The following is a 57,092-nucleotide window of genomic DNA, read 5'->3' as shown; positions in this document are numbered from 1 at the left end:
GGGCGAGGAATTCAAGCGCGATACCAACTACATCCCGACGCGCATCACCGCCGACGGCCGGGACGGGTATCCGGTGGAGCCCGGGCGTTACCGGTTGATCGCGGCGCGGGCCTGCCCGTGGGCCCATCGATCCATCATCGTGCGTCGACTCCTCGGGCTCGAAGATGTTCTGTCCCTTGGCATTCCGGGTCCGACCCACGACCCGCGCAGCTGGAACTTCCAGGAGGAGCCGGGCGGCGTCGACTCGGTTCTACAGATCCCTCAGCTGCAGGACGCCTACTTCGCACGGTTCCCGGACTACGAACGAGGCATCACCGTGCCGGCGATCGTCGACGTTCCCACCGGCCAGGTCGTCACCAACGACTACCCACAGATCACCCTCGACCTCAGCACCGAGTGGACGCAGTACCACCGCGAGGGCGCGCCCGATCTGTACCCGGAGGCGCTCCGCGGCGAGATCGACGAGGTGGCCGATCTGGTGTTCAAGGATGTGAACAACGGCGTCTACCGCTGCGGATTCGCCGGCTCGCAGGAGGCATACGAGAGGGCGTACGACCGCCTGTTCGCTCGCCTCGACTGGCTCGTCGAACGGCTGTCCACCCGGCGGTATCTCGTCGGCGAGCACATCACCGAGGCCGACGTGCGACTGTTCACCACCCTCGTTCGTTTCGATCCCGTCTATCACGGCCACTTCAAGTGCAACCGCAGCAAGCTCACCGAGATGCCGGTGCTGTGGAACTACGCACGCGACCTGTTCCAGACTCCCGGATTCGGTGACACCGTCGACTTCGATCACATCAAGCGGCACTACTACGAGGTGCACACCGACATCAATCCGTCGGGCATCGTGCCGAAGGGGCCCGATCTGGCCGGCTGGCTAGAACCGCACGGACGTGAATCACTCGGCGGATCGCCCTTCGGCGACGGCACCGCGCCGCAGCCGCCGAAGCCGGACGAACTGGTCCCGCCCGAGCACTGGGTGTAACAGTGACGGCTATGCCCCGGCGTAGGTACCGAAGCTCCAGTAGACCCCCTCGGCGTCGCGGCAGGTGAAGCCGCGGCTGCCGTAGTCCTCCTCGCGCAGGCCCTGCGTGACGGTGCCGCCCGCCGCGACGACGCGATCGTGGATGCCGTCGGGGTCGTCGGTGACGATGTAGATCGACCCGACACCCGGCGGCAGTTCGCCGATGGCACTCCCGTCGCGAACACTGCCCAGCATCACCCCGCCGCCGTCGGGCCAGCGCAGTTCCGCATGATCGATGCGGTCGCCTTCGCCGTGAACCGCGCACTCCTCGAATCCCAACACGTCGACGATGAATCGAATTGCGTCGCGTGCGTTGTCGTACTTCAGAGTGGGCCAAATGTGTGTGGTCATGACGCCATACCTTCCTCGTCGGCCGCGCGGATCGTCACCGGCTGCGATGCCGCTCGCCAGGGTCTCGAACACGCCCGCACCCCGACGCGGCGCGCGCCACCGGATACCACCTCGCTCGGAGGAATCTGCACGCCACCAGTCTAAATTGCCCCGAACGTGTGCAACGAGGAATTCGCGGGTAACTCCCCCGACCAGCGTCACCGACGCTCGCAACCGAAAGAGGTATCGATGGCAGGCAAGAAGGACGACGCTCAGGTCGAGATCTCGAGCGGAGGCAAGCTCGAACGGGCCCTGGTCAACATCCTGGACAACGCCAGTCGCCTACAGGGACCCGCCGTCGACAAATACGTCGCGCACGTGCGTCGAGCACACCCGTACGACACCCCGGCCCAGATCATCGAACGGCTCGAGAAGCGATTCCTGCTGGCTGTCACCGGAAGCGGATCGGCAGTGGGAGGCGCAGCGGCGGTCCCCGGAATCGGTACGGTCGCATCGCTCGCCGCCGTCGGTGCCGAGACCGCGTTCTTCATCGAGTCGTCCGCTCTGCTGACGCTGTCGGTCGCGTCCGTGCACGGCATTCCCGTCGAGAATCACCAGCAGCGACGCGCGCTGGTGCTCTCGGTGGCACTGGGCGAATCGGGCATGCAGATCGTTCAACGAACAGTGGGCAAGACAGCCAAGAGCTGGGGCCCACTCGTCACCTCGCGCATCCCGGGCGGCTCGATGGCCAGCATGAACAAATCGCTGGTGAAGAAGTTCGTCACCAAATACCTGGCCAAGCGCAGTGCACTGCTGGTCGGCAAGATGCTTCCCGCCGGAATCGGCGCGGCGATCGGCGGCGCGGGCAACCGAGTGGTCGGCAAAGGCGTCGTCAAGAACGCCCGTGACGCCTTCGGCCCGCCGCCCGCACGGTTCCCGGAAAATCGCATCATCGAACCGGACGAATGAGAATGCCCGGAATCTTCGAGAGGCTGCTGCGTTGACTTCGAACATGACTTCCACACCTGAACTCGGCAAGTACGGCGTCTGGCGACTGCACTCGGCGTTCACGCCGGAGTTGTCCCGCGCCATCGAGTCCTTCGGCTACGGGACCATCTGGCTCGGCGGATCCCCGCCCGCGGACCTGACGACCACCGAGGAGATCCTCGACGCCACGGACACCATCGTCGTCGCCACCGGCATCGTCAACATCTGGTCCGATGCAGCCGCCGACGTCGCCGCGTCGTATCACCGCATCGAGAGCAAGCACCCCGGACGGTTCGTCCTGGGCATCGGTGCCGGTCACCCCGAGGCCACCCAGGAGTATCAGAAGCCGTACGACGCATTGGTGAGCTACCTCGACGACCTCGACGAGGCCGGAGTCCCGATGGAGCGTCGGGTCCTCGCCGCGCTCGGCCCCAAGGTGCTCGCGCTGGCCGCGAGCCGTACCGCAGGCGCGCACCCCTATCTGACCACTCCCGAACACACCCGTGAAGCCCGAGAAGCAGTGGGGCCGAACAAGATTCTCGCTCCCGAGCACAAGGTGGTGCTCGAGACCGATCCGGAGAAGGCACGCGCGATCGGTCGGCCACCGGTGAACAACCCCTACCTGCATCTGCGCAACTACACCAACAATCTGAACCGGCTCGGCTACTCGGACGAGGAAATCGGCGACGGCGGCAGTGACCGACTGATCGATGCCCTCGTCGCACACGGCGATGCCGACGCCATCGCTGCTCGACTCGACGAACACCTCACCGTCGGCGCGTCGCACGTGACGCTGCACGCGCTGCCCGACGACGCCGACCCGCTCGAGACGTACCGGGAGATCGCTGCGGCGTTGCATCGCTGAAACCGGGGTCATCCCGCCCGTCGGTCCCACCCCGTAACCTCGTGTACCGGTTGCCGCCAAGCAACCGGCACACGAGGTGCACCGACGGCCAGGGGGACACCGCACAGATGACCAGCTACTCGGCTCCGGCGCTGGAAGCGCAGGCTCTGACGAAACAATTCGGTACCGTTCGCGCGGTCTCGGACCTGAGCTTCGTCGTTCCACGCGGAACCGTCACCGGCTTTCTCGGGCCGAACGGCTCCGGCAAGTCCACGACACTGCGGATGCTGCTCGGCCTCGTCGCCCCGACTTCGGGCGTCGGCCTCGTCAACGGCGTTCCGTTTCGTACGGCGACCCACCCGGCCCGTACCGTCGGGGCCGTTCTCGACTCGCTGAGTTTGCACCCCAAACGCAGCGCCGAGCACCACCTGAAGATCTACACCGCGGCGATCGGGGTACCCGACAGCCGCGCCCTCGACGTCCTGAACCTCGTAGGTCTGGGCGACGCCGCGCACCGCGCAGCAGGCGGGTTCTCTCTCGGCATGCGTCAGCGACTGACGTTGGCAACAGCTCTACTCGGCGATCCCGAGATCCTCGTACTCGACGAACCCGCGAACGGCCTCGATCCCGAGGGGATCGCCTGGCTTCGAGACTTCCTCAAAGCGTTCGCGGCATCGGGGAGAACCGTCCTGGTATCGAGCCACATCCTGCGCGAGATCGAGCAGACCGTCGACACTCTCGTCATCGTCAGCGCCGGCACCCTGATGTACCAGGGATCCATCGCTCAGCTGCGATCCACCCGCCCGAGCCGCGTGCTCGTCGCCGCGTCCGACCCGGCGAAACTGGCTCTGGCATTGGCGTCCACCGGACTCACCGACACCCAACTGCTGCCCGACGGCCGCATCGGCGTCGCGGGTGCCGACGCTGCCACCGTCACGCGCATCGCGACCGACGCTGGGGTCACGGTCTTCGGCACCACCAGCGAACACGTCGACCTCGAGCAGGTGTTTCTCTCCATGACCACCGGTCAGTACACCGCAGCACCCGTCCAACCCACTGCGTACGGACCGCCGCCGGGATACGGACCGCCGCCGGGATACGGGCCGCCGCCTGGTTACAACCAGGGGTACTCACCGCCGCCACAGAACTACGGACCACCGCAGAACTGGACCGGGGGTTCGCGATGAACGCGCTGTTGACATCAGAGATCCGCAAGGTCACCACACTGAAGTTCTGGTGGGCGCTGGCGATCGCACCGATCGTTGTCGGCGTGTTCGCGTCCGTCATCACCTCGGTGATCGCGAACCAGCTGGGCGAGTTCGAGGAAGATCTTCAGATCGCCGGCGGTGTCGCCTCCATCGGCCTGTACGTCGCCGCGGGTGCCGCCATCCTGTTCGCCGGCATCTTCGGCGCGGTCAACGCCGGTACCGAGTTTCGACACAAGACCATCACCACCAGCTTCCTGACGGCCCGCGGCAGGGACGGCGTCATTGCCGCCAAACTCATCGTCACCGCCCTGTTCGGCCTGGGGTACGGCCTCGTCGTGCTCCTGGCGAGCCTGGTGTGTCTGCTGATCTTCAGCCAACGAACAATCGTCCTCGACGGCGCTTTCATCGGCGTCGTCGCGTCGTGCTTGCTCGCCGTGGTGCTGTGGTCGCTCATCGGAGCCGGGCTGGGGTTGCTGCTCAAATCCCCGACCTGGGCCGCCATCGTGCTCGTCGCCTGGCTGCCGTTCGGTGAAGGACTGCTGTCCCTGATTCTGTTCGGAGTAGGTTTCGGACCGGTGGCAACCGCGCTGCCGTCGAACCTGACATTGCCGACGATGGCCGCGACACAATTGGACGATGCGGGCGACCTCGCGTCGTGGCCGTGGGCTCCGCTCGGACTTGCCCTGTGGGCCGTGATCCTCACCGGTGGCGGGTGGTTCCTGGCCCGTACCCGGGACATCGACTGACCACCGCATCGGCGGGGATGTTCGCCCGATCCTGCTGTCGGTAGCCGGGTCTACCGTGTGAATCGATGGCACACAGCGAATACGTGAAGGATCGGGCAGGGTCGGGCAGCAATACGGGCAGTACCCGTCTGCTGGAAACCGACCCCGGCTCGTCCGGCGTACCCACCGACTCCCGGCCGACCACGGCTTCGTCGATCACACGGCATGGCTGGATCAGACGTCTGCTCGCGCAGTGCATGTTGCACCGGCGGACGGCACTCGGCGCACTGGGCGTGACGATGATCGCCGCGCTCATCGACATCTCGTTCCCGCTGCTGACGCGCCTCGCGATCGACGACGCCAGCGCAGGCAAGAACGACGTGATCGCCGGAGTCGCGATAGCCATCGCACTGCTGGGTGCTCTCCGGTTCGCCTGCCAGTTCGGTCGGCGCATGCTCGCCGGGCGCCTGTCGATCGATGTCCAACACGATCTGCGGATGGACCTGCTGGCGTCGCTGCAGCGACTCGACGGTCGCAAGCAGGACGAAATCCGAACCGGCCAGGTCGTGTCGAGATCGATCACCGACCTGCAATTGGTGCAGGGTCTGCTCGCCATGGTGCCGCTGTCGGCCGGGGCAATTCTGCAGTTCGTCCTGGCCCTGGTCGTGATGGCCTACCTCTCACCGCTGCTCACCCTTGTCGCGGTCGTCATCGTTCCCGCGGTCAGCGTCGTCGTCTACCGGATGCGACCCACCCTCTTCGCTGCCACCTGGTCGGCACAACAGCGCGCCGCCGATCTGGCCCAGCACGTGGAGGAGACCGTCACCGGAGTCCGGGTGGTCAAGGGCTTCGGGCAGGAAGCGCGTGCGGTGGATCGCATCGAAGCTCTCGGGCGCAGGCTGTTCGCCGAACGCATGCGCTCGGCCCGCATCAATTCACGGTTCGCACCGACCATGGCAACCATTCCTCAGCTCGGACTGGTCGGCGTCATCGCTCTCGGCGGCTGGTTGGCACTGCACGGCCACATCACCATCGGCACCTTTCTCGCCTTCGCCACCTACGTGGCCACGCTGTCCGCCGTCACCCGAACCGTGTCGTCGGTGGTGATCATGGCGCAGCTCTCCCGCGCGGCCGTCGAGCGCGTCTACGAAGTGGTCGACACCGAGCCGACCGCACCGGAACCGGCGCACCCCATCGCACTGCCCGACGGCCCCCTCGGCGTCCACCTCACCGGCGTCACGTTCGGATTCGAGGCAGAGCGCACCGTCCTCGACGGCCTCGACCTGAGCATCGCCCCCGGCGAGACGGTGGCCGTCGTGGGACACGCGGGCTCGGGAAAGACCGCGCTCTCCCTGCTGCTCCCCCGCTTCTATCGCCCTGCTCGCGGCCGGATCGCGGTGACCTCCGGCGACACGTCCATCGACATCGACGACCTGGATTCCGCGTCACTGCGCGAAGTGGTGTCGTTGGTCTTCGACGAGCCGTTTCTGTTCTCCGACACCATCGCCGCCAACATCGCGCTCGGCAGGCCCGAGGCAAGCGCGGAGGAGATCGAACACGCGGCTCGGCTGGCTCAGGCCTCGACCTTCATCGACGCTCTGCCCGAGGGTTACGACAGTCTCGTCGGCGAACGCGGCCTCACCCTCTCGGGCGGGCAACGCCAACGCATCGCCCTGGCTCGCGCCCTGTTGGTCGAGCCGCGGATTCTCGTCCTCGACGACGCCACCTCCGCCGTCGACGCCGAGACCGAGGCCGCCATCTTCGACGCACTGCGCGGCGTGCGTACCCGGGCGACCCTCGTCCTCGCACACCGCCGATCGACACTGACGTTGGCCGACCGAGTAGCCGTCCTCGACGGTGGACGCATCATCGACACCGGCACAGTCGACGAACTCGACGAGCGCTGCCCACTGTTCCGCGCTCTCCTCGCCGGCGGAGACGAGAACGAACACAGCGACGCCGCACCAGAAGCGCGCACGGAACCGTCGGCGGCGATGCTCTGGCCGGACGATGCTCTGGAAGCCGCATCGAACCCCGGTGCCGCGATGCCGCCCGCAGGTGCCGGAGGCGGAGGCACACACGGCGCAGCGATGGCCGGCGCATTCGGCTCGTTGGCACCGACGCAGGCCATCTCCGACGCGGTGGCAGCCCTACCGCCGGCAACGGAGGAACCAGGCGGATCGGGACAACAGTTGCGTCGACCCGACCCGGAATTCCGGCTCTCACGACTGCTGAGTCCTGTCCGGCTGCTGCTGGCAGGTGTCGTGGTGCTGCTGGCGCTGGACTCGATCGCCTCGATCGCCTTTCCCTCACTCGTCCGGTACGCGGTGGACAGCGGCGTGGCCCGCGGGGACTCCGACACCCTGTGGATCGCAACGTCGATAGGCGTCGCCCTGGCTGCTGCCAGCTGGTTCGTGGTCTGCGCGACGACCGTGCTCACCGCACGAGCCGGCGAGCGGGTGCTGTTCGGATTGCGAGTACGCAGCTACGCGCACATTCAGAGACTCGGGCTGGACTACTACGAGCGCGAGCTGTCCGGGCGCATCATGACGCGAATGACCACCGACGTCGATGCGCTGTCGTCGTTCATCCAGACCGGCGCGTCCACGGCCGTGGTCAGCGTGCTGACCGTCGTCGGCATCGCGATCGCACTGCTCGTCACGGATACGACGCTCGGGCTGGTCGCCCTGGCTGTCGTGCCGCCGCTCGCCGTCGCAACCGTCGTCTTCAGACGCATCTCCTCGGCTGCGTACTCGACCTCGCGCGAACGCATCTCCATCGTCAACGCCGATTTCCAGGAGAACGTCACCGGACTGCGCGCAGCGCAGGCATACCGACGTGAGGAGTACGCAGCCTCTCGCTTCGCCGAACGCAGCAACCGCTACCGAGCGAGCCGGATGCGATCGCAGACCGCGATCTCGGTGTTCTTCCCGTTCATCACGCTGCTCTCGGATGTCGCGCTGGCCGTCGTCGTCTTCGTCGGTGCGCATCAGATCGCCACGGGCACCGCCACCGCGGGCACCCTGGTGGCGTTCGTGTTGTACCTCGGACTCCTCTTCGGCCCGATCCAGCAACTCTCGCAAGTATTCGACGGCTACCAGCAGGCCCGCGTCGGCGTCGGGCGAATCGGAGACCTCCTACGCACGACGAGTTCGATCGAAACAGCGACAGCGACCGGGTCCGGTGCAGTCGTCGGCGATCGCCTGAACGCCGACATCGACCTCGTCGACGTGAGCTTTCGGTATGCCGGAGCTCACTCCGACGCACTCAGTGAGGTATCTCTCAGCATCCCGGCAGGCACCACCGTCGCATTGGTCGGTCGCACCGGAGCAGGCAAATCCACCGTCGTGAAGCTGCTCGCTCGGTTCTACGACCCGACCTCGGGATCGGTACGCGTGGGTGGCCACGACCTCCGCGACTACCGGTTGTCCGACTACCGCCACCGGCTGGGCGTCGTACCGCAGGAAGCCCACCTGTTCACCGGAACCATCGCGTCGAACATCGCGTACGGCAGGCCCGACGCCAGCAGGGCCGACATCGAGAACGCGGCACGCTCGGTCGGGGCCCTCGACACCATCGCTGCACTTCGCGGCGGTATGCAGCAACCTGTCGGCGAACGCGGCCAAGGGTTGTCGGCCGGCCAACGACAGCTCATTGCGCTGGCCCGCGCCGAACTGGTGGATCCCGATCTACTCCTGCTCGACGAAGCGACCGCGACCCTCGATCCGGCCACCGAACGCAAGGTCCTCGAAGCCAGCAACGCCGTTGCGCGGACCCGCACCGCTGTGGTCGTCGCGCACCGATTGGCCACCGCCGCACGAGCGGATTTGATCGTGGTCGTCGACGGTGGTCGTATCGTGGAAGTCGGACGACATTCCGAACTTCGCAAACGGGACGGCTTCTACGCCACATTGTGGGCTGCAGCCGAAACGAACCGGGGGAATAATTCGATAGTCAACGGGGTCATCGACAACGAGGCCGATGGTTACCGGTGAGTACATATCACAGCTACGTCCCGGACGCACGCGATCTCGACCGGAGGTCTAGCCTGGAGTCGTACGCGCGCTGATCGGGAACGAAGACAGAAACGAGGCGAACTACTGCCGTGAGCAGCAGCTCTACTACCCAATTCGGACAAAATCAATGGCTGGTCGACGAGATGTACCAGCGGTTCAAGCAGGACCCGTCCTCCGTCGACGCGAGCTGGCACGAGTTCCTCACCGATTACGACCCCGAAGCCGTGATCGACGAGAACCCCATCTCCAACGGTAAGTCCGGTTCCAACGGCTCGGCCTCGAACGGCAGCTCGGCCAAGTCCGCTCCTCCCGCAGCACCCGCGCCTCCTGCGAAGCCCGCCGCCTCGGCCGCGAAGACCGAAGCCCCGAAGACCGAAGCTCCCAAGAAGACCGAAGCCCCCGCGAAGGCCGCAGCTCCCAAGGCTGCTGAATCCAAGCCTGCTCCGGCGAAGTCGGCCCCGGCCAAGCCGGCCGAGAAGAAGGCAGCCCCGGCCAAGCCCGCCGCTGCCGAATTCGGTGAAGAGTCGAGCAAGATTCTGCGCGGCGCAGCTGCAGCGGTTGCCAAGAACATGTCCGCTTCGCTGCAGATTCCGACAGCTACCAGCGTGCGAGCCATCCCGGCCAAGCTCATGGTCGACAATCGCCTCGTCATCAACAACCACCTCGCGCGTACCCGCGGCGGCAAGATCTCGTTCACGCACCTGCTCGGCTACGCCATCGTGCAGGCCGTCAAGGCGTTCCCGAACATGAACCGCCACTTCGCCGAGGTCGACGGCAAGCCCAATGCCGTCACTCCGGCGTCGATCAACCTCGGTCTGGCGATCGACCTTCCCGGCAAGGACGGCAACCGTTCCCTCGTCGTCGCGGCCATCAAGAACACGCAGGACTTCACGTTCACGCAGTTCTACAACGCGTACGAGGACATCGTCCGGCGTGCCCGCGACGGCAAGCTCACCGGCGAGGACTTCCAGGGCGTCACGATCTCGCTGACCAACCCCGGCGGAATCGGCACCGTCCACTCCGTCCCGCGCCTGATGAACGGCCAGGGTGCCATCATCGGTGCCGGTGCCATGGAGTACCCGGCGGAATTCCAGGGTGCCAGCGACGAGCGTCTCGCCGAGTTCGGCGTCGGCAAGCTCATGACGCTGACCTCGACGTACGACCACCGCATCATTCAGGGTGCGGAGTCGGGCGACTTCCTCAAGACGATCCACAATCTGCTGATCAGCGACGAGTTCTACGACGAGCTGTTCCATTCGCTCAAGATCCCGTACGAGCCGATCCGCTGGCGCAAGGATCTGCCCGAGGGCACCGTCGACAAGAACACCCGCGTGCTCGAGCTCATCGCGGCGTACCGCAACCGCGGTCACCTGATGGCCGACACCGACCCGTTGCAGTTCACCAAGGACAAGTTCCGGATGCATCCGGACCTCGACGTGATCAGCCACGACCTGACGCTGTGGGACCTCGACCGCGAGTTCAAGGTCGGCGGATTCCACGGCAAGGACAAGATGAAGCTGCGCGACGTGCTCAGCGTCCTGCGCGACTCGTACTGCCGCCACGTCGGCGTCGAGTACACCCACATCCTCGAGACCGAGCAGGTCTCGTGGCTGCAGGAACGCGTCGAAGCCAAGCACGTCAAACCGACTGTGGCGCAACAGAAGTACATCCTCAGCAAGCTCAACGCAGCCGAGGCCTTCGAGACGTTCCTGCAGACCAAGTACGTCGGACAGAAGCGCTTCTCGCTCGAAGGTGCCGAGTCGGTCATCCCGATGATGGACTCCGTCATCGACCAGAGCGCCGAGTACGCCCTCGACGAGGTCGTCATCGGCATGCCGCACCGCGGCCGCCTGAACGTGCTGGCCAACATCGTCGGCAAGCCGTACTCGAAGATCTTCACCGAGTTCGAGGGCAACATGAACCCGGCTGCCGCACACGGCTCCGGTGACGTGAAGTACCACCTCGGTGCCGAGGGCACGTACATCCAGATGTTTGGCGACAACGACATCAAGGTCTCGCTCACGGCGAACCCGTCGCACCTCGAAGCCGTCGACCCCGTTCTCGAAGGCCTCGTCCGGGCCAAGCAGGACCTCCTGGACAAGGGCACCGGCCAGGGCGGTTACTCCGTGCTGCCGCTGATGCTGCACGGCGACGCGGCCTTCGCAGGCCAGGGCGTCGTCGCGGAAACGCTGAACCTGTCCGATCTGCGTGGCTACCGCACCGGCGGAACCGTGCACATCGTCGTCAACAACCAGGTCGGCTTCACCACCTCGCCGGAGTTCTCGCGCTCGTCCGAGTACTGCACCGACGTGGCCAAGATGATCGCCGCGCCGATCTTCCACGTCAACGGCGACGACCCCGAGGCATGTGCCTGGGTGGCTCAGCTGGCAGTGGACTTCCGTCAGAAGTTCCACAAGGACGTCGTCATCGACATGATCTGCTACCGCCGTCGCGGACACAACGAGGGCGACGACCCCTCGATGACCCAGCCGGCGATGTACGACGTGATCGACACCAAGCGCAGCGTCCGCAAGAGCTACACCGAATCACTCATCGGCCGTGGCGACATCTCGCTCAAGGAAGCCGAGGACGCGCTCCGCGACTACCAGGGTCAGCTCGAACGCGTCTTCAACGAGGTACGCGAACTCGAGAAGTACACCCCGGAGCCCAGCGAATCGGTCGAACTCGACCAGCAGTTGCCGACCAAGCTCACCACCGCCGTCGACAAGGCCGTCCTGCACCGCATCGGTGATGCGCACCTCGACATTCCCGAGGGATTCAACGTGCACCCCCGCGTCAAGCCGGTGCTCGAGAAGCGTCGGGAAATGGCGTACGAGGGCAAGGTCGACTGGGCCTTCGGCGAACTGCTCGCACTCGGCTCGCTCGTGGACGAGGGACGCAACATTCGTTTCTCGGGCCAGGACACCCGCCGCGGCACGTTCACGCAGCGGCACTCGGTGATCATCGACCGCAAGACCGGTTCCGAGTACACGCCGCTGCAGAACATCGGCAGCGACAATCCCGGCAAGTTCATGGTCTACGACTCCGCACTGAGCGAGTTCGCGGCCGTCGGCTTCGAGTACGGCTACTCCGTGGGCAACCCGGACGCACTGGTGATGTGGGAAGCGCAGTTCGGTGACTTCGTCAACGGTGCCCAGTCCATCATCGACGAGTTCATCTCGTCCGGTGAAGCCAAGTGGGGACAGCTCTCCGACGTCGTGCTGCTGCTCCCGCACGGCCACGAGGGTCAGGGTCCGGACCACACGTCCGGACGCATCGAACGCTTCCTGACGCTGTGCGCCGAAGGATCGATGACCGTCGCACTCCCCTCGACCCCCGCGAACTACTTCCACCTGCTGCGCAGGCACGCGCGTGACGGAATCCGTCGCCCGCTGATCGTCTTCACCCCGAAGTCGATGCTGCGCAACAAGGCAGCAGTGAGCAACATCGAGGACTTCACCGACGGCAAGTTCCACTCGGTGTTCGACGAGCCCACCTACGACACCGGCACCGGCGACCGCAGCAAGGTCAAGCGGGTGCTGATGGTCAGCGGCAAGCTCTACTACGAACTGCTCGCTCGCAAGCAGAAGGACAACCGCGACGACGTCGCCATCGTCCGCATCGAGCAGCTCTACCCCGTGCCGACGCGTCGGATCCGGGAAGCACTCGAGAGCTACCCGAACGCAACGGAATTCCGCTGGGTTCAGGAAGAGCCTGCGAACCAGGGTGCCTGGCCGTTCTTCGGTCTCGCACTGCCCGAACTCATGCCCGAAAAGCTGGTCGGCATCAAGCGCATCTCCCGTCGCGCCATGTCCGCACCGTCCTCGGGATCGAGCAAGGTGCACGCCGTCGAGCAACTCGAAATCATCGACGAGGCCTTCAACAAGGTCGGCGAAGACTAGATCTCCGACAGCGACAAGCGGCCCACTCCTTCGGGGGTGGGCCGCTTTCGTCGTTTCTGTGCGCACCCGGGTTGGGATCAATGTGGGATTCAGTCGGTCAGACTGCAACAGAGCCGCATTCATTCGGCTGTGGCCTCGGCCGCACTTCGGATGAATGCGGGATTCAGTCGGTCAGACTGCAACAAAGGGACATTGATCCCAACCGGGGAGGACCTGCAACCGGGGAGGACCTGCAACCGGGGAGGACCTGCAACCGGGGAGGACCTGCAACCGGGGAGGACGTCGAACCGGGGGGACGCACACTGGGGCGGGGCTCAGGCGTCGGCGTCGGCTCCCAGCAGTGCGGAGATCATGCCAGGAGCCAGGGCGACAGCAGGCAGGGCGTTGACGTTCAGGTCGATCAACTCGTCGCGGGTGATCTGTGGATTTCTGAGCCAGGTGATGGTGGCTTCTTCGACGAAGGCGATCCACCCGCGGACGGCGAGGTCGATGGTGGGGGTGACATCGACGTCGAGTTGAGCGAGTTGGACGAGAGTGCGATCGGCCATGGTGGTGCGGGTCTGCTCGAACACCTCGCGCATCTGGGGGTCTCCGCTTGCCGTGCCGCGGAGCAGGGAGATGAAGGTGTCGCGTTTCTCGCTGACGTAGTCGACGTAGTTGGCGATGGAGTCGCGCAGAATCTCGAAGGGTTCGAGGTCGGGGTCGGGTGCGGTCCGTTCGATCATCGACCGCGACGCCTCGCGGACTATTTCGAGGTGAAAGTCCTGCTTGGACGCGAAGTAGTGGAACAGTAGACCTCGGGAGACTCCGGCCTGATCGGCGATGTCCTCGACGGAGATCTGTTCGAGTGGCCGATCGGCGAGCATCTCGGTGCCGAGCTCGATCAGCTGCGCTCGTCGTTGCTGCGGACTGAGTCTGGTCCTTTTCGTCGTCGATACTCCAGCGCGGTTCACATCCGCCATGCAATCATCCTATTGAATAGTAGTCAATAACTATTGACTCACACTCAGTAAGCTTCTAGTCTGCTCTACATGAGTCTTCCCGTAACAGATACTTCGGACCGCGCAACGTCGCCGCGTCACGTCGATACGCTGATCATCGGCAGTGGTTTCGCCGGGCTCGGAGCAGCGATCAAGCTGACCAAGGCAGGCAAGAAGAATTTCGTCGTCGTCGAACGCGGCCACGATGTGGGCGGTACCTGGCGCGACAACACCTACCCCGGTGCAGCCTGCGACGTGCCCTCGCATCTGTACTCGTACTCGTTCGCGCTGAACCCGGAGTGGACTCGTTCGTTCTCCACCCAGCCCGAGATCCAGAAGTACATCGCCGGAGTTGCGCGCAAGTACGGCGTCATGGACAAGCACGTCTTCGGCACGGACGTGACGTCGGCGCGATGGAACGCCTCCACCAGCCGCTGGGACGTCGAGACGACCACCGACAACTACACCGCCAAGATCGTCGTCTCGGCCGTCGGCGCACTGTGTGAGCCGAACCTGCCCGATATCAAGGGAATTCACGATTTCGAGGGCGACGTCTTCCACTCCGCTCAGTGGAACCACGACGTCTCGCTCGCCGGTAAGCGCGTCGCCGTCATCGGGACCGGCGCGTCGGCGATCCAGATCGTTCCCGCCATTGCAGGCCAGGTCGAGCACCTCGACGTCTACCAGCGCACCGCGCCGTGGATCCTCCCTCGCGCCGATCGCCCGTACACCAAGCTCGAGCGCTTCGCCTTCAAGCATGTGCCCGGCTTCCAGCGCCTCGCCCGCGCCGGCATCTACGCGATGCGTGAGACCCAGGTCGTCGGGCTGGCGAAGAACCCCGCGTTCATGAAGCCGCTGCAGTGGGCGTCGGAGAATCATCTGCGCACGCAGATCAAGGACAAGGCGCTGCGCGCGAAGGTGACTCCGAACTTCCGCATCGGCTGCAAGCGCATGTTGATCTCCAACGCGTACTACCCCGCTCTCGCGCAGAGCAACGTCGACCTCGTGACCGACGGCATCGCCGAGATCCGGAAGGGATCGATCGTCACCAAGGACGGCACCGAGCGCCCGATCGACGCACTCGTCGTCGCCACCGGCTTCCACGTCACCGATTCGCCTGCATACCAAGCCATCGTCGGCAAGGACGGCCGGACGCTGGCGCAGACGTTCGACGACGGCGGACAGCAGGGCTACAAGGGCGCCGCGGTGGCGAACTTCCCGAACATGTTCTTCCTCGTCGGCCCCAACACAGGCCTCGGGCACACCTCGATGGTCTTCATGATCGAGTCGCAGATCAACTACCTGGTCGACGCCTTGAACACCATCGACAAGCACGACATCGGGACCATCGAAGTGCGCAAGGACGTGCAGGACGAGTACAACGTGACTCTGCAGGACCAGCTCGCCAAGAGCGTCTGGATGAACGGTGGCTGCGCCAGCTGGTATCTGGACAAGCACGGAAACAACACCACCCTGTGGCCCGGGTTCACGTTCGAGTTCCGTCGTCAGACCAAGCATTTCGATCTCGATGCGTACCGTAGCGTCGCAACCGCAGATCTGACCTCCGCGTCGGCGAGCACGGCCGCCGGCAACAACACAGACAAGGTGTCCGCACGATGAGCACATTCACAGGCAAGGTGGCCGTCGTCACCGGCGCGGGTTCGGGAATCGGCCGGGCCCTGGCCCTCGAGCTGGCCGGACGCGGAGCCAAGCTCGCACTGTCCGACGTCGACACCGCCGGACTCGACGAGACGGTGCGCCGCGTCGAGGCACTCGGAGCCGAGGTGAAGTCCGATTTCCTCGACGTCTCGCAGCGCGAGACCGTGCTGGACTACGCCGAGGCCGTCGTCGCGCATTTCGGCAAGGTCAACCAGATCTACAACAACGCGGGCATCGCATACCACGGTGACGTGGAGAAGTCCTCGTTCAAGGACATCGAGCGCATCGTCGACGTCGATTTCTGGGGCGTCGTCAACGGCACCAAGGCATTTCTGCCGCACATCAAGGCCTCCGGCGACGGCCACATCGTCAACATCTCCAGCCTGTTCGGCCTGTTGGCGATGCCGTCCCAGTCCGCGTACAACGCTGCGAAGTTCGCCGTCCGCGGATTCAGCGAGTCGCTGCGCATGGAGATGTTGATCGCGAAGGCTCCGGTGAAGGTGACCGTGGTGCACCCCGGCGGCATCAAGACTGCCATCGCCCGCAACGCCACCGTCGCCGAGAATTTCGACCAGGCCGACGTGGCGAAGTTCTTCGACAGCAAGTTGGCGAAGACCACCCCGATCGACGCGGCCAAGACCATTCTCAAGGGCGTCGAGAAGGGCCGGGGTCGCGTGCTCATCGGTTCCGACGCCATCGCGCTCGATCTGCTGCAACGCATCACCGGCTCGCGGTACCAGGGCCTGATCGCTGCGGTGTCCAATCGGGCCATGCCACGGTCGAAGAAGTAGGCGGGCCGCGTCGTGAAAGCCTTCTACGTTCCACTGCCGATCGTTGCGGCGGCGCTCAAGCCCTTCTATCGCCTCGCGCTGAATCCGCGTCTGTCCTTCCGGGCGCAGCGGGCGGTCCTCGAGGCCGCGGCTCCCGTGCAGACGCTCCCGCACGGGACCGTCGCGCAGAAGCTGACGCTCGCGGGCAGGCGAGCCGAGCGCATCACCGTCGGAGCCACCGAACGCGACACCGCCATCCTGTACCTCCACGGGGGCGCGTTCACGATCGGTTCGATCAACACCCACCGATCGCTCGCCGCCCATCTGGCCCGAGAGTCGGCCAGCGCCGTGTACGTACTCGACTACCGACTGGCCCCGGAGAACCCGTACCCGGCCGCGCTCGACGACGCCGTGGCGGCGTTCCGAGAACTGGTGCGTTCGCACGGCTTCACCCCGGATCGCATCGCCATCGCCGGTGATTCGGCAGGCGGCGGGTTGACCGTCGCGACGGCGAGGCGGCTGGTGGACGACGGCGCGAGGCCGGCAGCACTCGGATTGATCTCACCGTGGGTCGATCCGGGCGCACGCGACGCGGTCAAGCCGCGCGACCTGGTGGTCAACACCGGGTGGTCGAACTCCTCGGCCGACGCATATCTCGGGGCGGGCGACCCGCTGGATCAGGGCTTCGCGCCGCTCCAGGGCAACCTCGACGAGCTGCCTCCGGTCGTCATGCACGTCGGGACGGACGAGGTGCTCTATCCGCAGATCACCGCGTTCGCGGACAAGCTGCGCCTGTCCGGCGTCGAACTCGAGTACATCGAGTACAAGAAGCTCTGGCACGTGGCGCATCTGCAGGCGTCGATCCTGCGTGAGGCGGCCGAGGCCGTCCAGCATATGGGTGCGTACCTGGGCCGCAAGCTCAGAGCAGAGCAGAAGTCCGACGTGTCAGAGGCTGTGCTCGCCGAGCCAGCGGCCGGCGACATCGCCTGACGCAGCACCGCCGCGGACCTCGCCGATCATGTCGGCGAGGTCCGCTGTCGTCAGCTCCCCCGCCACCACCGAGAACGACTTCACCGCACTCTCGTCCAGCACACCGGTGCGGTACAGCGGAACGACGTTCTGCGCTGGATACACATGATCGTCGTCGGGCAGAGTCGTCAAATCCTTGGCCAGCGGACCGAACGACGCCGTCCGAATCGCGAGAGCATCCACCACACCGGAATTCAGGTCGTCGACGGCGAACTGCGCATCCGGGTAGACCATGAACTCGGAGAAACGGGCCCCGGTGAAGCTGGGACTGCCCACACCCTCCATCCTCACGTCCATCGGATCGACCTCCCCCTCGACCGTCCCGACGGTTACGTCGTCCCGACGAAGAAATTCGGCGACGTTCGGCTCCTCGTCCGAGATCGCGTCTGGAGCGACCGCAAGGGCCAATCGATCCTCGGCGGTTGCGTAGTCTCCCACCGACAGTCCGGCGGGCAGCGATCGGTTCAGTTCGGTGTACACGTCCTCTGCTTCGGTTGCCCCGGCCAGGGTGTCGAAGGTGCGCAACAGGTCCCCGGTCAGGTCGGGGATCATCGATACCTCGCCGCGGTCCAGCGCCGCGAGGTACGCCGTCCGATCCCCCAGGTTCTCGGCGACGGAGACCTCGGCTCCCGTCGACCGGAGTCCTCCTGCGTAGATCTGTGCGAGCAACCGGGAGAGGTCGGAATTCCCGGCTCCGACGACGACGGGCACGTGCCCGGGTTCGGCCCGGTCGGCCGCACTGCACCCACCGACGGAACCTGCAATAGTGACCGCGAGGGCCGCTGCCAGAATCGACGAACGCACTCTCATTTTCTCCTGTTCACTGCCCGTGGGGTTTACCGATCCCGACCGCGGGGCACAGATGCGAACGAGAGGGTAGTCGAACCAACCTTATGGGCACGGCGACGTCGACTACCATCCCGAGCAGCCCGAGTCCTGGTTCGGCGGTGTCCCCGGTGATCGGGCGGCACCCGTCGGAGTTGGGGCTTCGTCTGTGCCCGAACCGATGGAAGGACACCATGACCACCTCCCGAATCACGCGCGCGTTCTCCGCCCCGAAGGCAGTGGCGGCCGTTGCCGCGCTCGCCCTGTCGGTCACCGCACTGACCGCCTGCGGCGGAAATTCGGATCCGCTCTTGAGCGGAGGCGGCGAGAGCAACGACGACACGAACTCGATCATCGTCGGCTCGGCCAACTTCCCGGAGTCCGAGACCGTCGCGAACATCTACGCAGAAGCATTGCGCGCCAACGGTTTCGAGGTGAGCACCAAGCTCAACATCGGTAGCCGCGAGGCGTACATTCCCGCCGTCCGCGACGGCTCGATCGACCTGATTCCCGACTACACGGGCAACCTGCTCCAGTACTTGGACGAATCTGCCACGGCCACCTCGTCCGAGGACGTGCTGGCGGCACTGCCCGGCGCACTCGGCGACGACCTCTCGGTGACGGCCCAGGCACCCGGCGAGGACAAGGATGCCGTCGTCGTCACCCGCGCGACCGCAACCGAGCGCAATCTCAAGACCGTCGGCGATCTCGCACCGTTCTCTTCGGAGGTGACGTTCGCGGGCACGCCGGAATTCCAGGAGCGCGTCGGCGGACTGCCGGGCCTGAAAGCGAAGTACGGCCTGGACATCTCCCCCGGTAACTACGTGCCCATCTCCGACGGCGGCGGACCGGCCACGGTCGAGGCACTCGTGTCGGGCCAGGTCGTCGCGGCGGACATCTTCACCACCTCGCCTGCCATCGCGCAGAACGATCTCGTGGTTCTCGAAGACCCGGAGAACAATTTCGCCGCTCAGAACGTCATCCCGGTGCTGCGGACGTCCAAGCAGTCCGACAAGCTCACTCAGGTTCTCGACGCCGTCTCGGCGCAGATCACCACCGAAGAGCTCATCGCACTGAACACGTCGGTGTCCGGCGACCAGAAGGTCGAACCGGCTGCGGCGGCAACGGCGTGGGTCAAGGACAAGGGTCTGGACCAGCCGGTCAGCTGATGATCACCTTCGAGAACATCACCAAGACGTACCCGGACGGCACCACGGCAGTCGACTCGTTGGACCTGGTGATCCAGCCACACTCGTTCACCGTGTTCGTGGGGCCGTCCGGCTGCGGCAAGACGACGTCGATGCGGATGATCAACCGGATGATCGCGCCCACCTCGGGTGTCATCACGGTCGACGGCCGCAACATCGCCGACACCGACGCGGTGAAGCTGCGCCGGGGAATCGGTTACGTCATCCAGAGTGCCGGGCTGCTGCCCCACCGTTCCGTCGTCGACAATGTCGCGACGGTTCCGGTGTTGAGCGGTCAGTCCCGGCGCGCGGCCCGCAAGGCGGCGCTCGAGGTACTGGAACGAGTGGGCCTGGATCCCGCTCTCGCGTCCCGCTACCCGGCGCAACTGTCCGGCGGTCAGCAACAGCGCGTCGGTGTGGCCCGCGCGCTCGCCGCGGACCCACCGATTCTGTTGATGGACGAGCCCTTCAGTGCTGTCGACCCAGTGGTGCGTGAGGATCTGCAGACCGAGATGCTCAGGCTGCAGGCCGATCTGAAGAAGACGATCGTGTTCGTCACGCACGACATCGACGAGGCCGTGCGGCTGGGCGACCACATCGCAGTCTTCGGACCGCAGGGTCGTCTGCAGCAATACGACAAGCCCGAGACCGTGCTCGCGGCACCGGCGACGTCGTTCGTGGCGTCGTTCGTCGGCCGCGACCGCGGCTACCGAGGCCTGTCTTTCCGCTCCGCGCAGTCGGTGACGATGCATCCGATCCATACCGCGACCGAGGACGAGATGAGCACCCTGCGACTCGACCAAGGGCAGTGGGTTCTGGTCGTGGACTCCCAGCGTCGTCCGCTCGGCTGGATCGACGCCACCGGCGTCGAGAAGGTACGCGGCGGCGGCAGCCTGGACGAGAGCACCGCGGCCGGTGGGTCGCTGTTCCTCGAGGGCGGCGATCTACGGCAGGCGCTCGACTCGGCGATCTCGTCTCCGTCGGGAATCGGCGTCGCCGTCGATTCGACCGGTGCCGCCGTGGGCAGCGTCGACGGTGCGGAGATTCTCGAAAACCTGGCCGTACAGCGCAAGTCGGAGGACGAGGAGCGCAATCGCCACCACTTCGGCGCGGCCGGGAACGACGCACAGTGACCTGGCTGTTCGACAACTTCGGCGTCGTACTGGGGTACACGAAGACACATCTGTATCTTTCGCTCGTGCCTCTACTCATCGGCCTGCTCATCGCCGTTCCGGTCGGCACTCTGATTCGCAACACGCGGTGGGTCCGCCGAATCACGTTGACGGTGGCCAGCATTGCGTTCACGTTGCCGTCCCTGGCACTGTTCGTCACCATTCCTGCGGTCGTGGGACTGCCTGTGCTCGATCCGCTGAACGTGGTGATCGCACTGACGGTGTACTCCACGGCCCTGCTCGTTCGCGCGGTTCCGGAGGCACTCGATTCGGTTCCGTTCGCCGTCGTCGATTCGGCTCAGGCCATGGGCTTTTCGTCGTTACGCCGGGCGGTGACCGTCGAGCTACCCCTGTCCTTGCCGGTGCTCATCGCCAATATTCGAGTTGTCACGGTCACCAACATCTCGTTGGTCTCGGTGGGTTCGGTGATCGGTATCGGTGGTCTCGGCCAGCTGTTCACCCAGGGCTACCAACGTGACTATCCCGATCAGATCTTCGCCGGCATCATCTCGATCGTGTTCTTGGCGTTGATCTTCGACGCCGCCCTGTACCTGGTGGGCCGTCGACTCACGCCCTGGACCCGGCAGGGCAGCTCGTCGACGAGGAAGGCGCGCGCATGAATCTGTTCTCCGAAGCGTTCTCGTACATCCTCGACGGTGCCAACTGGGCCGGGCCGACGGGAATCGGTGCTCGACTGCTCGAGCACATGTGGTATTCGCTGTTGGCCGTTGTGCTTTCGGCCGCTGTCGCGATTCCCATCGGACTGATCATCGGTCACCTGCGCCGCGGCGAAGCGGTGGTCGTCGGACTGGTCAACGCTCTGCGCTCACTGCCGACTCTGGGTGTGTTGGTGTTCCTGGTCCTGGTGATCGGGTTGGGTCTGATCCCGCCGATCATCGCGCTGGTCCTGCTCGGGATACCACCGCTGCTGGCGGGCACCTACTCGGGAATAGCCAACGTCGATGCTCACGTGGTCGACGCCGCCCGGGCAATGGGAATGACCGAATCACAGGTGCTGCTGCGGGTAGAGATCCCCAATGCACTGCCACTGATCCTCGGCGGACTACGGAACACCACCCTGCAGATCATCGCGACCGCGACCGTTGCGGCGTACGTCAACCTGGGCGGGCTGGGTCGCTACATCTTCGACGGTCTCGCGCTCTACGACTACGGCCGGGTTCTGGTCGGGGCGATCCTCGTCGCGCTGCTCACACTCGTCGTCGACGGCCTTCTCGCCCTAGCGGTGTGGACGTCGGTGCCGGGAACCGGTCGCCTCCGGCGCATGCCGACCGGACTGGCAAAAATCTGACGACGACTCACGCAAACTAAAAGCACCCCGAACCACCGGCCCGGATAGGGCGGGGTTCGGGGTGCTTTTTCTGTTTTCCTACGCGACGCCCTCGGCTCGCGCTGCTGCCGCAACTGCGTCCGCAACGGCCGGGGCGACGCGAGGATCGAGCGGGCTCGGGACGATTCTGTCCGCGGCCAACTCGTCGCCGAGAACCGAGAGGATTGCCTCGGCAGCGGCGAGCTTCATGCCTTCGGTGATGCGGCGTGCGCCGGCGTCGAGCGCGCCCTTGAACACACCGGGGAAGGCCAGAACGTTGTTGATCTGATTGGGGAAATCGCTGCGTCCGGTCGCGACGATGGCCGCGTATTTCCTGGCCACCTCGGGGTGGATCTCCGGATCCGGGTTCGAGAGCGCGAACACGATGGACTCGGGGGCCATCGAGGCGATGACGCTCTCGTCCACCTTGCCTGCGGACAGTCCGAGGAACACGTCGGCTCCGGCCAGCGCATCGCCCGGTCCCCCGCTCAGTCCACGAGGGTTGGTCCGTGCGGCGAGGTCGGCCTTGACGCCGGCGAGGTCACCGCGGTCGGCCGAGACGACGCCTTTGGAGTCGAGGACCACGACGTCGGAGATGCCGGCGGCGAGCAACATATTCGCGCACGCAACGCCTGCAGCGCCTGCACCCGAGACGACCACTCGAAGCCCGGCCAGTTCCCGGCCCTGTACCCGTGCAGCACCCGTCAGCGCCGCGAGGACGACGATGGCCGTGCCGTGTTGGTCGTCGTGCATCACGGGGCAGTCCAGTGCCTCGACGACGCGTCGTTCCACCTCGAAACACCGCGGGGCGGAAATGTCTTCGAGGTTGACGGCTCCGAAACTGTGCCGCATCCGCACGATCGTCTCGACGATCTCGTCGACATCGTGGGTATCGAGCACGATCGGGATGGAATCGAGGCCGGCGAACTTCTTGAACAGCGCCGCCTTGCCCTCCATCACCGGCAACGACGCGCGCGGACCGATGTCGCCCAGGCCGAGCACCGCGGAACCGTCGGAGATGACGGCGACCAGCCGGTCGGTCCAGGTGTAACGCTTGGCCAGTGCCGGGTCGGCGGCGATGGCACGGCTGACCTGGGCCACTCCCGGGGTGTACGCGATCGAGAGATCGCGCTGGGTCTCGAGCGGCGCGGCCAACTGGACCGAAAGCTTGCCGCCGAGATGCCCGGCGAAGATCTCGTCGTCGGTGATCGCGGCCGCAACTGCCGATGGTGTTCCTGTGGTGTCTTCGACTGCCGTCACGGTGAAAGCTCCTCGCACTGTCGGCCTCGACGAGGCAACACGTGTCTACGAAGTGATTGATGCTCGAAAGGGTCGCGGACTACCGGAGGGCGCCAGTACTGGCTGCCGACTGCCGAAAGAGTGTCTCGCACGTGCGGCGGGTGTGCCTGCACAGTCAACGATGGGCTGTAGCCGCATCGATGCAACGGCCCAAGTGTGCCATACCGCCCACCGAACTGACCACAGAGTCAGAAACCAGCGTGAACCGCTGCCACCACTGCGCTACCGCCCTACTGCCACCATTGGGTCCACAGGACGAGACCGGTGACCACGAAGACCACGATCGCTCCGAGGAAGGCGGTGAATCCGCGTCGATGATCGGCGATGCGCTGAGCTGCGATGGCGACGACAGCGGCAACGATGTGCACGGTGACCGACAGCGCGCCCGGTCCCGGGTAGCCGCGGGACTGACCGAGATATTGGGTGACGCCGACGCCGATCGCCAGCACCAGCAGTCCGGCGGTGACGATGCCGCTGAGCCCGCGCAGGAAGCGCAGTCCGGCACCCGCTCCGGCCCCGCTCATGCTCCGGCCACGAATCCGCGGACGGAGTCCGCGATCAACTGCACCGCGATGGCGGCGAGCAACAGGCCTGCGATGCGTGCCAGCAGCGAGATGCCGCCCTCGCCGAGCAGCCGGATGAGGACGGTGGAGAATCGCAGAATCACGAAGAACAGGACGTGAATCGTGATGATGCCCAGGGCAATTGCGAGCAACGAGCTCGCGTTGCCGTCGGCCTGACTGACGTAGACGATCACCGCGGCGATGGCTCCGGGGCCCGCCATCAACGGCGTTCCCAGCGGCACGAGTGCGACGTTGACGTCCTCGGCCGCCGCGTCGCCGCCCGCGCCCTTTCCGGTGAGCAACGACAGTGCGATGAGCAGGAGCAGGAGTCCACCCGCGCCCTGCAGTGCCGGAATGCCGATGTGCAGGTAGCTCAGAATGGCCTGGCCGCCGATCGCGAACACCGAGATGACGGTGAGCGAGACCGCGGGTGCCTGCCATGCGGCCTTGTTGCGCACTTCCTTGCTCTTGCGTCCCACCAGGGACAGGAACACCGGAATCGCGCCCGGTGGATCCATGATCACGAACAGCGTGATCAGAACCGTCAGGTACAGCGTCACGTCGAAGTTCATGACCGGGCCGCCGCGATCAGTCGGTCGTACTGCTCCGGGTCGGTGGTGTACTCGCCCAGCTTCACGGTCTTGTTGGTGCCGTGATAATCCGAGGACCCGGTGACGATGAGGTCCAACTCCGCGGCCAACTCGGCCATCACCACGGTGTCCTCCGGCGAGTGGTCCATGTGGTGGACTTCCACACCGCCGAGCCCGAGCGGGGTGAGTTCTCGGATGTGGTCCAGATCCAGGATGCGTCCGCGCTTGCGGGCCCGGGCATGCGCGAGCACGCTGACGCCGCCTGCGGCGGCAATCATCTCGACGGCGACGTCGAGTGGAGTGTCGACCTTGCCCACGTAGTACTTGCCACCCGTTGCCAGCGGACCGGCGAACGCCGCGTCCATGTCCGAGACGTAGCCGGCCTCGATCAGAGCCTGGCCCAGATGGGGACGACCGGCGGCTTCCCCGGCCGAGGCGAGAACCGCGTCGGGATCGATGGGTAGGCCGTCCGCGGCCATGTTCTCGGCAATGGCCCGCAGCCGGGTCACCCGCTCACCGCGCAGTCGTGCACGCTCGGCCGCGAATGCCTCGTTCTCGGGGTCGAACAGGTACGCCAGCAGGTGCACCGGGACGGGCGTGCCGTCCTCCCCACGACCGGTGCACGACAGTTCCATGCCGCGCACGAGCGTCAGGCCGGCAGGCGATGCGGCAGCGGCCTCGTCCCATCCGGCCGTGGTGTCGTGATCGGTGAGCGCCACCACCGACAGGCCCGCTGCCGACGCAGCGCGAACCAGCTCGGCCGGGCTGTCGGTACCGTCGGACGCTGTCGAGTGGGTGTGGAGATCGATGAGCACCAGAACAGTGTCCCAGGCGTACCGCCGTGATGTTCCGGGCCCACTGTTCTGTCGTTTTCCTGGCGTACGATTGCCCGCCATGCCGTCCCTTCCACCGCGTCCCTCACTGCCCTCGCTACACCGACGAGGAAACAAGGCCGTTCCCGATTCGAGTCCACGAATACCGGTGCCGACGGCGCGCGCCATCGTCGACTGCGCTGTCTACGTCGACGGCTCACGGCTACCCGGCCGGTTCACTCACACTTCCGCGATCGCCGAAGTACGAGCCCGCGGCGAGGGGTTCGTCTGGGTGGGCCTGCATGCGCCGGACGACCGTCAGATGAACGCGATCGCTCAGTGTTACGACCTGCACGAGTTGATGGTCGAGGACACCGTGCACGCGCATCAGCGGCCCAAGCTCGAGCGATACGACGACGTCGCATTCCTCGTCCTGCGCACGGTCAAGTACGTCGAACACGAGTCGGTGACGACGGCGAACGAGATCGTCGAGAGCGGCGAGATCATGGTGATGGTCGGTCGAGATTTCGTTATCACCGTCCGACACGGTGAACACTCCGGATTGGCCGGCGTGCGCCAGCGACTCGAGGACAATCCGGAGCAGCTCGCGCTCGGCCCGTCGGCGGTGCTGCACGCGGTGGCCGACCACGTCGTCGACGAGTACCTGGCCGTCACCGACTCGATCGAGAGGGACGTCGACGGCATGGAGGAGGAGGTGTTCTCCCCGCATCATCACGTGCCGATCGAGAACATCTATCTGCTCAAGCGAGAGGTCGTGGAACTACGCCGGTCGGTGACCCCACTGTCGACGCCTCTCGCACGGCTGGTCCAGGAGCCCAGTGTTCCGAAGTCCGTCCGGCGGTACCTGCGTGACGTGCAGGACCATCACACCACCGTCGCCGAACGTATCTCCGAATACGACGAGGTACTCAGCTCGCTCGTCGACGCCGCCCTCGCTCGGGTGACGATGCAGCAGAACCTCGACATGCGCAAGATCTCGTCCTGGGTGGCGATCGCGGCGGTGCCGACCATGGTGGCCGGCATCTACGGCATGAACTTCGACAACATGCCCGAGCTGCACTGGACCTACGGGTACCACACGATCGTCGCGATCGTCGCCTGCGTGTGCGTCGGTCTGTGGCGAACGTTCCACAAGAACAACTGGCTGTAGATTCCCGCGCCAGGGACGAACTCCGACAGAAGCGGGTAGCAACCGGAAGTTGACACCCTGTGCGCAGGAGCCCTATCAGAGGCTGGCTGCGGACCGGTTGGGGTCTCGGACGTCGATCCCCGCTTCCTTCCAGGCCTCGCGCAACGCGTCCGCCCCGCGTAACCGCACCCAGGCGGCCTCGGTTCCGGTCAACGGCACCGCGGCGAAGAAATGAACCGGATCGAAAGGCTCCGGCAGCGGCAGGTCCGCGATGTCGCTCGGCCCGAGCAGCACGGCCGTGAACGGCGCGTTGGTCCACAGCGGCTCACCGAGATCGAGCAGGGCGTCCTCCACCAGCACGACGCCCTCCACCGCAGGCGAGGCCGCGAGCACGGCCAAGCTCTTGTGGACGCCCGACGCCACGCCTGCGCCACCGCGAAGGGTCAGTACCAGTTCGGCGCGAGGGCCACGGGACGGATCGGCGACCATGTCGTTCGGGTCTGCCATGGGGTGACGCGAGCAGCCGAGGCTGACGTACCGCACCACCTCGGAGTCCGCTCCGAATCGCAGCACGTCCAGTGACTCCAGGCCGAGGAACGTCACGGACGCGGACGACGGGTTGTCGTCGCCGATCTCGGTCACCAGATGTGCGCGTACCGCGGTAATGACACTCTCGCTCACGAGACCCATCCAACACCACCGGTGCCCGAGAAGTCCGTTCGGAGGTGCCACCGCGGACGAGGTGGGTACCGTCGTACCCGTGGTATCCGTTCTCGCTGTGTCCGACGAAACGATCGAATCTCTGTGGAGTCCGCAGGTGAAGTCGCTCGGCGTCGATCTGATTCTCGGCGCGGGTGACCTTCCGTTCGATTACCTCGAGTACCTGACCGATGCGTTGAACGCTCCGTGCGTGTTCGTGCCCGGCAATCACGACGCGGACCTGACGGGTTATTCGGCCGGGAAGGCCGGCTGGATGCGCGCCGGGCTGCCTGCCACCTGGCCGGGGCCGGTGGGTGCGATCAACGTCGACCGGCGGATCGTGTCCGCTGCCGGTCTGCGTATCGCCGGTCTCGGCGGGTCGATCCGCTACAACGGCGGCCCCAATCAATGGACGCAACGTCAGCAGCGCAGACGCTCACGCACCCTCACTCGAACATTCGCGTGGAATCGCAACGTCCGCAAGGACGTACGGCCGGTGGACATTCTGCTCACTCACAGCCCACCCCTCGGAGTCGGCGACGACACCGACCCGGCACACGTCGGCTTCGACTGCCTGGACGAGGTGACGCGTCGACTCTCCCCACAGTTGTTGTTGCACGGCCACATTCATCCACACGGCCACACCCCGGACGATCTGGCCCTGCACGGGGCGGCGGTGATCAACACCGTCGGATACACCCTGCTCGACGTCGAACCGGGTGGGCAGCGACAGCACGTCGAAGCACCGAGGATCGTGAGGCGCAGACATGGCACGTGACACCGGATTCCCGGCCGCCGACGCGGAGAACGACTTCACCCGCCAGCGTCGACGCGCCGACGTGGCGAGACTCGTCGGGTGGCTGCGGCGTCAACCCGACGACGTCAACACCATCCTGCCGTTCGACGAGGTGGTTGCTGCCCTCGGCAAGGTCGGTGAACGGCACCTGGGTCTGCAGGTCATTCGCGTCGAGACCATCGTCGGAAGTGTCGACCGCACCCGCGACTTCGACAGGTTCTTCAGGCCGACCTCGGCGCGGATCAGGGAACGCTGGCAGCGGTTGGCGGCGGCGCAGCGCCGCGGTGAAGCGATGCCGCCGATCCAGGTGTATCGCATCGGCGGCATGCACTTCGTCGTCGACGGGCATCACCGGGTGTCGATCGCGTTCGCGATGCATCGCACGACGATCGACGCCGTCGTCACCGAGATCATCACGCGTATCTCCCCCGAGGGCATCACCCGGCGCGGCGATCTGTTGATCAAGGATCATCGCCGCATCTTCCTGAGTCGGGTACCCCTGGTGGGACGCGCACGCGAGGCGGTACAGGTCACCGACCCGTTCGATTACGCGCAACTGAGCGAGTCGGTGGAGGCCTGGGGATTTCGGCTGATGCAGGAACTCGGGGAGTTCGTCGACCGCGGAACGGTCGCACGACGCTGGTTCGGTGAGGAGTACCTGCCGGTGGTCCGCATGGTGCGGGCGGCCGAGATTCTCGAGGACCGCACCGATGCCGAGGCCTATCTGTGGATGAGCCGTGAGCGCTATCGGCTGGTGCGCGAGCACGTCTGGAACGACGAGATCGTCAGTGAACTCCGGCAGAAGGCCCTGGGGAAGCCCAACCGGGCGCAATAGCTCGTCTGAGGCACCTCGGCTCACACCGGGGAAACCGGTACCCGATAATTAATTAGATGCGTTCAACATTTTAGTTCGATCGGTTCGTATTTTCGGTTGTCATAGGTAACGAGGTAGCTCTTCCATGTCCACCCGCCGCACGCTGCTGCCAGGACTCTGTTTCATCGTCATGACCCTCGCCGTCCTGCAGACGATGGTCGTTCCCATCGTGGGCACCATCGGCACCCAACTGGGCGTCAGCACCACCGCTGCCGGGTGGGTGCTGACGGCGAACTTGTTGGCCGCGGTCATCGCCACCCCCGTCATCGGCCGACTCGCCGACCTGCACGGCAAACGCCCCGTGCTCATCGGCGTCCTGACCGTCGTGCTGGCCGGGTCGATGCTGGCAGCGTTGACCGATTCACTGACCTGGCTGCTGGTCGGCCGCATTCTGCAGGGCGTCTCGTACGCCCTCTTCCCCATCGCCCTGGCGGTGTTGCGCGACGAGATGCCACCGCGCGCACTCGTCGGCTCGATGTCGATCCTGTCTGGCACTCTCGGCGTGGGCGGCGGATTCGGATTGGTGCTGACGGGGCTGCTCACGGCCAACGGTGCCGACTACCACCGCGTCTTCTGGCTCACCGTCGCCATCGTCGTGGTTGCACTCGGCATCGCGTGGTTCGGTGTCCCGGCCCGACCGCGTAGCGGCAGCGGGTCGGTCGACTGGTGGGGTGCCGTACTTCTGGCGGGCACACTCCTGCTGCTGTTCCTGGCCCTCACCCAGGGCCGCACGTGGGGCTGGGGTTCGGTGGCCACCATCGGATGCGCTGTCGCGGGCGTGCTGCTGGGAACCGTCTGGTGGATCTTCGAGAAGCGCATCGATGCCCCGCTCGTCGCACCCCGCATGCTCACTCACGGGCCCCTGCTGGCCACCAACGTCGCCACCCTGTTCGTCGGCGTCGGAATGTTCGCCAACTTTCTGGCCTGCTCCTACTTCGTGCAGACCCCACGTGCCGTCGCCGGCTACGGATTCACCGCCAACGTTCTCGAAGCGAGTGTCGTGTACCTGCTACCCGGTGCAGCGGTAGGAGTGGTGGCCGCGGTGATCAGCGGTCGCCTCATCGGATCGTTCGGGCCGCGCCGAGTTCTCGTCGGCGGCGCGGTGATCGGCGTTCTCGGATTTGCGTTCGTCGCGGTGGCCCACGATCACACCTGGCAGCTGATCACCGCAGGCATCGTCATCAACACGTTCGTCAGCCTCGCGTTCGCGGCCCTGCCCAACCTGCTCATGGCCGAGGTCAGCGCAGCGGACACCGGCGTGGCCAACAGCGTCAACTCGATCGTGCGCACCGTCGGCACGTCGATCGCGAGTGCGTCATTGTCCACCGTGCTGGCGATGTTCACCATCGACGGCACAAACGTGGCCCGCGAGAGCGCGTACACCGCAGCCTTCGTCGCCGGTGCCGTGGCCTGCACCGTCGTCGCCGCGGCAGCCCTGGCCATCAGAAGCACCCCGGCAGCGCGGCAATCGGTGCGGGTTGCCGAGTCCGAACCGAACACCACGTCGAACGTGCCACTGTAGAGCCTGCGGCATGTGAGTGGAACTTCGTAGTGGGCTACGAAGTTCCGCTCACATGCGGCGCAGCCGCTCAGATTGTCAGGTTCGCACCCGACGCCTGGTCGAACACCGAGATCTTGCCCGGGTCGAACCACAGTTCCACCTGACCACCCTCGGCGGCCTTGGATTCGGCTGCCAGACGCGCAACCACCTGTGCGCCACCGAGATCGGCGATACCGGCATCGGCGGCCAGCTCCTGGAGTTCGCTGGACTCGACCTTGGCACCCTTCAGCGTGAAGTAGACGTACTTGTCGCTGCCCATGGACTCGAGCACGTCGACGGTTGCGGTGAAGGTGGCACCGCTCATCTTCTGGTAGCCGTCGATCAGTGCCGCGTCCTCGAAGTGCTCGGGACGGATACCGACGACCACCTCGCGGCCCGGGTTCTTGGCCTTGATCGCGTCCATTCGCTCGAGCGGGATCTCGATGTCGCCGAGGGCCGTGGACACTCCGTTCGAGGTGAGCTGTCCCGGAACGAAATTCATCGAGGGCGATCCTATGAAGCCGCCCACGAACAGGTTTCGCGGCTTGTCGTAGAGCTCCTGCGGAGAACCGATCTGCTGCACCAGCCCGCCGCGCAACACCACGACGCGGTCGCCGAGGGTCATGGCCTCGGTCTGATCGTGCGTGACGTAGACGGTGGTGGTGCCCAGACGCTTCTGCAGCCGCGAGATCTCGGCGCGCGTCTGGACTCGCAGCTTGGCGTCGAGGTTGGACAGCGGCTCGTCCATCAGGAAGGCCTTGGGGGTGCGAACGATGGCGCGTCCCATCGCAACTCGCTGTCGCTGACCACCGGAGAGGTTGGCGGGCTTCCGGTCGAGGTGCTGACTGAGATCTAGGATCTTGGCAGCCTCTTCGACCTTGTCGTTGATCTCGGTCTTGGAGAGCTTGGCGAGCGTCAGCGGGAAGGCGATGTTCTGCCGGACCGTCATGTGCGGGTACAGCGCGTAGGACTGGAACACCATCGCGATGTCGCGATCCTTCGGCGCCTTCTCGTTGACGCGCTCCCCCGCGATCCGCAGCTCACCGGACGAGATGTCCTCCAGCCCGGCGATCATGTTGAGCGTGGTGGACTTTCCGCAGCCGGACGGTCCGACGAGGATGATGAATTCGCCGTCGGCGATGGTGATGTCGACGTCGCTGACGGCAGCGGCGCCGTCCGGGTAGAGCTTGGTGACTTTGTCGAGAACGATTTCGGCCATGACGGTTATCCCTTCACTGCGCCGGACGTCAAGCCCGCCACGATACGTCGTTGGAAGAAGAGCACAAAAATGATGATCGGGATCGTGATGACGACGGCGGCTGCCGCGATCGATCCCGTGGGCTCCTCGAACTGAGAGCTACCGGTGAACTGCGAGATGGCCGCCGGGACGGTGACCGAACGTTCCGTCGCCGTCAGCGAGATGGCGAGCAGGAGGTCGTTCCAGGCGAAGATGAACACCAGGATCGATGCGGTGACGATGCCCGGTGCCGCCAGCGGGGCGATGACCTTGCGGAAAGCCTGTGCAGGCGTTGCTCCGTCCATCTTCGCCGCCTTCTCCAGCTCCCACGGGATCTCGCGGAAGAACGCGGAGAGGGTGTAGATCGCCAACGGCAACGCGAAGGTGATGTACGGGATGATCAGACCCGGCCAGGTGTCGAACAGACCGAGCGAGCGCGAGATGTCGAACAACGGTGTCACCAGCGAGATCTGGGGGAACATCGCGATCAGCAGAGCCGCACCGACCAGGAGCTTCTTGCCCGGAAAGTCCAGCCGGGCAACGGCATACGCGGCCATGGTGCCGATCACGACGGCGATCACCGTGGTGATCAACCCGATTCCGATGGAGTTCACCAGCGCCGAGGTGAACTGGTTGGTGGAGAAGATGCCCTTGTAGTTCTCCAGAGTGAACGACTGCGGGATGAACTTTCCGTCGGCGATCGTGGCCGTCGATTTGAACGACAGGCTGATGATCCACGCCAACGGAACGAGCGCGTAGAGGAGGACGAGGACGTTGACGACCGTCCAACCGACCTTCTTGCGAGGCGTAACAGTGGTCATTACTTGCGGCCTCCGTCGTCGGATCCCGGTGCCGAGGCACCGAACAACTTGATGAACACGAACGCGATGATCGCGACGCAGAAGAAGATCAGAATGCTGATCGCCGACCCGAGTCCGAGGTTGAACGCGCCGAACAGGTTGTTGTAACCGAGAATCGACACCGATCCTGTCTCGTTGCTCCCTCGGGTGAGGACGTAGATGTTGTCGAAGATGCGGAACGCGTCGAGCGTGCGGAAGAGGACCGCGACGAGAATTGCCGGCTTCATCAACGGAATGGTGATCCGCATCAGCCGCGTCCAGCCACCCGCTCCGTCCACCTCGGCGGCCTTGAGCAGATCGTCGGGCACCAGAGCCAGGCCTGCCAGCAGCAGCAGGGCCATGAACGGGGTCGTCTTCCACACCTCGGCCAGAACCACGATCGCGAGCGACGGGAACTGCTCGGTGAGCGGCGCGCTGCCGTCGGGCAACAGGTTGGCGAGATAACCGGTGCCCGGGGTCCAGGCGTAGTACCAGCTGTACGCGGCGGCGACGGTCACGATGCCGTACGGAATGAGCACCACGGTGCGGACGAGTCCGCGGCCGAAGATGGTGCGGTGCATGACCAGAGCCACTGCCAGACCGAGGATGAACTCGATGATCACCGAGATGATCGTGATGCCGGCGGTGACGCCGAATGCCGTCCACCAGTAGCCGTCGGACAGCACGGTCACGTAGTTGGAGATGCCGACGAATTGGCGATCCTCGGGGAACGCGAGGTTGTACTTCTGCAGACTGAGCCAGAAGGCGTACACGATCGGGTAGCCGGTGACCGCGAGCATCAGGATCGCCGCGGGTGCGACGAGGAGCAATCCCAGGCGTCGTTCGGCTTTCTTACCGTCGGAGATGTTCTTCAGAGCCGCCTGCCGATCGGCGGGCTGCGGCTGCGATTCGGTGGGATCGCTCATGGAATCAACCCTTCGGAATTGACGGCCTTGCTGACCAGTTCTGCGAGCTTGTCCACGTCGGCAACCGGATCGATGTTCTGCGGCGGGTTGAGGGCATCGGTCAACAGAATCGAAATGCTCTGGTAGGCAGGCGAAACGGGCCGCACTGCCGCGGACTCGATGGAACCGAGCACCCCTTCCCATGCGGGATAGACGGCCTGGAACTCCGGATCGGAGTACAGCGACTTCAGCACCGGGGGCACGCCGCCGTTGACGGCGTTGTTGCGCTGATTCTCCTGGTTGGTGAGGCACTCGACGGCTTCCCAGGCGAGGTCCTCGTGCTGAGTGGTCTTCGCGACGCCGATGTTGAAGCCGCCGATGGTGACCTTGGCGGGCTCCCCCGCGTTCACCTCGGGATACGGAGCACTGCGGAAGACCTCGGCGATGCGTGCATCCTGCTGATCGGCAGGCACATTCGCCAGATCGAGGAACGACACTGCCCCGGCGACGGCGTTCTCCTTCAGGCCGGGAAGCACGAACGGGTAGTTGACCTGGAAGGCCATCCGCCCCGACTCCATCCCGAGTCGAGCTGTCGCCTCGTCGCTCTGCGAGACCGATGGATCGCGGCCGTCGGCCGTGGCCACCCGCTTGATGATCTCGAGGGCCTTCTCGGTGGCGGCGCGGTGCTCGGGAGTGTCGTTGAGGGTCACCGTCGTTCCGTCTTCGGCGACCACCGACCCACCCGCGCTCTCGAGCAGCGAGTTGAACCAGACCATGAAGCCCTCGTACTGCTTGGCCTGCACACCGATCTGAGCGGGCTTACCGGCGGCCGCGTTGGCCTCGGCCACGTCGATCAGCTGATCCCACGTCTGCGGCGGGGTACCGCCCGGCACCTCGTCGGGCCGGTACCAGAGCAACTGGGTGTTGGAGTTGAGCGGAACGGCGTAGAGCTGGTCCTGCCATTCCGCGGTGGCGAGCGGGCCTTCCAGGGTGGACCCGTCGCGCAGCTTCGCCGAGAGGTCGTCCGGGACGGGCAATGCCCATCCGGCCTCGGCGAATTCGGCGGTCCAGACGACGTCGAGCGTCATCAGATCCAACGTCTTGTCGTTTCCGGCGAGACGCCTCGCGAGCTGCAGGCGCTGATCGTTGGCACTCTTGGGCAGTGTTCGCTGCTCCACCCGATACCGGCCGTTGGAGGCGTCCGAACACACCTGTGCCGCAGCGGCGTACTGCTCTGCGCCGTCTGCGGCAGTGTAGAAACTCAGAACCGGAACCGAACTGTCCGACGAACCACACGCTGCGAGCAACGGACTCGTCACCAGAGCCGCTGCCGCCAACACCCCTATCCTCGTTGCTTTTCCACGCCTACGACCACGATGTCTCGGCACTGTCCCGCCTCCGTACGTTCGGTTACTCGCGCAGCCCTTGTGTCGGCACTGCCGTGCACGAGAGAAACGTAACCGAACTCACTGGCCTCGAGGGCGATTTGGGGCTATTCCGTTACCTGTCGGTTGCCTGGTCGTCCAACCGTTGTGATCAAATCGACAGTTTGGCGAGCAGGTCGCGTGCTTTCTCTGCCGTCCGGGGCTCGCAGATGACGTCGTAGCGTCCGGCGACCAACTGCATGCTCGACGCGAAATCACGCTGTCCCTTGGTCGCGGCATACGGAATGGACGCCGAGATCAGGCCGAAGATGATGCCGCCGCCGACGCCGATGAGCAACGCGCCGAAGATGTTCTCGCTGAAGATACCGAGGACGAGACCGAGGAACACGCCCAACCATGCACCCGAAACGATGCCTCCGCCAATGACTTTGGGCCAGGTGAGCCGGCCGAGAACGCGTTCGACCTGCATCAGATCGACGCCGACGATGGTGACGTCCTGTACCGAGAATTCCTCGTCGGAGAGGAAATCGACGGCGCGCTGCGCCTCGGCATAGGTGGGGTAGGAACCGATGGGCCAACCGGACGGCGGCGTCGGCAGTCCTTGCCCTGGGCGGCCCGGCTGTGAGAGGGGATTGGTCATGACTCCATTGTGCCCCGAAACGGACTTTTCTGGTCGCTTCTGCAGGCTCCGCTCCGGCACCGTCACACCCATTGTTCGGCCCTCGGACAACCGCCTCGATCAGGAGATCGGCGGCTCGAACGTCGTCGTGCGTGTCAGACCGGCCGCCCGCCCCTTCGCCGAGACGACCAGCGCCATCTTGCGGCTCGCCTCGTCGATCATCTCGTCGCCGAGCATCACCGCACCGCGAGCGCCACCTGCTGCGGAGGTATGGAACTCGTACGCGTCGAGAATCATCTCGGCCTTGTCGTAATCGTCCTGTCGTGGCGCGAAGATCTCGTTGGCCGCCTCGATCTGCGTCGGGTGCAGCACCCACTTGCCGTCGAACCCGAGGCCGGCCGTCCGTCCCGCGGCCCGGCGAAACGCGTCGAGATCACGAATCTGCAGGTACGGGCCGTCGATCGCCTGCAATCCGTGCGTCCGAGCCGCCAGCAGGATCGTCATCAGAATGTGGTGATAGGCGTCGCCGGTGTCGTATCCCACCGGCTGTTCTCCGACGACGAGGGTGCGCATGTTGACGCTCGCCATCAGGTCGGCCGGCCCGAACACCAACGTCTGCACCCGGGGGCTCGCGGTTGCGATCTCGTCGATGTTGCGCAGGCTGCGCGCGCTCTCGATCTGCGGCTCGATGCCGATGGCCCCGAGGTCGAGACCGTGCTCCTTCTCGAGCTGAGTGAGCAACAGATCCAACGCCTGTACGTGCGCCGCGCACTCGACCTTCGGCAACAGGATGGCGTCGAGATTTCCACCCGCCCCGGAGACGACGTCGATGACGTCGCCGTACGTCCACTGCGTCGTCCAGTCGTTCACGCGCACGACCTTGAGCTGATCGCCCCACCCGTCGGAGTTCAACGCGTCGACGATGCGTGCGCGGGCCTCGACCTTGGCGATCGGCGCGACGGCGTCCTCGAGATCGAGGAAGATCGCGTCGGCAGGCAAGCCCTTGGCCTTGGCGATCATCTTGTCCGAACTGCCCGGAACGGCCAGTACCGATCGACGCAATCCCGAAGCACCCATCGAAAGCACTACCCCTGTCTGATTCACCCGCTGTATTGCCCTGCCTCTAACCTTGCCATCATGGCAGCACTGAGCAAGGTATTCGCGGCCAGGCTCGCCGGCCTCGGCGTCCTGGGCCCCGACGGCGAATCGATCGGGCGAGTGCGCGACGTGGTGGTCTCCATGCGCGTGGGCAGGGCACAGCCGCGAGTCCTCGGACTCGTGGTCGAATTGGCAACGCGCCGAAGAATTTTCGTCCCAATGCTGCGAGTGACCAGCATCGAGCCCAACTCCGTTCAGCTCACCACCGGAAACGTCAGTCTGCGCCGATTCACTCAGCGCGCGAACGAGATTCTGGTGTTCGCGCAGATACTCGACTCCAAGGTGCGCGTCGACGATCCCGAGCTCGACGAGTTGCACGACACCGATTCCGTCGTCGTCGATCTCGGCATCGAGCTCACCCGAACTCGAGACTGGAAGGTCGCACGCGTGGCGGTGCGTAAGCAGCGCCAACGCCTTGCGCGACGCGGTGCCATCCACGTCGTCGACTGGCAGCACGTGCAGGGGCTCACGCAGAACGAACTGTCGATGCCCGACCAGGGTGTGGCGCAGCTGTTGATGCAGTTCGAGGACCTGCGCGCCGCCGACGTGGCGAATGCGATGCGCGAGCTGCCCGTCAAGCGCCGCATGGAAGTTGCGCGGGCGTTGGACGACGAGCGCCTCGCCGACGTCGTCCAGGAATTGCCCGACGACGATCAGGTGGAGCTGATGCACTACCTCGGAGTCGACCGCGGTGCCGACGTGCTCGAGGCCATGGACCCCGACGACGCCGCCGACCTCCTCGGCGAGCTACCCGAGACCGAAGCGGAATCGCTTCTGCGACTGATGGATCCAGAGGACTCCGCGCCGGTCCGCCGCCTGCTCGAACACTCCCCCGACACCGCCGGCGGTCTGATGACGCCCGAGCCCGTGATCCTCACCGCGTCGACGACGGTGGCCGAGGCCCTCGCTCGGGTACGCAACCCCGACCTGACGCCTGCGCTGGCCTCACTCGTGTTCGTGGTGCGGCCGCCGACCGCAACACCGACCGGCCCATATCTGGGCTGTGTTCACCTGCAGCAACTGTTGCGAGAACCCCCGGCGAGTCTGGTGGGCGGAGTCGTGGACAGCGCACTCCCGCGGCTGTCCCCCGAGGACAGCCTGACCGCGGTGACGCGGTACTTCGCGACGTACAACCTCGTCTGCGGCCCGGTGGTCGACGACGAGGACCACCTGGTCGGGGCCGTGACCGTGGACGACGTCCTCGATCACCTGCTGCCCGAGGACTGGCGAGATCAGGAAGTGGCCGGACAGTGAAAGAAACAGCACGCCAGAGAATGGACACGCCGCGCGGTTCGCGGCTGTTCAACGTCAACTTCGACTTCGATCTCGGTAAGTCGGGTGAGAAAGCCGCCAGGTTCCTGGGTACCGGACGCTATCTGGCGATTCAGACCGGCATCGTCATCGTCTGGATCTTCCTCAACGTCGTGGCCGTCAATCTGCAGTGGGACCCGTATCCCTTCATCCTGCTCAACCTCGCCTTCTCGACGCAGGCCGCGTACGCCGCGCCGTTGATCCTGCTCGCCCAGAATCGGCAGGACGACCGCGACCGCGTCTCTCTCGAAGAGGATCGGTCGCGGGCTCAGCAGACCAAGGCCGACACCGAGTTCCTCGCGCGGGAGCTCGCAGCTCTGCGTATCGCCGTCGGTGAAGTCGCCACCCGTGACTATTTGCGCCGCGAACTCGACGACATCAGGGCGTTGCTGGAACAAGCGACGGGTCAACCCGCCAACGCACCGAAGAAGGCGCGCAAGAAAGCGGCCGCGCGCCTGGCCGACGACGCGTCGGGCGAGACCGACCCGCAATAGACCGCGCACCGCTCCGCGCCTGGTAACGGCCCGATAACGGAACAGTCTCGAATCAGGTACCCTCGATCCCGGTCATCAGGTCGGGCCCCGGAGATCATCCGGGGAAATCAGGAGGTACAGCGCGCGTGGGTCGTCACAGAAAAGCATCGAATTCCAAGGTTCGACGGAACTCGGTGATTGCTCTGGCAGGCCTCGTCCCCGCAGGACTCGTCACGGCCGCGACCAGCGCCGGAGCCACCGAATACATCCCGTTCGTCACCGCCAAGACGGCCCCGGCCGCACAGGAATCGAACTCCGTGGTCGAGACCCCGCAGCCGATCGCCCAGGACCAGCAGGCGCAGCCGGTGGCTCAGGCCGAGCTGCCGACACCCGCCCCGGTCCCCGCGCCCGCCCCGGCTCCCGAGATCCCGCCCACACCCGAGCTGCCCACCAACCTTGCTGTCAGCCCCATCGCGATCCCGGTCGTCAACGTCTCCGCCTACAAGAACGCCGAGCGCATCCTGGCCCAGCAGCAGCCCGGCTGCGGCATCAGCTGGACCGTCATCGCCGGCATCGGCCGCGTCGAGTCCACCCACGCCAACAACGGCAAGGTCGACGACTCGGGCGAACTGCACGAGCCCATTCTCGGGCCGGTTCTCAACGGCACCCTCGCCGGCAATCAGGTGATTCGTGACACCGACGGCGGCGCGCTCGACGGCGACACCCAGTACGACCGCGCAGTCGGCCCGATGCAATTCCTGCCCTCTACGTGGAACCTCTACCACGCCGACGGCAACGGCGACGGAGTCTCCGACCCACAGAACCTGTACGACGCGGCCCTGGCCACCGGTATGTACCTGTGCGACGACGGCACCAACGCCCGCGACCTGGCCTCGACCACCCGAGCAATCCTGCGCTACAACAATTCGATGGCCTACGTGGCGAACGTGCTCGCATGGTCGGCCGGTTACGCCACCGGCATCGTGCCCTCCTCGGACCAGCTGCCGCGGATTCACTGAATTCAACGCAGCACTAGATCGAGCTGCCCTGCTGTTCATCGGGAGTCGGCGCACCGCCTAGCATGAAGCAATGGCTGTACTGACCGAATCCGACGTTCGGACCGCGCTGACGAAGGTCATCGACCCCGAGATCCGTAAACCCATCACCGACCTCGGCATGGTCAAGAGCATCGACATCGCCGCCGACGGAGCCGTCGGCGTCGGCATCTACTTGACGACCTCCGGTTGCCCGATGAAGACCGAGATCAGCGATCGCGTGAAGAACGCCGTCGCCGACGTCGAGGGTGTGGGCACCGTGACGGTCGAACTCGACGTGATGAACGACGAGCAACGCACCGCACTGCGCAAGTCCCTGCGCGGCGATTCCGCCGAGCCGGTCATTCCCTTCGCGCAACCCGGATCGCTGACGCGCGTGTACGCGGTGGCGTCGGGCAAGGGCGGCGTGGGTAAGTCCAGCGTGACGGTCAACCTTGCCGCGTCCCTGTCCGCCCGCGGCCTGTCGGTGGGTGTGCTCGACGCCGACATCTACGGCCATTCCGTTCCCCGCATGCTCGGCAACGACGCGCGACCCACGCAGGTGGAGAAGATGATCATGCCGCCGCAGGCGCATGGCGTGAAGTTCATCTCGATCGCTCAGTTCACCGAGGGCAACACCCCGGTCGTCTGGCGCGGACCCATGCTGCACCGGGCCTTGCAGCAATTCCTCGCCGACGTGTTCTGGGGCGACCTGGACGTGCTCCTCCTCGATCTTCCGCCCGGCACCGGCGACGTGGCAATCTCTGTCGCACAACTGATTCCGAACGCAGAGATCCTCGTGGTCACCACCCCTCAGCAAGCCGCTGCCGAGGTCGCCGAGCGCGCCGGAGCGATCGCACTGCAGACGCGTCAGCGCGTCGCGGGCGTCGTGGAGAACATGTCTTGGCTCGAGCTGCCCGACGGTACCCGCATGGATATTTTCGGATCCGGTGGCGGACAGGACGTATCGGATCGCCTCACCAAGGCCGTGGGTGCAAAGGTGCCTCTGCTGGGCCAGATTCCGCTCGACACCGCCGTCCGCGAGGGCGGCGACGCCGGCACGCCGATTGTACTGAGCGACCCGAATTCGCCTGCAGCACAAGCACTCGAGTCGGTCGCCGCAAAGCTTGCGGTACGCGAGCGCGGACTGGTGGGAATGTCGCTGGGAATCGACACGACCCGGAAACTGTAAGGCAGGCGCTTATACCCGACAAACGACGCGGGAGACAGGGTTGGAGCCTTATGATTTGCCTTCAATCCTACTGTCGATAGAGAGTGGCCTTCATGAAGAAGCCGCATCGGGTCAGGCCGGTCGTCGTTCCGGTACTGATCGCACTGCTGATGACCCTGCTGGGATCCGTACTCGGTCCCGGGCTGGCGTCGGCACAACCTGCCCCGCCTGCCCAGAATTACTCGATCGCGACAGACACCACGTTCGCGCCCTTCGAATTCCAGGACGAGACAGGCAAACTCGTCGGAATCGACATGGACCTGCTCGCGGCCATCGCCGTCGACCAGGGCTTCGACTACACCGTCGAACAGGTCGGTTTCGACACCGCACTTCAGGGCGTCACCAGCGGCCAGTTCAACGGAATGATCGCCGGCATGTCGATCACCGACGAGCGCAAGGCCACCTTCGACTTCTCCGATCCGTACTTCGATTCCGGTGTCCAGATGGCGATTCTGGATTCGAACGACGAGATCAAGGGCTACGAAGACCTGCGCGGTAAGTCGGTCGCGGTCAAGAACGGCACCGAGGGTGCGACGTTCGCGACGTCGATCGCCGATCAGTACGGCTTCACCATCCGCAGCTTCGACGACTCCGCGACCATGTTCGAGGAAGTGCGCACCGGAAACTCCGCAGCGGCCTTCGAGGACTACCCGGTGCTCGCCTACGGCATCACCCAGGGCAACGGCTTCAAGACGGTCACCGAGAAGGAAGCCGGTGCCAGTTACGGATTCGCCGTCGCCAAGGGCACCAACGCCCAGTTGCTCGACCAGTTCAACACCGGCCTCGAAAACCTGCGCGCCAACGGCCAGTACGACGAAATTCTCGACACCTACCTCAACGCCGACGCGTCCACCGCCGACACCTCCATCCCCGGCCTGATCGCCAGCAGCTGGCAGTTGCTGCTCAAGGGTCTGTGGCTCACGATCGTGCTGACCGTCATCTCCATCGCCATCGCGTTGGTACTCGGCGGAATCTTCGGCCTGTTCCGCGTCTCGACCAACATCGTGCTCCGCGGCATCGGAACCACCTACGTCGACATCTTCCGTGGCACACCACTTCTGGTGCAGGCATTCTTCATCTACTTCGGCGTACCCGCGGCACTGAACTTTCAGATGTCGGCGTTCACCGCAGGCATCATCACACTCTCGCTCAACGCCGGTGCTTACATGGCCGAGATCGTCCGCGGCGGCATCCTCGCCGTCGACAAGGGCCAGATGGAGGCGTCGCGCAGCCTCGGCATCAGCTACCTCAAGTCGATGCGAAAAGTGGTGATGCCACAGGCAATTCGCACGATGATCCCGTCGTACATCAATCAGTTCGTCATCACACTCAAGGACACGTCGCTACTCTCGGTCATCGGCCTCGCCGAGCTGACGCAGACCGGTCGTCTGATCATCGCTCGCAACTTCGAGTCGTTCAACATGTGGCTCATCGTCGGCGTCCTGTACTTCATCATCATCATGGCTCTCACCAAGCTGTCGAACCGGCTCGAGAAGAGGATCAACAAATGAGCACCGAACTGACCAAGGACCTGCCGGTCGACAAAGGTCCGGGAACGAAGATCTCGATCAAGGCCCTGCAGAAGGCGTTCGGCGACAACACGGTTCTCAAGGGCATCGACGCCGAGATCGCCAACGGTGAAGTGGTCTGCGTGATCGGACCGTCCGGCTCCGGCAAGAGCACGTTCCTACGCTGCCTGAACAAGCTGGAAGACATCACCGCCGGATCGGTCGTCGTCGACGGAACCGACCTGACGGCGAAGAACGTGGACCTGGACAAGGTGCGCCAGAACATCGGCATGGTGTTCCAGCACTTCAACCTCTTTCCGCACATGACAGCCCTCGAGAACGTCATGCTCGCACCCGTCGAAACCAAGAAGATGACGAAGTCGCAGGCCAAGGACGCGGCCCTGCAGCTGCTCGAACAGGTAGGACTGTCCGAGCGGGCCGACTACAAGCCCGCCAACCTCTCCGGTGGGCAAAAGCAACGCGTGGCCATCGCGCGGGCACTGGCCATGAACCCGTCGATCATGCTGTTCGACGAAGCCACCAGCGCCCTGGACCCCGAAATGGTCGGCGAAGTTCTGCAGGTACTGCGCGACCTCGCCAAGGGCGGTATGACGATGGTGGTCGTCACCCACGAAATGGGCTTCGCGCGTGAGGTCGCGGATCGAGTGATCTTCATGGCCGAGGGCGTCATCGTCGAAGAGGGAACACCCGACGAGCTGTTCGGGAACCCGCAGAACCCACGCACCCAGGACTTCCTGAACAAGGTGCTCTAGCCACTGGCCCGCCCACTCCTGCCGCCCGCCCCGCCGCGGATCAATGCGCCTTTGTTGCACTCAGAGCGACTGAATCCCACATTCATCCGACGGGGGGCGCAGCGGTCGGGCGGGCGCAGCCTGCAGACTGGGTGGTTCGTCGGGCCGGTTGGGGCTATGCCTACGTGGCGTCGGCGTCGATGGGCGGGGTATCGCCGGGCGCGAGTTTCGGCTCGTTCTTGCTCATCGACACTCCACCCCCGGATGTACTGCCCGAGGACACGCCGTTCTGCGGCGTCGGTCCGCCCATGTTCTTGGGCTTGGTGTCGAAGGGCTTGCCCTTGAAGGTGTCGTCCAGCGGGTTCTTGAAGACCGAGTCGTCGCCGTCGAGCAGGTGTTTGGTGATCACGGCTCGGGGTGTCATGCCGCGGAGTTGGTTGAGGTCGGCGAGGGGCTTACGCAGGTCCTCGAAGTCGGTGCCGAGCTCGTCCTTGAGTTGTTGGCTCGCGCCGTTGGCGTAGTCCTTGACCTGGCGGAGGGACTTCGACACCCAGCTGATGGCACCAGGGAGACGATCCGGGCCGAGGATGACCAGAGCTGCTACGAGGAGAATGACGAGCTCTCCCCAACCGATGTTGCCGAACACGGGTGCCAGCCTACGTCGTCAGTCGGAAACCGGCGTGACGGACAGGTCCACCAGCCGTCCGGAGCGGACGAGTTGCACCGGCACCGCCTGACCGATCGTGGTTTCCTGCACCGCGACGACGAGCTCGTCCGCGTCCCCCACCGAGCGGTCGCCGACCTTGGTGATGACGTCCCCTTCGACGATTCCGGCTTGCTGAGCCGGCCCACCGGCCCGGACGTTGGCGACTTCTGCGCCGGCCGAGGTTTCGTTGATCACCGAACGCGCGTTGATCCCGAAATCCGGGTGCCGCATGACGCCGTCCCGAATCAGGGCCTGCGCCACCTCGGTGACCTCGTCGACGGGTATCGCGAAGCCCAGGCCCACCGATCCGCCGCTCTCGCTTCGGATGGCGGAGTTGATGCCGATGACGCGACCTTCGAAGTCGATCAGGGGGCCACCGGAGTTGCCCGGGTTGATGGCTGCGTCGGTCTGTACCGCGTCGATGACGGCGTTGGTGTCGGTGCCCTCCCCCGACAGCGCGACGGGGCGGTCGAGCGCACTGACGATGCCCGAGGTGACCGTCTTGTTCAGGCCGAGCGGTGACCCGACGGCGATGACGTCCTGGCCGACGCGGACGTCGTCGGACCGTCCGAGCTGAGCCTCGGTGAGGTTGCCGACGTCGGTCTTGAGTACGGCGAGGTCGGTCTTGGTGTCGCGGCCGACGATGCGTCCGGGCACTTTGGTGCCGTCGGAGAAGGTGACTTCGAGGGTCGACTTGTCCTCGTCGGATGCGGCGAGCGAGATCACGTGGTTGTTCGTGACGATGTAGCCCTCGTCGGCGTCGATCACGACGCCCGAGCCGGTGCCTCCGGTCTCGCCGAGGGTCACCTGAATGGAGACGACCGACGGCAGGACCGCGTCGGCCACCTTGCTGATCTGGCCGCGTGGGACGTCGTCGCCACTGGACTGGGTCAGTGTCACTTTCTGGCTGGTCAGTGCGCCGGTCACTTCGGCGGTCAGGCGGCCGAACAGTCCACCGACCAAGCCGATGACGAGGGCAAGGACACCGAGTACGACGAGCGCCCGCACGGATACCGATCGCCCGAACAAGACGTCGCGCACGCCGAGCTTGGTTCCAGGAGGGAGTACAGGAGGTGGTGGGGTGTCGAGGGCCGCGCCGCCCAGCGACACTCGGGACGCGGGATCACGCCACGGATCGACCGGAACCTGGGGGCCGGCGTCGGACTCGTCGACGGCGTCGGGGTCGCGCTGCAATGACTCGGTGGCGTCGTCGGGACGTCCGAAGGCCTCGGCCAGGACGGGGTCCGGCGGCCGGACCGACAGCCGGGAAGGCAGTTGTTCGTCGGGGCGACGTGGGGAGAACGAACCGCCGACGTCATCGGGACGTCCGAACACCGAGGCCGACACCGGATCGACGGTGGGTCGATGGACCGGACGCGGCGGCAACCGTGGACCTTCGTCTGCTGTGCCTGTGGTCTCGGTGATGGTCGAATTCGATGTCACGCGTCCGGTTACCCCTCGCATACGTCGGTGTGAGAGTTCAGTATCACTCGAGCGGTCGGGGCAGCTCGATGCAGGTGAGGACTCGTCGGCCAGAAAACGCGGCGGTCAGCGTCGACGACGGCGCACGGCCTCGACGGACGCCATGAACGAACGCTTGGATCGAGCGGGCCCGTCTTCGCCTGCACAGGACGGAATCTGGCTCAGCAATCCGAGGAGCGAATGTGGCATCGACATCTCGCCTGCTCCGCGGAGCGCTCGACGCGCCTGCTGCTGCGCCTCGACCTCGGCCGAGCATTCCGGGCATTCGGAGAGGTGGTGAGCGGCGCGGAGGTGGGCGGGCATTCGTAGTTCACCATCGACGTAGGCTGCGACGGCTTCACTGGCCAGATGTTCGGTGGAGCTGAATTGCCGAGGCTTGCGTGCCTGCGTCATCCAACCCTCCTCGTAGCTAGTGGACACTTGCGTGACCCGAGTCGACCTTCCCGTGCACTCGAAGGTACTCCCGTAGCGCGTGACGGCCACGGTGAATGCGACTACGAACCGTTCCGAGCTTGACGCCCAGTGTCGCACCGATCTCTTCGTACGACAGTCCTTCGATGTCGCACAACACGATTGCGGCGCGAAACTCGGGTGCCAGCGAATCGAGCGCAGACTGCAGATCCGGGTCGAGGCGAGCGTCGTGGTAGATCTGCTCGGGGTTGGGCCGGTCCGACGGAACGCGGTCGTAGTCCTCGGGCAGTGCTTCCATGCGGATACGGCTGCGGCGACGAACCATGTCGAGGAACAGGTTGGTCGTGATGCGGTGCAGCCAGCCCTCGAACGTTCCCGGCTGGTAGTTCGACAGGGAGCGGAACACGCGGATGAAGGTGTCCTGAGTCAGGTCCTCGGCGTCCTGGGCATTGCCGGAGAGGCGGTACGCGAGTCGGTAGACGCGGTCGCCGTGTTCGCGAACGAGCTCGTCCCAGGACGGCATGGTGGAGTTCTCGCCGGTCGCATCGAACACTGCGGTGCCGCTGAGGTCGTCGGGGGTGGGCACGGACTCGGGTAGACGAGCGATGTCGCGATCGCCGTTGATCTTGTAAATAGTTGGATCCTCCTGCTCAGGACTGCGTACGTCCTTCTGATTCAACCGACGACTACCCTCGGATGTTCCAGCTCACACTTCGCAATCGAGACGGACCTGCGATTCCTCCATAGCCTGACCGACCCGCGTGTGGGTCCGGTATGAATCACCTGAGGCCCACCTGAGAATGTGTGCGTGAGATCGAGCCCCGGGCACGATAACCTCGGGACGTGCCGACCAACGCCGAGAAGATGCTCGCTTATGCCGAAGACTCCGCTCAGGAGGACGAGGTTCTGATCGCAGCCAGAGAGCGAGCCGTCGACCTCGGTGCCGCTCCGGTGCCGCCGTCCGTCGGTGCCATCCTGAGCATCTTCACTCAGATGCTCGGCGCGAAGACGGTCGTCGAAATCGGAACGGGCGCGGGAATCAGCGGCCTGTGGTTGCTCGACGGGATGCGAGCGGACGGTGTGCTGACCACCATCGACACCGAGCCCGAACACCAGCGGGCAGCGCGAGAAGCATTCCGGGCAGGGGGAATCGCGCCGTCCCGCACTCGGCTGATCAACGGCTGGGCGTTGGACGTGCTCCCCCGATTGGCCGACGACACCTACGATCTGGTCTTCATCGACGCCAGTCCCGCGGACCATCCGCACTTCGTCGCCGAGAGTGTGCGGTTGCTACGCCCCGGCGGAGTTCTGGTACTGCACAACGCATTGCTGGGTGGCCGGGTTGCCGACCCGACTCAGCGCGACGCGACTGCGGTGGCCGTTCGATCGGCCGCGCGTGCCATCGCCGAGGACGAGCGCCTGACGACGGTGCTGCTCCCTCTGGGCGACGGGTTGATCTGCGCGTCGCGGGCGTGACCATGTGAGTGGAAATTCGTAGCACGCTACGAATTTCCACTCACATGCCGCAGGCTCTGCTCTAGATCCAGACGCCCTTGCCGACGGAGACGACTCCCCCGGCACTGACGTTGAAGCGTTCCCGGTCGCGTTCGAGATCGACTCCGACGATTTCGCCGTCACCGACGACCACGTTCTTGTCCAGGATCGCGTGCCGAACGACGGCACCCTTGCCGATCCGGACTCCGGGCATCAGGACGCTGCCTTCGACGGTCGCGCCGCTGTCGATCATGACGTTCGAGCTCAGTACCGAGTTACGGACGGTGGCGGCGCTGAGAATGCAGCCGGCACCGACGACGGATTCCTGAGCGAGGCCGCCCTGGACGAACTTGGCGGGCGGCAGATTCTCGGCCGATCCGCGGATGGGCCAGCGGCGGTTGTAGAGATTGAAGATGGGATGCACCGACACGAGGTCCATGTGGGCGTCGTAGAAGGCGTCGATGGTGCCGACGTCTCGCCAGTAGCCGCGATCGCGTTCGGTGGCACCGGGAACGACGTTGTCGTTGAAGTCGTAGACCGAGGCCACGCCTGCTTCGACGAGCGCCGGGATGATGTCGCCGCCCATGTCGTGGTCGGAGTCGGAGTTCTCGGAGTCCGCCTTGATGGCATCGACGAGCACCTTGGTGGTGAACACGTAGTTGCCCATCGACGCATACGTGACGTCCGGGTCGTCGGGGGTCCCGGGCGGCTGCGCCGGCTTCTCCAGGAACTGGGTGATCTTGCCGTTCTCGTCCGAGTCGATGCAGCCGAACGCGAATGCCTCGCTACGTGGAACCCGGATACCCGCGACGGTGACGCCCGCGCCGGAGTCGATGTGCTGCTGCACCATCTGCTCCGGATCCATTCGGTACACGTGGTCGGCACCGAAGACCACGATGTACTCGGGGTCCTCGTCGTACACCAGGTTCAGCGACTGGAAGATGGCGTCGGCGCTACCGGTGTACCACCGGGGGCCGAGACGCTGCTGTGCCGGGACCGGAGTGATGTACTCCCCGGCGAAACCGGACAGTCGCCACGTCTGCGAGATGTGGCGGTCCAGGGAATGGGACTTGTACTGAGTCAGCACGCAGAGCCGGAGGTAACCGGCATTCACGAGATTGCTCAACACGAAGTCGATGAGTCGGTAGGCGCCCCCGAAGGGAACGGCTGGCTTGGCTCGGTCCGCGGTCATCGGGTAAAGGCGCTTACCCTCTCCGCCGGCAAGCACAATCCCTAGTACGTGCGGTTGTGTCCTCACCCACCCAACCTATCCGCACCGAGAGAACCTTGCTACCAGTACACGCACAACTGCCGGGGAATGTAGGTTCGTTCACGTGCGAGTAGCGATGATGACCAAGGAATACCCGCCGGAGATCTACGGTGGCGCAGGAGTTCATGTCACGGAGTTGACTGCGCAGCTGAAGTCGCTGTGCGAGGTGGACATCCACTGCATGGGAGCTCCGCGCGACACCGCACAGGTGCACGATCCCGATCCTGCACTCGCCGGAGCCAACGCAGCACTGACGACGTTGTCGGCGGAACTGCGGATGGCCAACGCGGCAGCGGGAGCGGACGTGGTGCATTCGCACACCTGGTACACCGGGCTCGCCGGCCACCTCGCGGCCGAGCTGTACGGAGTTCCGCACATTCTCACCGCGCACTCGCTCGAGCCGCGGCGACCGTGGAAGGCCGAGCAGCTGGGCGGCGGTTACCGCATCTCGTCATGGTCGGAAAAGAACGCGGTGGAATACGCCGACGCCGTCATCGCCGTCAGCGAGGGCATGGCCAAGGACGTGCTCGACGCTTATCCGCGCCTCGACCCGAGTCGAGTCCACGTGGTGCGCAACGGGATCGACACCGAGCGGTGGTACGCAGATCACGGCACGTCGACTCTCGACGAGATCGGGGTGGATCCCAGCAAGCCGATCGTCGCGTTCGTCGGCCGCATCACTCGACAGAAGGGCGTGGGTCACCTCATCGCCGCGGCACACCATTTCGATCCGTCGATTCAGCTCGTCCTGTGCGCGGGCGCGCCCGACACTCCGGAGATCGCCGCAGAAACCGAACGCGCAGTGGCGTTGCTGGCCGAGCAACGCAGCGGGGTCTTCTGGGTCAAGGACATGCTCCCCACCGACAAGATTCGCCAGATCCTCTCCGCCGCAGCAGTATTCGTCTGCCCATCGGTGTACGAGCCACTCGGCATCGTCAACCTCGAGGCGATGGCCTGCGAAACCGCGGTCGTGGCGTCGGACGTCGGCGGCATCCCCGAGGTCGTCGACGACGGCCGCACCGGACGGCTGGTGCACTACAACTCGTACGAGCCCGACGTCTTCGAGCGAACCCTCGCCGACACCGTCAACGAGGTTGCCCTGGACCCCGCACTGGCGACCGCGATGGGCAAGGCCGGCCGCGAGCGGGCCGTTGCCGAATTCTCGTGGGCCTCGATCGCGAAACAGACCCTCGCCGTCTACAACGACGCGCTGGCACGTCGGGGCTGAGACACCTTTCGGTAGGTCGACACCGTCACCGACGCGGTGACCGGGACGGTGTCGGGCAAATTCTTCAACGCCGCGGACCGCGCGTCGGGGTCGCCGTGCCGAGCCGACGGACCCATCCCGATGAGTTCCTCGATGTCGTTGTGCGAGAGCATCATCGAGTACTCGAGCGGGGCCTCGGCCACCGACTCGAACAGACCCGACAACGACTCGCCGAGCCGACGGGTCTTGTCCTCGTCGACGCCGATCAGCCCCAAAGGCCCGCGCAGCTCACGCTGATGCCGCGACGTCGGCGTAACGACCACCAACGTGCCGTCGTCGCCGAGAACCCGATGCAGTTCACCGGCATTGCGCGGCGAGAACACACACGTCACCGCAGACACAGCACCTGCCCGAACCGGTAGCCCACTCCAGATGTCCGCGACGACGCACCCGAGCCGCGAATGCGACCGCGCGGCTCGGCGTGCCGCGAACTTGGACACGTCCACCCCGACCCCCAGCGCGGCCGGACGCGCGTCCAAGACACCTGCGAGGTAATACCCGGTGCCGACCCCGACATCGAGGACCACGTCCGAGTCGGGCGGGACAGCCGCCGACACCGCCGCCGCGATGGGCTCGAAATGACCGCCACCGAGGAACTTCTCACGGGCTGTGACCATCTCGGCCGAATCACCGGTGAATTTGCCGCCGTCGCCTGTCAACAGGCTGACGTACCCCTGCCGAGCCACGTCGAACGAATGACCACGATCGCACCACAGACTTCGATCGGTCTCACCGAGACCCAGGCCCGACTCGACCTCACGGACGCGGCACTGTGGGCAGACCAGCAATTCGACGACGTCGGTCAGCATCGCGCACCTCTTTCACATCGAGACAGATTCTCCGCCACTCCCCCGGAAACGACCTGCCGATCACAACCCTGCTGATCACAACACTGCTGATGACAACACTGCTGATGACAACACAAAGCCCCGCTGGCCGGTGCGGCGAGCGGGGCTGAGCGATGATCGATCGACGTGGCGATCAGCCGGTGACGCCCTTCAGTTCGTCACCGAGTGCCGCGGCCTCGTCGGGGGTCAATTCGACGACCAAACGGCCGCCCCCCTCGAGCGGGACACGCATGACGATTCCTCGTCCCTCTTTGGTTGCTTCGAGGGGACCGTCCCCGGTCCGGGGCTTCATCGCCGCCATCCTCTGCTCCCTCCAGATCTGCGCCCACCTGCTCGGCGCCTCGGCCTAAAAGATAAATTCGTCGCGGGGCGACGGAGTGTCCTGTGCCATTCTTCCCTATCGCCGTCGATGGGGGGAACCTGAGTCGGTATTCGTGACCTGCACCCAACACCCTGACAGGTGATCGTCGACCATTCCGGTGGCCTGCATCAAAGCGTAAGCGGTAGTCGGACCGACGAACCGTAGCCCGCGGCGTTTGAGCTCTTTGGCCAATGCCGTCGATTCGGGTGTCGACGCGGGCACGTCGGTGAACTCCGTGAGCCGCTGTGACCTGGGCTCCGGCGCGAAGGACCACAGCAGAGTGTCGAGATCGGTGTCGTCGAGGTCGACGATCGCGCGAGCGTTGCTCACCGCAGCCTCGATCTTGAGTCGGTTCCGCACGATCGACGCGTCGTTCATCAACCGCTCCACATCGGCGTCGTCGAAGCGGGCCACTGCGTCGGGATCGAACCCGGCGAAAGCAGTGCGGAAGCTTTCCCGCTTGCGCAGGATCGTGATCCACGCCAGGCCCGATTGGAACGCTTCCAGACACAGGCGCTCGTAGAGCTCATTGCGGCCGTGCAGCGGCTGCCCCCACTCCGTGTCGTGATAGGTGCGATACAGCTCGTCGTCGGTGGCACCCCACGGGCAGCGCAGCTTGCCGTCCGGCCCCGCGACTGCGCTCACCGTTCGTCCGACTCGACCGTGCCTGTGACGCCCGAACTATCCGTGAGGCCGGCACTGTCGGTGAGGCCAGAACTATCCGTGAAGCCCGCACTGCCGGGCTGCCCCGACAGCGGGGATCGAGAACCTGACTCCTGCGCCGCGGACAGCCGTGACCGCAGCATGTCTATCTCGCCGCCCAGGCGCTCGAGAGCCCAGTCGACTTCGCTGGGCTTGTAACCCCGCAACGTCTGCTGGAACTTCAACGCGCGCACATCGGCACCGGTGACTCCTTCGGCCGGCAGCACTGTTGCGGTGGTTCTCTCGGGCAACGGCCCCAGCTCTTCACCGCGACCGAACACCGCTGCGGCGATGAAGAACAACGCCGCAGCGACGACTGCAATGACGATGATGTAGATCAACAGCGTCAACATGCCACGATCTTGTCACGGCTGTCCGACACGTCGGCTGGACGCACCTGGTGGTCGGTCAGATCAGCGAGTTCATCGCCGGTCGATCGGCCAACGAGACTTCGGTCGAGAACGGCTCGAACGAATCCCCGGCCACGCGGAACTGCATCAGTCCGGCACCGGAATCGACCATGCCGCACCGGTTGAGCATCGTTCCGACGATCTGCCGACTCATTGCCCCGAGTTCGACCAGCGGCCGATTGCGATGCTTTCGCACTCCCAGGTTCACCTGTCCGATGGCCTGCAGACCGAGCCGGTCGTATGTGTCGAGAAGCAGGCCGATCTCCACCCCGTAACCGGGCGCGAACGGCACCGCCGACAACAACTCGCGAGTGCCCGCGTACTCCCCGCCCAGCGGCTGAATCACGCCGGTCAGCTCCGGGCGCAGCGCCGCGAGCAAGGGTCGAGCCACCAACTCGGTGACGCGTCCACCGCCGTTGGCGTCCTCGGTGCCACTGACGCGAAGTGGACGTCGGTAGTAACCCTTGACGAGATGAATGCCGTCGCCCATCAGCAGAGGGCCGAGCAATTTCGGGACGAAGGCCGGATCGGGATTGATCAGATCGGAATCGACGAAGGCGATGAGGTCACCCGTCGACGCCGCGACCGATCGCCACAGCACCTCGCCCTTGCCCGGTACCGGATCGAGCCCCGGTACTGCCTCCTCGCGACTGATGACACGGGCGCCGGCCGCTCTCGCGCGCACCGCCGTCTCGTCGGTCGAGCCCGAGTCGAGCACGATCAGTTCGTCGACGAGGCCACCGAGCAACGGGTGGATGGTGTCGATGACGGCAGCCACCGTCTGTTCCTCGTTCAGCGCCGGAAGCACCACGGACACCGTGCGGCCCGCCTTGGCGGCCTCGAGCTCGGCGATGGTCCATTCGGGGGTGTCCCAGCTGTTGGTCTCGGACCACATTCGGGTCACGTCCGTTCGATCGGCCAGTGTCATGCCAGCCCCCTGACCGTCCGCGCCGGGGTTCGTCGTCCCTGGATCGCTGCCACCATGTCGACGACTCTTCTGGTCGACGCAACCTCGTGCACCCGGAACATCCGGGCTCCGCCTGCTGCGGCCAATGCTGTCGCTGCCAATGTTCCCTCCAACCGGTCGGCGAGCTCTACCCCTAGAGTCTCGCCTACGAAGTCCTTGTTGCTCAGCGCCATGAGCACAGGCCACCCGGTGTTTACAAGAACGTCCACGCGACGCAACAACTCGAGCCCGTGATAGGTGTTTTTCCCGAAATCGTGGGTCGGATCGATCAGAATCGAATCTTTCTTCACCCCCTCCGCGACCGCGTTATCGGCAGCTGCGGTGACTTCCGCGACCACATCGGCCACGACGTCGGTGTACCGAACCCGGTGCGGGCGGGTCCGCGGAACGGCACCGCCGGTGTGCGAGCAGACGATCCCGACTCCTTCGGCAGCGGCGACGCGCACCAACTCGGGATCGGCTCCGGCCCAGGTGTCGTTGATCAGATCGGCTCCCACACCGCAGGCCAGGCGAGCAACCTCGCTACGCCAGGTGTCGACACTGATCAGCAGATCCGGATACGCATCCCGGATCGCTTCGACGAACGGCACGACGCGGCGGATCTCCTCCGCCGCGTCGACGAGGTCACCGGGGCCTGCTTTGACGCCGCCGATATCGACCATGTCGGCACCCTCGGCGACAGCCCTGTGCACGGACGCCATCGCTGCATCGTCGGAGAAATTCGCGCCCCCGTCGTAGAACGAGTCGGGGGTGCGATTGACGATCGCCATGACCAGAGCTCGATCGTCGGCGACCGGCTTACCGCACAGAGTGCTCATTCATCCATAGTGGCATTTCGGCGGAGGTGCCCGAGCGCGATGGTGTCGGCACCCACATTCGCCCAGTGCCGGGCACCACGTCCGTCGGCGTCGAGCTCGATGACGTGGAACTGTTCGAGCGCAACGGGCAGCCCCGAGGATGGCACGCCGAACAGAGGCGAGCCCGTGTGGGTTCCCTCCATCTCGACCCGCGCGGCGATTCGGTCTCCTTCCCCGAAGAGATCACCGATCGTCACGCGCAGGTCGGGCATCGCAGAACGGAACATCGCGATCGCGCCTTTGAGGTGTGCCGCCATATCCGGTTCGTCCTGTCCGAAAGCGTGCCGGTCGACAGCGCTCGGCGCGAGTGCTGCATCCACCGTCGAGAGATCACCCCGCCCGAATCCGTCCTCGAAGACCCGTCCCACTCGATCTTTCGCCTGTTGGATATCCATGACGCCCCGATTCGTTCAAGTGGCACTCGGATCAATATGCATATACTCGACCCGATGACCGAAAACGTCAAGAGGACCTACAACTCCGCCGTGCGGCAACAGCAGGCCGAAGGCACCCGACTCCGCATCATCGAGGCCGCGCGCGGACTCTTCCTCGCCCACGGATACGGCACAACCTCGGTCCCGTCGATCGCCGCCGCGGCAGGTGTCTCGGCGGACACCGTCTTCCACGTCTTCAAGAACAAGCGCACGCTGCTCAGAGAAATGGTGGATCTGGACATCGGCGGAGACACCGACCCGACGCCGATCATGCAGCGCTCATCAGCATCGGCCGTGCGCGACGAACTCGATCAACGCACGCAGCTCCGCATGTTCGCGTCAGGAATCGCCGAACAGGTCGCGCGAATCAGAGCGGTCGACGACATCTTGCTCAGCGCGGCTGCCGTCGACGAGGACATCGCAGCACTACGACGCGATATCCAGGACCGACAACGCAGATCGGCGATGATGCAGATCGCCGAGTGGATCGGGGCACGTGGAGATCTGGCCGTTGACCTCGAAACGGCAGGAACCACCATCTGGGCCCTGACCAGCCCCGAAATGCACCGAATGTTGTGCGAGCGGTCGGGCTGGACGACCGACCGCTACGCACGATGGCTCGAGGCCACCATCGCCTCGAGCTTGCTGGTTACCCCTTAGGGGCCTTGCCGGCGGCAACCTCGTCGACGTAGCCGTCGTAGAACTTCTCGTAGCCACCGGACTTGCCGCGCAGCACGTGGAGTTCGCTGTCACCGTCTTCCTGGAACCCCAGCTTGCGTAGAGCGACCTTCTGGCTCTTGAACGTCGAGGTTTGCTCGAGGCTGTCGACGATGCGTACGAACAGCGGCACCGCGTAGGTCGGCAGCTTGTCGTAGAGGTGCTCGGCGAACGACTTACCGTCGAAGGACTCACCGTCGCGCAGTGTCACCGCAGCCATACCGGCCTTGCCGTCGGCACCCTCGATATCGACGCCGTAGACGACGGCCCCGTCCACTGCCGGGTGGCTACCGAGTGCACCCTCGACCTGGGTCGTGGCGACGTTCTCGCCCTTCCAGCGGAAAGTGTCTCCCAGCCGGTCGACGAATGCGACGTGCATCCAGCCCTGCTTGCGAACGAGGTCGCCGGTGTCGAACCACGCGTCACCGTCCTTGAACCCGTCGCGCACCATCTTCTTCTCGGTGGCCTTGTCGTCGGAATACCCGTCGAACGGAGCCCGGTCGGTGATCTTGGACAGCAGCAGGCCCACTTCACCGTTACCGACCTTGCGGAGCTTGCCGTCGTGGCCGCGCTTGGCCTTGCCCGACTCTTCGTCGTACTGCACCACGGCATACGGCAACGGGCAGATTCCGGCGGTCTTCTTCATGTTCAGTGCGTTGATGAAGGCGATGTTGCATTCGCTGGCACCATAGAACTCCGCGACGCGGGAGATACCGAATCGCTCGGTGAACTCCTCCCAGATCTCCGGTCGCAGTCCGTTGCCGACGATCAGCTTGACCGAGTTGTCCCGGTCGGAATCCTTCTTCGGCTGCGTGAGGAGGTACCGGCAGAGCTCGCCGATGTAGGTGAACGCCGTGGCCTTGTTGACGCGAATGTCTTCCCAGAAGTTGCTCACCGAGAACTGCTTACCGATGGCCATCGTCGCGCCGCCGGCGAGCACCGAGGACAGCGTCACCGTCAGCGCGTTGTTGTGATAGAGCGGAAGGCAGCAGTAGATGACGTCGTCGCCGCGCAGTCGCACGCCCATGTTGCCCAGGCCCGACATCGACTTGAGCCAACGGAAGTGGCTCATCAGGCTGGCCTTGGGCATGCCCGTCGTTCCCGAGGTGAAGATGTAGAACGCCTTCTCCTTGGCCTGGATCTCCGCGGTGACCGACGGGTTGGCCGTCGACGCCTTCGCGGCCAGCTCGCCGAGCTCCTTCAGCGGCAACACCGACCCGACCTTGGGCTCGTTGTCCAGAGAATCCAGCGCTTCCTGCGCGTTCTCGTCGAGGACCAGCACCTTCGCTTCGAGGATTCCGAGGCTGTGCTCGAGCACGTCGCCGCGCTGGTTGTAGTTGAGCATGCCTGCGGTGGCACCGAGCTTCACGGCAGCCAGCGCCGCGAACAGCGCCTCGGGGCGGTTCTTGCTCAGCACACCGACGACGTCGCCGCGTACGACACCCCGGTCGGTGAACACTGCGGCGTACTGATTGACCAGCGCGTTCGCGTCCTTGTAGGAGATCGACTCACCCTCGAAACGGACGAACGGTCGAGTGCTGTTCTTGGCTGCCGCGTCCTGGAAAATCAGTCCGATGGAGACCTTGTGGTCGGGCTTGCGGGTGAAGCCCGCCAGCCCCTTGAGCAGGCTCGGCACCTCCGTCACCATTTTCGGCAACGCGACCGCGAGGTCGGTCACTCCGATTTTCTGACGGGCATCGACAGCCATGAGCTCCCCTTTGAGACGATGTGAGATAACTAACCCTACTAGAGAGTAACAACTTCCAGCACTTCGTCAGGCGGGCTCGGTTGGTGAACTTTCACAACGCGCCGCACACGTCCAGGGCCTCGTCGACAGAAGTGGTGCGCACGAGCGCGTCGAGCGCTCGTTGCTGCACGAACCCGGTGGAGCTCAGACCGTCGATCCACTGCATCAGGCCGTCGAAGTGCCCGAACGGATCGAGCATCACCATCGGCTTGCTGTGCATGCCCAGATAGCCGGCCGTCCACGTCTCGAAGAGTTCTTCGAGCGTTCCGATGCCGCCGGGCAACGTGATGAACGCGTCGGCTCGGTCCTCCATGATCTTCTTCCGCTCACGCATCGTGTCGGTGACGATCAACTCGTCGGCATCGACGTCGGCGACCTCGCGGTGCACGAGCGCTTTCGGGATGACACCGACGGTGTTGCCTCCGGCTGCGCGTGTCGCCGCGGCCACCGCGCCCATCATCGAGACGTTGCCGCCGCCCGACACCAGCTGCCAACCACGCCGACCGATCTCGGTACCGACCTCATGCGCCAGATCGATGAACGACGCGTCGACCGGTCCCGATGCGCAGTAGACACACACGCTGATCCCCGACACGCCGACCGGCTGCACGCTCACTGCTGGGCCTCCCGGACGATGCGGACGGCCTCGTCGACGCTGT

57 protein-coding genes (2 of these 57 running past the window's edge) are annotated in these 57,092 nt (G+C 65.2%); 27 read left to right on the top strand and 30 right to left on the bottom strand.

Annotated features, from left to right (window positions below; all coding sequences use genetic code 11):
* Nucleotides 1-985, top strand: partial view of a glutathione S-transferase family protein gene (locus CH281_RS03305; protein WP_094692856.1) — the 3' portion only. Its footprint begins 29 nt before the window's first position; the window shows 985 of its 1,014 coding nt (coding positions 30-1,014); its start codon lies off the left edge, out of view; the stop codon is at nt 983-985.
* Nucleotides 986-994: 9 nt separating this feature from the next.
* Here the strand turns inward: CH281_RS03305 and CH281_RS03300 are convergent, their stop codons facing one another.
* Together CH281_RS03300 and CH281_RS27190 are read right to left on the bottom strand one after the other, a co-directional pair.
* Nucleotides 995-1,375, bottom strand: coding sequence for a VOC family protein (locus CH281_RS03300; RefSeq protein ID WP_094692934.1), 381 nt, complete (start codon nt 1,373-1,375; stop codon nt 995-997).
* On the bottom strand, nt 1,372-1,506 hold the full coding sequence (locus CH281_RS27190) for a hypothetical protein (RefSeq protein WP_256983328.1): 135 nt from the start codon (nt 1,504-1,506) through the stop codon (nt 1,372-1,374). Before CH281_RS27190 ends, CH281_RS03300 begins: the two co-directional genes overlap by 4 nt.
* Nucleotides 1,507-1,603: 97 nt before the next feature.
* On the opposite strand from CH281_RS27190, the gene CH281_RS03295 reads away from it, so the two are divergent.
* The 6 genes from CH281_RS03295 (at nt 1,604) to CH281_RS03270 (ending at nt 13,036) form a co-directional block, all read left to right on the top strand.
* Complete coding sequence (locus CH281_RS03295) at nt 1,604-2,323, top strand: hypothetical protein (RefSeq protein WP_094692854.1); 720 nt, start codon at nt 1,604-1,606, stop codon at nt 2,321-2,323.
* 43 nt (nt 2,324-2,366) lie between these two features.
* A complete protein-coding gene (locus tag CH281_RS03290; protein ID WP_094692852.1) occupies nt 2,367-3,206 on the top strand; it encodes an LLM class F420-dependent oxidoreductase in 840 nt (279 codons plus the stop codon).
* Between the two features lie 107 nt (nt 3,207-3,313).
* The gene (locus CH281_RS03285; protein ID WP_094692850.1) at nt 3,314-4,372 is read left to right on the top strand and encodes an ATP-binding cassette domain-containing protein; all 1,059 of its coding nucleotides are present in this window, start codon (nt 3,314-3,316) and stop codon (nt 4,370-4,372) included.
* 8 nt (nt 4,373-4,380) lie between these two features.
* Entirely contained in the window at nt 4,381-5,139 is a 759-nt protein-coding gene (locus tag CH281_RS03280) for a hypothetical protein (protein ID WP_230591712.1), read from the top strand.
* A gap of 65 nt (nt 5,140-5,204) precedes the next feature.
* Nucleotides 5,205-9,113, top strand: a complete 3,909-nt coding sequence (locus tag CH281_RS03275; protein ID WP_179274090.1) for an ABC transporter ATP-binding protein — start codon at nt 5,205-5,207, stop codon at nt 9,111-9,113.
* A 110-nt stretch (nt 9,114-9,223) separates the two neighbouring features.
* Nucleotides 9,224-13,036, top strand: coding sequence for a multifunctional oxoglutarate decarboxylase/oxoglutarate dehydrogenase thiamine pyrophosphate-binding subunit/dihydrolipoyllysine-residue succinyltransferase subunit (locus CH281_RS03270; protein ID WP_080729385.1), 3,813 nt, complete (start codon nt 9,224-9,226; stop codon nt 13,034-13,036).
* A gap of 314 nt (nt 13,037-13,350) precedes the next feature.
* Here CH281_RS03270 and CH281_RS03265 read toward each other — a convergent pair whose 3' ends face one another.
* Nucleotides 13,351-13,998 carry a TetR/AcrR family transcriptional regulator gene (locus tag CH281_RS03265; protein WP_032371667.1) on the bottom strand — a complete coding sequence of 216 codons (648 nt, stop codon included), beginning with the start codon at nt 13,996-13,998 and terminating at the stop codon, nt 13,351-13,353.
* A gap of 69 nt (nt 13,999-14,067) precedes the next feature.
* Here CH281_RS03265 and CH281_RS03260 point away from each other — a divergent pair, with 69 nt between their 5' ends.
* The 3 genes from CH281_RS03260 to CH281_RS03250 are packed head-to-tail and all read left to right on the top strand — an operon-like array spanning nt 14,068 to nt 17,435.
* Entirely contained in the window at nt 14,068-15,636 is a 1,569-nt protein-coding gene (locus CH281_RS03260; protein ID WP_094692847.1) for a flavin-containing monooxygenase, read from the top strand.
* Nucleotides 15,633-16,466: an SDR family NAD(P)-dependent oxidoreductase gene (locus tag CH281_RS03255; RefSeq protein ID WP_027498021.1), complete on the top strand. Its 834-nt coding sequence runs from the start codon at nt 15,633-15,635 to the stop codon at nt 16,464-16,466. The genes CH281_RS03260 and CH281_RS03255 overlap by 4 nt, the downstream gene beginning before the upstream one ends.
* 12 nt (nt 16,467-16,478) lie before the next feature.
* Nucleotides 16,479-17,435 carry an alpha/beta hydrolase gene (locus CH281_RS03250; RefSeq protein ID WP_032371669.1) on the top strand — a complete coding sequence of 319 codons (957 nt, stop codon included), beginning with the start codon at nt 16,479-16,481 and terminating at the stop codon, nt 17,433-17,435.
* On the opposite strand, the gene CH281_RS03245 is transcribed toward CH281_RS03250, so the two are convergent.
* The gene (locus CH281_RS03245; RefSeq protein ID WP_094692845.1) at nt 17,391-18,284 is read right to left on the bottom strand and encodes a glycine betaine ABC transporter substrate-binding protein; all 894 of its coding nucleotides are present in this window, start codon (nt 18,282-18,284) and stop codon (nt 17,391-17,393) included. The two genes, CH281_RS03250 and CH281_RS03245, sit on opposite strands and share 45 nt — an antisense overlap.
* 209 nt (nt 18,285-18,493) lie before the next feature.
* Between CH281_RS03245 and CH281_RS03240 the strand changes: the two genes are divergently transcribed.
* The 4 genes from CH281_RS03240 to CH281_RS03225 are packed head-to-tail and all read left to right on the top strand — an operon-like array spanning nt 18,494 to nt 21,967.
* Complete coding sequence (locus CH281_RS03240) at nt 18,494-19,468, top strand: ABC transporter substrate-binding protein (protein ID WP_094692930.1); 975 nt, start codon at nt 18,494-18,496, stop codon at nt 19,466-19,468.
* Entirely contained in the window at nt 19,468-20,619 is a 1,152-nt protein-coding gene (locus CH281_RS03235) for an ABC transporter ATP-binding protein (protein WP_094692843.1), read from the top strand. The genes CH281_RS03240 and CH281_RS03235 overlap by 1 nt, the downstream gene beginning before the upstream one ends.
* Nucleotides 20,616-21,278 carry an ABC transporter permease gene (locus tag CH281_RS03230; protein ID WP_032365390.1) on the top strand — a complete coding sequence of 221 codons (663 nt, stop codon included), beginning with the start codon at nt 20,616-20,618 and terminating at the stop codon, nt 21,276-21,278. Before CH281_RS03235 ends, CH281_RS03230 begins: the two co-directional genes overlap by 4 nt.
* Nucleotides 21,275-21,967 (top strand): ABC transporter permease, encoded by a 693-nt coding sequence (locus CH281_RS03225; RefSeq protein ID WP_032382479.1) that lies wholly within the window; start codon nt 21,275-21,277, stop codon nt 21,965-21,967. The genes CH281_RS03230 and CH281_RS03225 overlap by 4 nt, the downstream gene beginning before the upstream one ends.
* Before the next feature lie 78 nt (nt 21,968-22,045).
* Here CH281_RS03225 and CH281_RS03220 read toward each other — a convergent pair whose 3' ends face one another.
* The 4 genes from CH281_RS03220 to CH281_RS03205 form a co-directional block, all read right to left on the bottom strand.
* Nucleotides 22,046-23,245 (bottom strand): NAD(P)-dependent malic enzyme, encoded by a 1,200-nt coding sequence (locus CH281_RS03220; protein WP_032371946.1) that lies wholly within the window; start codon nt 23,243-23,245, stop codon nt 22,046-22,048.
* A gap of 269 nt (nt 23,246-23,514) precedes the next feature.
* Nucleotides 23,515-23,808, bottom strand: a complete 294-nt coding sequence (locus CH281_RS03215) for a hypothetical protein (protein ID WP_052053095.1) — start codon at nt 23,806-23,808, stop codon at nt 23,515-23,517.
* Nucleotides 23,805-24,419: a MarC family protein gene (locus CH281_RS03210; protein WP_027498030.1), complete on the bottom strand. Its 615-nt coding sequence runs from the start codon at nt 24,417-24,419 to the stop codon at nt 23,805-23,807. The genes CH281_RS03215 and CH281_RS03210 overlap by 4 nt, the downstream gene beginning before the upstream one ends.
* Nucleotides 24,416-25,252, bottom strand: a complete 837-nt coding sequence (locus CH281_RS03205) for a PHP domain-containing protein (RefSeq protein WP_027498031.1) — start codon at nt 25,250-25,252, stop codon at nt 24,416-24,418. Before CH281_RS03205 ends, CH281_RS03210 begins: the two co-directional genes overlap by 4 nt.
* 79 nt (nt 25,253-25,331) lie before the next feature.
* Between CH281_RS03205 and CH281_RS03200 the strand changes: the two genes are divergently transcribed.
* A complete protein-coding gene (locus CH281_RS03200; RefSeq protein WP_027498032.1) occupies nt 25,332-26,420 on the top strand; it encodes a magnesium and cobalt transport protein CorA in 1,089 nt (362 codons plus the stop codon).
* Nucleotides 26,421-26,495: 75 nt separating this feature from the next.
* Here the strand turns inward: CH281_RS03200 and CH281_RS03195 are convergent, their stop codons facing one another.
* The gene (locus tag CH281_RS03195) at nt 26,496-27,089 is read right to left on the bottom strand and encodes a suppressor of fused domain protein (protein WP_174557311.1); all 594 of its coding nucleotides are present in this window, start codon (nt 27,087-27,089) and stop codon (nt 26,496-26,498) included.
* A 70-nt stretch (nt 27,090-27,159) separates the two neighbouring features.
* Here CH281_RS03195 and CH281_RS03190 point away from each other — a divergent pair, with 70 nt between their 5' ends.
* The 3 genes from CH281_RS03190 to CH281_RS03180 all read left to right on the top strand — a co-directional run bounded on the left by CH281_RS03190 (nt 27,160) and on the right by CH281_RS03180 (nt 30,290).
* Nucleotides 27,160-27,876: a metallophosphoesterase family protein gene (locus tag CH281_RS03190; protein WP_027498034.1), complete on the top strand. Its 717-nt coding sequence runs from the start codon at nt 27,160-27,162 to the stop codon at nt 27,874-27,876.
* Nucleotides 27,866-28,729 carry a hypothetical protein gene (locus CH281_RS03185; RefSeq protein WP_032371672.1) on the top strand — a complete coding sequence of 288 codons (864 nt, stop codon included), beginning with the start codon at nt 27,866-27,868 and terminating at the stop codon, nt 28,727-28,729. The genes CH281_RS03190 and CH281_RS03185 overlap by 11 nt, the downstream gene beginning before the upstream one ends.
* Nucleotides 28,730-28,853: 124 nt before the next feature.
* Nucleotides 28,854-30,290, top strand: a complete 1,437-nt coding sequence (locus CH281_RS03180) for an MFS transporter (RefSeq protein ID WP_094692841.1) — start codon at nt 28,854-28,856, stop codon at nt 30,288-30,290.
* A 67-nt stretch (nt 30,291-30,357) separates the two neighbouring features.
* Here the strand turns inward: CH281_RS03180 and CH281_RS03175 are convergent, their stop codons facing one another.
* The 6 genes from CH281_RS03175 to CH281_RS03150 all read right to left on the bottom strand — a co-directional run bounded on the left by CH281_RS03175 (nt 30,358) and on the right by CH281_RS03150 (nt 36,370).
* Nucleotides 30,358-31,527 (bottom strand): ABC transporter ATP-binding protein, encoded by a 1,170-nt coding sequence (locus CH281_RS03175; RefSeq protein ID WP_027498036.1) that lies wholly within the window; start codon nt 31,525-31,527, stop codon nt 30,358-30,360.
* A gap of 5 nt (nt 31,528-31,532) precedes the next feature.
* Nucleotides 31,533-32,366, bottom strand: a complete 834-nt coding sequence (locus CH281_RS03170) for a carbohydrate ABC transporter permease (RefSeq protein ID WP_027498037.1) — start codon at nt 32,364-32,366, stop codon at nt 31,533-31,535.
* The gene (locus tag CH281_RS03165) at nt 32,366-33,310 is read right to left on the bottom strand and encodes a carbohydrate ABC transporter permease (RefSeq protein ID WP_027498038.1); all 945 of its coding nucleotides are present in this window, start codon (nt 33,308-33,310) and stop codon (nt 32,366-32,368) included. The genes CH281_RS03170 and CH281_RS03165 overlap by 1 nt, the downstream gene beginning before the upstream one ends.
* A complete protein-coding gene (locus tag CH281_RS03160; RefSeq protein ID WP_027498039.1) occupies nt 33,307-34,629 on the bottom strand; it encodes an ABC transporter substrate-binding protein in 1,323 nt (440 codons plus the stop codon). The genes CH281_RS03165 and CH281_RS03160 overlap by 4 nt, the downstream gene beginning before the upstream one ends.
* A 196-nt stretch (nt 34,630-34,825) precedes the next feature.
* Nucleotides 34,826-35,314 carry a general stress protein gene (locus CH281_RS03155; protein WP_027498040.1) on the bottom strand — a complete coding sequence of 163 codons (489 nt, stop codon included), beginning with the start codon at nt 35,312-35,314 and terminating at the stop codon, nt 34,826-34,828.
* Nucleotides 35,315-35,413: 99 nt separating this feature from the next.
* On the bottom strand, nt 35,414-36,370 hold the full coding sequence (locus CH281_RS03150; protein WP_094644034.1) for an HpcH/HpaI aldolase/citrate lyase family protein: 957 nt from the start codon (nt 36,368-36,370) through the stop codon (nt 35,414-35,416).
* Nucleotides 36,371-36,430: 60 nt separating this feature from the next.
* Here CH281_RS03150 and CH281_RS03145 point away from each other — a divergent pair, with 60 nt between their 5' ends.
* From CH281_RS03145 to CH281_RS03120, 6 genes are all read left to right on the top strand, one after another.
* A complete protein-coding gene (locus CH281_RS03145) occupies nt 36,431-37,705 on the top strand; it encodes a magnesium transporter MgtE N-terminal domain-containing protein (protein ID WP_027498042.1) in 1,275 nt (424 codons plus the stop codon).
* 20 nt (nt 37,706-37,725) lie between these two features.
* Nucleotides 37,726-38,256, top strand: a complete 531-nt coding sequence (locus tag CH281_RS03140) for a DUF1003 domain-containing protein (RefSeq protein ID WP_045840756.1) — start codon at nt 37,726-37,728, stop codon at nt 38,254-38,256.
* Nucleotides 38,257-38,381: 125 nt separating this feature from the next.
* Entirely contained in the window at nt 38,382-39,254 is an 873-nt protein-coding gene (locus CH281_RS03135; protein ID WP_027498044.1) for a lytic transglycosylase domain-containing protein, read from the top strand.
* A 70-nt stretch (nt 39,255-39,324) separates the two neighbouring features.
* On the top strand, nt 39,325-40,461 hold the full coding sequence (locus CH281_RS03130) for an Mrp/NBP35 family ATP-binding protein (protein ID WP_094621823.1): 1,137 nt from the start codon (nt 39,325-39,327) through the stop codon (nt 40,459-40,461).
* 92 nt (nt 40,462-40,553) lie between these two features.
* Nucleotides 40,554-42,011, top strand: coding sequence for an amino acid ABC transporter substrate-binding protein/permease (locus tag CH281_RS03125; RefSeq protein WP_032369630.1), 1,458 nt, complete (start codon nt 40,554-40,556; stop codon nt 42,009-42,011).
* The gene (locus CH281_RS03120) at nt 42,008-42,781 is read left to right on the top strand and encodes an amino acid ABC transporter ATP-binding protein (RefSeq protein ID WP_051365249.1); all 774 of its coding nucleotides are present in this window, start codon (nt 42,008-42,010) and stop codon (nt 42,779-42,781) included. The genes CH281_RS03125 and CH281_RS03120 overlap by 4 nt, the downstream gene beginning before the upstream one ends.
* 160 nt (nt 42,782-42,941) lie before the next feature.
* Here the strand turns inward: CH281_RS03120 and tatB are convergent, their stop codons facing one another.
* The 4 genes from tatB to sigE form a co-directional block, all read right to left on the bottom strand.
* On the bottom strand, nt 42,942-43,406 hold the full coding sequence (gene tatB / locus CH281_RS03115; RefSeq protein WP_094692839.1) for a Sec-independent protein translocase protein TatB: 465 nt from the start codon (nt 43,404-43,406) through the stop codon (nt 42,942-42,944).
* A gap of 18 nt (nt 43,407-43,424) precedes the next feature.
* A complete protein-coding gene (locus tag CH281_RS03110) occupies nt 43,425-44,930 on the bottom strand; it encodes a S1C family serine protease (protein ID WP_094692837.1) in 1,506 nt (501 codons plus the stop codon).
* 84 nt (nt 44,931-45,014) lie between these two features.
* Entirely contained in the window at nt 45,015-45,341 is a 327-nt protein-coding gene (locus CH281_RS03105) for a hypothetical protein (RefSeq protein ID WP_032365497.1), read from the bottom strand.
* Between the two features lie 16 nt (nt 45,342-45,357).
* The gene (sigE, locus tag CH281_RS03100) at nt 45,358-45,984 is read right to left on the bottom strand and encodes an RNA polymerase sigma factor SigE (RefSeq protein ID WP_045840779.1); all 627 of its coding nucleotides are present in this window, start codon (nt 45,982-45,984) and stop codon (nt 45,358-45,360) included.
* Between the two features lie 239 nt (nt 45,985-46,223).
* Between sigE and CH281_RS03095 the strand changes: the two genes are divergently transcribed.
* A complete protein-coding gene (locus CH281_RS03095) occupies nt 46,224-46,835 on the top strand; it encodes an O-methyltransferase (protein ID WP_032365496.1) in 612 nt (203 codons plus the stop codon).
* Between the two features lie 61 nt (nt 46,836-46,896).
* Here the strand turns inward: CH281_RS03095 and glgC are convergent, their stop codons facing one another.
* Nucleotides 46,897-48,111 carry a glucose-1-phosphate adenylyltransferase gene (gene glgC, locus CH281_RS03090; RefSeq protein WP_027498053.1) on the bottom strand — a complete coding sequence of 405 codons (1,215 nt, stop codon included), beginning with the start codon at nt 48,109-48,111 and terminating at the stop codon, nt 46,897-46,899.
* Between the two features lie 76 nt (nt 48,112-48,187).
* On the opposite strand from glgC, the gene glgA reads away from it, so the two are divergent.
* Nucleotides 48,188-49,351, top strand: a complete 1,164-nt coding sequence (gene glgA / locus CH281_RS03085; protein WP_027498054.1) for a glycogen synthase — start codon at nt 48,188-48,190, stop codon at nt 49,349-49,351.
* Here glgA and CH281_RS03080 read toward each other — a convergent pair.
* The 7 genes from CH281_RS03080 to CH281_RS03050 form a co-directional block, all read right to left on the bottom strand.
* Nucleotides 49,321-50,199 (bottom strand): putative RNA methyltransferase, encoded by an 879-nt coding sequence (locus CH281_RS03080; protein ID WP_094692835.1) that lies wholly within the window; start codon nt 50,197-50,199, stop codon nt 49,321-49,323. The two genes, glgA and CH281_RS03080, sit on opposite strands and share 31 nt — an antisense overlap.
* Nucleotides 50,200-50,371: 172 nt before the next feature.
* Entirely contained in the window at nt 50,372-50,539 is a 168-nt protein-coding gene (locus tag CH281_RS03075) for a DUF3117 domain-containing protein (RefSeq protein WP_008714277.1), read from the bottom strand.
* 96 nt (nt 50,540-50,635) lie between these two features.
* Nucleotides 50,636-51,244, bottom strand: a complete 609-nt coding sequence (locus tag CH281_RS03070) for a DNA-3-methyladenine glycosylase I (RefSeq protein ID WP_094692833.1) — start codon at nt 51,242-51,244, stop codon at nt 50,636-50,638.
* Nucleotides 51,241-51,654, bottom strand: a complete 414-nt coding sequence (locus CH281_RS03065) for a DivIVA domain-containing protein (protein ID WP_094692831.1) — start codon at nt 51,652-51,654, stop codon at nt 51,241-51,243. Before CH281_RS03065 ends, CH281_RS03070 begins: the two co-directional genes overlap by 4 nt.
* Before the next feature lie 55 nt (nt 51,655-51,709).
* Complete coding sequence (locus CH281_RS03060; RefSeq protein WP_027498057.1) at nt 51,710-52,639, bottom strand: glucosyl-3-phosphoglycerate synthase; 930 nt, start codon at nt 52,637-52,639, stop codon at nt 51,710-51,712.
* Complete coding sequence (gene folP, locus CH281_RS03055) at nt 52,636-53,496, bottom strand: dihydropteroate synthase (RefSeq protein ID WP_027498058.1); 861 nt, start codon at nt 53,494-53,496, stop codon at nt 52,636-52,638. The genes CH281_RS03060 and folP overlap by 4 nt, the downstream gene beginning before the upstream one ends.
* On the bottom strand, nt 53,493-53,930 hold the full coding sequence (locus CH281_RS03050; protein ID WP_032375485.1) for an ester cyclase: 438 nt from the start codon (nt 53,928-53,930) through the stop codon (nt 53,493-53,495). The genes folP and CH281_RS03050 overlap by 4 nt, the downstream gene beginning before the upstream one ends.
* Nucleotides 53,931-53,984: 54 nt before the next feature.
* Between CH281_RS03050 and CH281_RS03045 the strand changes: the two genes are divergently transcribed.
* Nucleotides 53,985-54,629 carry a TetR/AcrR family transcriptional regulator gene (locus CH281_RS03045; RefSeq protein ID WP_179274089.1) on the top strand — a complete coding sequence of 215 codons (645 nt, stop codon included), beginning with the start codon at nt 53,985-53,987 and terminating at the stop codon, nt 54,627-54,629.
* Here the strand turns inward: CH281_RS03045 and CH281_RS03040 are convergent.
* The 3 genes from CH281_RS03040 to CH281_RS03030 all read right to left on the bottom strand — a co-directional run.
* Nucleotides 54,619-56,394, bottom strand: a complete 1,776-nt coding sequence (locus tag CH281_RS03040; RefSeq protein ID WP_057472847.1) for a long-chain-acyl-CoA synthetase — start codon at nt 56,392-56,394, stop codon at nt 54,619-54,621. The two genes, CH281_RS03045 and CH281_RS03040, sit on opposite strands and share 11 nt — an antisense overlap.
* 91 nt (nt 56,395-56,485) lie before the next feature.
* Nucleotides 56,486-57,049, bottom strand: a complete 564-nt coding sequence (locus CH281_RS03035) for a TIGR00730 family Rossman fold protein (RefSeq protein ID WP_230591713.1) — start codon at nt 57,047-57,049, stop codon at nt 56,486-56,488.
* On the bottom strand, nt 57,046-57,092 hold the 3' end of the coding sequence (locus CH281_RS03030) for a TIGR00730 family Rossman fold protein (protein ID WP_051365252.1). It continues 724 nt past the right edge of the window; only the last 47 of its 771 coding nucleotides appear in the window; the start codon falls outside the window, past its right edge — the gene reads right to left on this strand; it ends in the stop codon at nt 57,046-57,048. Before CH281_RS03030 ends, CH281_RS03035 begins: the two co-directional genes overlap by 4 nt.

It is taken from the genome of Rhodococcus sp. 06-221-2 (assembly GCF_002258365.1).
Classification (GTDB): Bacteria; Actinomycetota; Actinomycetes; order Mycobacteriales; family Mycobacteriaceae; genus Rhodococcoides; species Rhodococcoides fascians.
Note: the sequence above shows the minus strand (reverse complement) of the source record. Positions and strands in the feature narration are given on the sequence as shown.

Bases quoted from the DNA above. Each gene is read 5' to 3' on its own strand.
- CH281_RS03120 (WP_051365249.1), top strand. From the start codon at position 42,008: ATGAGCACCGAACTGACCAAGGACCTGCCGGTCGACAAAGGTCCGGGA.
- CH281_RS03050 (WP_032375485.1), bottom strand. From the start codon at position 53,930: ATGGATATCCAACAGGCGAAAGATCGAGTGGGACGGGTCTTCGAGGAC.
- CH281_RS03215 (WP_052053095.1), bottom strand. From the start codon at position 23,808: ATGAGCGGGGCCGGAGCGGGTGCCGGACTGCGCTTCCTGCGCGGGCTC.
- CH281_RS03290 (WP_094692852.1), top strand. From the start codon at position 2,367: ATGACTTCCACACCTGAACTCGGCAAGTACGGCGTCTGGCGACTGCAC.
- CH281_RS03110 (WP_094692837.1), bottom strand. From the start codon at position 44,930: ATGCGAGGGGTAACCGGACGCGTGACATCGAATTCGACCATCACCGAG.
- CH281_RS03125 (WP_032369630.1), top strand. From the start codon at position 40,554: ATGAAGAAGCCGCATCGGGTCAGGCCGGTCGTCGTTCCGGTACTGATC.
- CH281_RS03265 (WP_032371667.1), bottom strand. From the start codon at position 13,998: ATGGCGGATGTGAACCGCGCTGGAGTATCGACGACGAAAAGGACCAGA.
- CH281_RS03080 (WP_094692835.1), bottom strand. From the start codon at position 50,199: ATGCTGACCGACGTCGTCGAATTGCTGGTCTGCCCACAGTGCCGCGTC.
- CH281_RS03195 (WP_174557311.1), bottom strand. From the start codon at position 27,089: ATGGGTCTCGTGAGCGAGAGTGTCATTACCGCGGTACGCGCACATCTG.
- CH281_RS03175 (WP_027498036.1), bottom strand. From the start codon at position 31,527: ATGGCCGAAATCGTTCTCGACAAAGTCACCAAGCTCTACCCGGACGGC.
- CH281_RS03260 (WP_094692847.1), top strand. From the start codon at position 14,068: ATGAGTCTTCCCGTAACAGATACTTCGGACCGCGCAACGTCGCCGCGT.
- CH281_RS03060 (WP_027498057.1), bottom strand. From the start codon at position 52,639: ATGACACTGGCCGATCGAACGGACGTGACCCGAATGTGGTCCGAGACC.
- CH281_RS03200 (WP_027498032.1), top strand. From the start codon at position 25,332: ATGCCGTCCCTTCCACCGCGTCCCTCACTGCCCTCGCTACACCGACGA.
- CH281_RS03225 (WP_032382479.1), top strand. From the start codon at position 21,275: ATGAATCTGTTCTCCGAAGCGTTCTCGTACATCCTCGACGGTGCCAAC.
- CH281_RS03130 (WP_094621823.1), top strand. From the start codon at position 39,325: ATGGCTGTACTGACCGAATCCGACGTTCGGACCGCGCTGACGAAGGTC.
- CH281_RS03240 (WP_094692930.1), top strand. From the start codon at position 18,494: ATGACCACCTCCCGAATCACGCGCGCGTTCTCCGCCCCGAAGGCAGTG.
- CH281_RS03300 (WP_094692934.1), bottom strand. From the start codon at position 1,375: ATGACCACACACATTTGGCCCACTCTGAAGTACGACAACGCACGCGAC.
- CH281_RS03105 (WP_032365497.1), bottom strand. From the start codon at position 45,341: ATGACGCAGGCACGCAAGCCTCGGCAATTCAGCTCCACCGAACATCTG.
- CH281_RS03095 (WP_032365496.1), top strand. From the start codon at position 46,224: ATGCTCGCTTATGCCGAAGACTCCGCTCAGGAGGACGAGGTTCTGATC.
- CH281_RS03185 (WP_032371672.1), top strand. From the start codon at position 27,866: ATGGCACGTGACACCGGATTCCCGGCCGCCGACGCGGAGAACGACTTC.
- CH281_RS03155 (WP_027498040.1), bottom strand. From the start codon at position 35,314: ATGACCAATCCCCTCTCACAGCCGGGCCGCCCAGGGCAAGGACTGCCG.
- CH281_RS03170 (WP_027498037.1), bottom strand. From the start codon at position 32,366: ATGACCACTGTTACGCCTCGCAAGAAGGTCGGTTGGACGGTCGTCAAC.
- CH281_RS03295 (WP_094692854.1), top strand. From the start codon at position 1,604: ATGGCAGGCAAGAAGGACGACGCTCAGGTCGAGATCTCGAGCGGAGGC.
- CH281_RS03235 (WP_094692843.1), top strand. From the start codon at position 19,468: ATGATCACCTTCGAGAACATCACCAAGACGTACCCGGACGGCACCACG.
- CH281_RS03045 (WP_179274089.1), top strand. From the start codon at position 53,985: ATGACCGAAAACGTCAAGAGGACCTACAACTCCGCCGTGCGGCAACAG.
- CH281_RS03255 (WP_027498021.1), top strand. From the start codon at position 15,633: ATGAGCACATTCACAGGCAAGGTGGCCGTCGTCACCGGCGCGGGTTCG.
- CH281_RS03165 (WP_027498038.1), bottom strand. From the start codon at position 33,310: ATGAGCGATCCCACCGAATCGCAGCCGCAGCCCGCCGATCGGCAGGCG.
- CH281_RS03150 (WP_094644034.1), bottom strand. From the start codon at position 36,370: ATGGGTGCTTCGGGATTGCGTCGATCGGTACTGGCCGTTCCGGGCAGT.
- CH281_RS03180 (WP_094692841.1), top strand. From the start codon at position 28,854: ATGTCCACCCGCCGCACGCTGCTGCCAGGACTCTGTTTCATCGTCATG.
- CH281_RS03040 (WP_057472847.1), bottom strand. From the start codon at position 56,394: ATGGCTGTCGATGCCCGTCAGAAAATCGGAGTGACCGACCTCGCGGTC.
- CH281_RS03065 (WP_094692831.1), bottom strand. From the start codon at position 51,654: ATGTTGACGCTGTTGATCTACATCATCGTCATTGCAGTCGTCGCTGCG.
- CH281_RS03075 (WP_008714277.1), bottom strand. From the start codon at position 50,539: ATGGCGGCGATGAAGCCCCGGACCGGGGACGGTCCCCTCGAAGCAACC.
- CH281_RS03210 (WP_027498030.1), bottom strand. From the start codon at position 24,419: ATGAACTTCGACGTGACGCTGTACCTGACGGTTCTGATCACGCTGTTC.
- CH281_RS03285 (WP_094692850.1), top strand. From the start codon at position 3,314: ATGACCAGCTACTCGGCTCCGGCGCTGGAAGCGCAGGCTCTGACGAAA.
- CH281_RS03245 (WP_094692845.1), bottom strand. From the start codon at position 18,284: ATGAGAGTGCGTTCGTCGATTCTGGCAGCGGCCCTCGCGGTCACTATT.
- folP (WP_027498058.1), bottom strand. From the start codon at position 53,496: ATGAGCACTCTGTGCGGTAAGCCGGTCGCCGACGATCGAGCTCTGGTC.
- CH281_RS03140 (WP_045840756.1), top strand. From the start codon at position 37,726: ATGGACACGCCGCGCGGTTCGCGGCTGTTCAACGTCAACTTCGACTTC.
- CH281_RS03145 (WP_027498042.1), top strand. From the start codon at position 36,431: ATGGCAGCACTGAGCAAGGTATTCGCGGCCAGGCTCGCCGGCCTCGGC.
- CH281_RS03275 (WP_179274090.1), top strand. From the start codon at position 5,205: ATGGCACACAGCGAATACGTGAAGGATCGGGCAGGGTCGGGCAGCAAT.